General features: G+C 42.2%; 45 protein-coding genes, 1 tRNA gene and 1 pseudogene (1 of these 47 running past the window's edge). 22 read left to right on the top strand and 25 right to left on the bottom strand.

What is annotated here, in order from left to right:
- Together trpB and ACS8FB_RS12050 are read right to left on the bottom strand one after the other, a co-directional pair.
- On the bottom strand, positions 1–766 hold the 5' portion of the coding sequence (trpB, locus tag ACS8FB_RS12055) for a tryptophan synthase subunit beta (protein WP_439263239.1). It extends 509 nt beyond the left edge of the window; only the first 766 of its 1275 coding nucleotides appear in the window; it begins with the start codon at positions 764–766; its stop codon lies beyond the left edge, outside the window.
- Positions 767–916: 150 nt separating this feature from the next.
- On the bottom strand, positions 917–1618 hold the full coding sequence (locus ACS8FB_RS12050) for a phosphoribosylanthranilate isomerase (protein WP_439263333.1): 702 nt from the start codon (positions 1616–1618) through the stop codon (positions 917–919).
- A gap of 171 nt (positions 1619–1789) precedes the next feature.
- On the opposite strand from ACS8FB_RS12050, the gene ACS8FB_RS12045 reads away from it, so the two are divergent.
- Entirely contained in the window at positions 1790–3409 is a 1620-nt protein-coding gene (locus ACS8FB_RS12045; protein ID WP_439263238.1) for a cryptochrome/photolyase family protein, read from the top strand.
- Positions 3410–3417: 8 nt separating this feature from the next.
- Here the strand turns inward: ACS8FB_RS12045 and ACS8FB_RS12040 are convergent, their stop codons facing one another.
- Positions 3418–4179 carry a DUF4230 domain-containing protein gene (locus ACS8FB_RS12040; protein ID WP_439263237.1) on the bottom strand — a complete coding sequence of 254 codons (762 nt, stop codon included), beginning with the start codon at positions 4177–4179 and terminating at the stop codon, positions 3418–3420.
- A 544-nt stretch (positions 4180–4723) separates the two neighbouring features.
- Here ACS8FB_RS12040 and ACS8FB_RS12035 point away from each other — a divergent pair.
- Complete coding sequence (locus ACS8FB_RS12035; RefSeq protein WP_439263236.1) at positions 4724–6448, top strand: proline--tRNA ligase; 1725 nt, start codon at positions 4724–4726, stop codon at positions 6446–6448.
- A 119-nt stretch (positions 6449–6567) separates the two neighbouring features.
- Here the strand turns inward: ACS8FB_RS12035 and queF are convergent, their stop codons facing one another.
- From queF to ACS8FB_RS12015, 4 genes are all read right to left on the bottom strand, one after another.
- Entirely contained in the window at positions 6568–7452 is an 885-nt protein-coding gene (gene queF / locus ACS8FB_RS12030) for an NADPH-dependent 7-cyano-7-deazaguanine reductase QueF (protein ID WP_439263235.1), read from the bottom strand.
- Positions 7453–7557: 105 nt separating this feature from the next.
- Positions 7558–8331 (bottom strand): ABC transporter permease, encoded by a 774-nt coding sequence (locus ACS8FB_RS12025; RefSeq protein ID WP_439263331.1) that lies wholly within the window; start codon positions 8329–8331, stop codon positions 7558–7560.
- A gap of 29 nt (positions 8332–8360) precedes the next feature.
- Positions 8361–9323 carry an ABC transporter ATP-binding protein gene (locus tag ACS8FB_RS12020; protein ID WP_299221560.1) on the bottom strand — a complete coding sequence of 321 codons (963 nt, stop codon included), beginning with the start codon at positions 9321–9323 and terminating at the stop codon, positions 8361–8363.
- Positions 9324–9551: 228 nt separating this feature from the next.
- A complete protein-coding gene (locus ACS8FB_RS12015; RefSeq protein WP_439263234.1) occupies positions 9552–10232 on the bottom strand; it encodes a c-type cytochrome in 681 nt (226 codons plus the stop codon).
- Positions 10233–10611: 379 nt separating this feature from the next.
- Here ACS8FB_RS12015 and ACS8FB_RS12010 point away from each other — a divergent pair.
- Positions 10612–10688: transfer RNA gene (locus ACS8FB_RS12010), tRNA-Arg, on the top strand.
- 561 nt (positions 10689–11249) lie between these two features.
- On the opposite strand, the gene ACS8FB_RS12005 is transcribed toward ACS8FB_RS12010, so the two are convergent.
- The gene (locus ACS8FB_RS12005; RefSeq protein ID WP_439263233.1) at positions 11250–11618 is read right to left on the bottom strand and encodes a hypothetical protein; all 369 of its coding nucleotides are present in this window, start codon (positions 11616–11618) and stop codon (positions 11250–11252) included.
- A 35-nt stretch (positions 11619–11653) separates the two neighbouring features.
- Here ACS8FB_RS12005 and ACS8FB_RS12000 point away from each other — a divergent pair, with 35 nt between their 5' ends.
- Positions 11654–12457, top strand: coding sequence for an SIR2 family NAD-dependent protein deacylase (locus ACS8FB_RS12000; protein WP_439263232.1), 804 nt, complete (start codon positions 11654–11656; stop codon positions 12455–12457).
- Between the two features lie 142 nt (positions 12458–12599).
- On the opposite strand, the gene ACS8FB_RS11995 is transcribed toward ACS8FB_RS12000, so the two are convergent.
- The 4 genes from ACS8FB_RS11995 to ACS8FB_RS11980 form a co-directional block, all read right to left on the bottom strand.
- Positions 12600–13598, bottom strand: coding sequence for an adenosine deaminase (locus ACS8FB_RS11995; protein ID WP_439263231.1), 999 nt, complete (start codon positions 13596–13598; stop codon positions 12600–12602).
- Between the two features lie 44 nt (positions 13599–13642).
- Positions 13643–14173 (bottom strand): TPM domain-containing protein, encoded by a 531-nt coding sequence (locus ACS8FB_RS11990; protein WP_439263230.1) that lies wholly within the window; start codon positions 14171–14173, stop codon positions 13643–13645.
- Positions 14174–14289: 116 nt separating this feature from the next.
- On the bottom strand, positions 14290–15450 hold the full coding sequence (locus tag ACS8FB_RS11985; RefSeq protein WP_439263229.1) for a TPM domain-containing protein: 1161 nt from the start codon (positions 15448–15450) through the stop codon (positions 14290–14292).
- 154 nt (positions 15451–15604) lie between these two features.
- Entirely contained in the window at positions 15605–16234 is a 630-nt protein-coding gene (locus ACS8FB_RS11980) for a LemA family protein (protein ID WP_299221580.1), read from the bottom strand.
- Positions 16235–17185: 951 nt separating this feature from the next.
- Between ACS8FB_RS11980 and ACS8FB_RS11975 the strand changes: the two genes are divergently transcribed.
- The gene (locus ACS8FB_RS11975; RefSeq protein WP_439263228.1) at positions 17186–18733 is read left to right on the top strand and encodes an alanine/glycine:cation symporter family protein; all 1548 of its coding nucleotides are present in this window, start codon (positions 17186–17188) and stop codon (positions 18731–18733) included.
- A 232-nt stretch (positions 18734–18965) separates the two neighbouring features.
- Here ACS8FB_RS11975 and ACS8FB_RS11970 read toward each other — a convergent pair whose 3' ends face one another.
- Positions 18966–19601 (bottom strand): fasciclin domain-containing protein, encoded by a 636-nt coding sequence (locus ACS8FB_RS11970; protein WP_439263227.1) that lies wholly within the window; start codon positions 19599–19601, stop codon positions 18966–18968.
- Between the two features lie 117 nt (positions 19602–19718).
- Positions 19719–20306 carry a fasciclin domain-containing protein gene (locus ACS8FB_RS11965; RefSeq protein WP_439263226.1) on the bottom strand — a complete coding sequence of 196 codons (588 nt, stop codon included), beginning with the start codon at positions 20304–20306 and terminating at the stop codon, positions 19719–19721.
- A 681-nt stretch (positions 20307–20987) separates the two neighbouring features.
- On the opposite strand from ACS8FB_RS11965, the gene metH reads away from it, so the two are divergent.
- From metH to ACS8FB_RS11950, 3 genes are all read left to right on the top strand, one after another.
- Positions 20988–24782, top strand: a complete 3795-nt coding sequence (gene metH, locus ACS8FB_RS11960; protein WP_439263225.1) for a methionine synthase — start codon at positions 20988–20990, stop codon at positions 24780–24782.
- Between the two features lie 215 nt (positions 24783–24997).
- A complete protein-coding gene (locus ACS8FB_RS11955) occupies positions 24998–26188 on the top strand; it encodes a hypothetical protein (protein WP_439263224.1) in 1191 nt (396 codons plus the stop codon).
- A gap of 73 nt (positions 26189–26261) precedes the next feature.
- Complete coding sequence (locus tag ACS8FB_RS11950; protein WP_439263223.1) at positions 26262–29990, top strand: PIN domain-containing protein; 3729 nt, start codon at positions 26262–26264, stop codon at positions 29988–29990.
- Positions 29991–30010: 20 nt separating this feature from the next.
- Here the strand turns inward: ACS8FB_RS11950 and ACS8FB_RS11945 are convergent.
- A pseudogene (locus ACS8FB_RS11945) lies at positions 30011–30130 on the bottom strand (DUF2256 domain-containing protein); the annotation flags it as partial.
- Between the two features lie 236 nt (positions 30131–30366).
- Positions 30367–30636, bottom strand: coding sequence for a hypothetical protein (locus tag ACS8FB_RS11940; RefSeq protein WP_439263222.1), 270 nt, complete (start codon positions 30634–30636; stop codon positions 30367–30369).
- Between the two features lie 393 nt (positions 30637–31029).
- On the opposite strand from ACS8FB_RS11940, the gene ACS8FB_RS11935 reads away from it, so the two are divergent.
- Positions 31030–31827, top strand: coding sequence for a hypothetical protein (locus ACS8FB_RS11935; RefSeq protein ID WP_439263221.1), 798 nt, complete (start codon positions 31030–31032; stop codon positions 31825–31827).
- A gap of 122 nt (positions 31828–31949) precedes the next feature.
- Here ACS8FB_RS11935 and ACS8FB_RS11930 read toward each other — a convergent pair whose 3' ends face one another.
- The 4 genes from ACS8FB_RS11930 to ACS8FB_RS11915 form a co-directional block, all read right to left on the bottom strand.
- Complete coding sequence (locus ACS8FB_RS11930; protein ID WP_439263220.1) at positions 31950–32612, bottom strand: class I SAM-dependent methyltransferase; 663 nt, start codon at positions 32610–32612, stop codon at positions 31950–31952.
- A gap of 40 nt (positions 32613–32652) precedes the next feature.
- On the bottom strand, positions 32653–32796 hold the full coding sequence (locus ACS8FB_RS11925; protein ID WP_439263219.1) for a DUF2256 domain-containing protein: 144 nt from the start codon (positions 32794–32796) through the stop codon (positions 32653–32655).
- Positions 32797–32826: 30 nt separating this feature from the next.
- Positions 32827–33846 (bottom strand): Xaa-Pro aminopeptidase, encoded by a 1020-nt coding sequence (locus ACS8FB_RS11920; RefSeq protein ID WP_439263218.1) that lies wholly within the window; start codon positions 33844–33846, stop codon positions 32827–32829.
- A gap of 282 nt (positions 33847–34128) precedes the next feature.
- Positions 34129–34617 (bottom strand): META domain-containing protein, encoded by a 489-nt coding sequence (locus ACS8FB_RS11915; protein ID WP_439263217.1) that lies wholly within the window; start codon positions 34615–34617, stop codon positions 34129–34131.
- A gap of 421 nt (positions 34618–35038) precedes the next feature.
- Here ACS8FB_RS11915 and map point away from each other — a divergent pair, with 421 nt between their 5' ends.
- Positions 35039–35830 carry a type I methionyl aminopeptidase gene (gene map, locus ACS8FB_RS11910; RefSeq protein ID WP_068325997.1) on the top strand — a complete coding sequence of 264 codons (792 nt, stop codon included), beginning with the start codon at positions 35039–35041 and terminating at the stop codon, positions 35828–35830.
- A gap of 178 nt (positions 35831–36008) precedes the next feature.
- Positions 36009–38738: a [protein-PII] uridylyltransferase gene (gene glnD / locus ACS8FB_RS11905; protein ID WP_439263216.1), complete on the top strand. Its 2730-nt coding sequence runs from the start codon at positions 36009–36011 to the stop codon at positions 38736–38738.
- A 59-nt stretch (positions 38739–38797) separates the two neighbouring features.
- Here glnD and ACS8FB_RS11900 read toward each other — a convergent pair whose 3' ends face one another.
- Complete coding sequence (locus tag ACS8FB_RS11900) at positions 38798–39514, bottom strand: hypothetical protein (protein WP_439263215.1); 717 nt, start codon at positions 39512–39514, stop codon at positions 38798–38800.
- Positions 39515–39760: 246 nt separating this feature from the next.
- Between ACS8FB_RS11900 and dapC the strand changes: the two genes are divergently transcribed.
- From dapC to ACS8FB_RS11860, 8 genes are all read left to right on the top strand, one after another.
- Positions 39761–41017, top strand: a complete 1257-nt coding sequence (gene dapC / locus ACS8FB_RS11895) for a succinyldiaminopimelate transaminase (protein WP_439263214.1) — start codon at positions 39761–39763, stop codon at positions 41015–41017.
- 219 nt (positions 41018–41236) lie between these two features.
- Entirely contained in the window at positions 41237–43246 is a 2010-nt protein-coding gene (locus ACS8FB_RS11890) for a DUF294 nucleotidyltransferase-like domain-containing protein (protein WP_439263212.1), read from the top strand.
- Between the two features lie 17 nt (positions 43247–43263).
- On the top strand, positions 43264–43869 hold the full coding sequence (locus ACS8FB_RS11885) for a 3'-5' exonuclease (protein ID WP_439263210.1): 606 nt from the start codon (positions 43264–43266) through the stop codon (positions 43867–43869).
- 59 nt (positions 43870–43928) lie between these two features.
- Positions 43929–45974: a D-alanyl-D-alanine carboxypeptidase/D-alanyl-D-alanine endopeptidase gene (dacB, locus tag ACS8FB_RS11880; protein ID WP_439263208.1), complete on the top strand. Its 2046-nt coding sequence runs from the start codon at positions 43929–43931 to the stop codon at positions 45972–45974.
- 127 nt (positions 45975–46101) lie between these two features.
- Positions 46102–46617 (top strand): ABZJ_00895 family protein, encoded by a 516-nt coding sequence (locus tag ACS8FB_RS11875; RefSeq protein WP_439263206.1) that lies wholly within the window; start codon positions 46102–46104, stop codon positions 46615–46617.
- Between the two features lie 134 nt (positions 46618–46751).
- Positions 46752–47282: a DUF421 domain-containing protein gene (locus ACS8FB_RS11870; protein ID WP_439263204.1), complete on the top strand. Its 531-nt coding sequence runs from the start codon at positions 46752–46754 to the stop codon at positions 47280–47282.
- Positions 47283–47351: 69 nt separating this feature from the next.
- Positions 47352–47840: a 23S rRNA (pseudouridine(1915)-N(3))-methyltransferase RlmH gene (gene rlmH, locus ACS8FB_RS11865; RefSeq protein WP_439263202.1), complete on the top strand. Its 489-nt coding sequence runs from the start codon at positions 47352–47354 to the stop codon at positions 47838–47840.
- Between the two features lie 87 nt (positions 47841–47927).
- Positions 47928–48809: a DODA-type extradiol aromatic ring-opening family dioxygenase gene (locus ACS8FB_RS11860; protein WP_439263200.1), complete on the top strand. Its 882-nt coding sequence runs from the start codon at positions 47928–47930 to the stop codon at positions 48807–48809.
- 31 nt (positions 48810–48840) lie between these two features.
- Here the strand turns inward: ACS8FB_RS11860 and ACS8FB_RS11855 are convergent, their stop codons facing one another.
- Positions 48841–50334 (bottom strand): amidase, encoded by a 1494-nt coding sequence (locus tag ACS8FB_RS11855; protein ID WP_439263198.1) that lies wholly within the window; start codon positions 50332–50334, stop codon positions 48841–48843.
- Between the two features lie 184 nt (positions 50335–50518).
- Positions 50519–53875, bottom strand: coding sequence for a DNA translocase FtsK (locus ACS8FB_RS11850; RefSeq protein ID WP_439263196.1), 3357 nt, complete (start codon positions 53873–53875; stop codon positions 50519–50521).
- A 694-nt stretch (positions 53876–54569) separates the two neighbouring features.
- Between ACS8FB_RS11850 and trxB the strand changes: the two genes are divergently transcribed.
- From trxB to ACS8FB_RS11835, 3 genes are read left to right on the top strand one after another with little or no spacing between them, the layout of a single operon-like run.
- Positions 54570–55604: a thioredoxin-disulfide reductase gene (trxB, locus tag ACS8FB_RS11845; protein ID WP_439263195.1), complete on the top strand. Its 1035-nt coding sequence runs from the start codon at positions 54570–54572 to the stop codon at positions 55602–55604.
- The gene (gene aat, locus ACS8FB_RS11840; protein ID WP_439263193.1) at positions 55605–56396 is read left to right on the top strand and encodes a leucyl/phenylalanyl-tRNA--protein transferase; all 792 of its coding nucleotides are present in this window, start codon (positions 55605–55607) and stop codon (positions 56394–56396) included.
- 57 nt (positions 56397–56453) lie between these two features.
- On the top strand, positions 56454–56894 hold the full coding sequence (locus ACS8FB_RS11835; RefSeq protein WP_439263191.1) for a MerR family transcriptional regulator: 441 nt from the start codon (positions 56454–56456) through the stop codon (positions 56892–56894).
- A 42-nt stretch (positions 56895–56936) separates the two neighbouring features.
- Here the strand turns inward: ACS8FB_RS11835 and rimI are convergent, their stop codons facing one another.
- Together rimI and ACS8FB_RS11825 are read right to left on the bottom strand one after the other, a co-directional pair.
- Positions 56937–57428 carry a ribosomal protein S18-alanine N-acetyltransferase gene (gene rimI, locus ACS8FB_RS11830; protein ID WP_439263189.1) on the bottom strand — a complete coding sequence of 164 codons (492 nt, stop codon included), beginning with the start codon at positions 57426–57428 and terminating at the stop codon, positions 56937–56939.
- Positions 57429–57548: 120 nt separating this feature from the next.
- Positions 57549–57671: EF-Tu C-terminal domain-related protein (locus ACS8FB_RS11825; RefSeq protein WP_459113003.1), on the bottom strand; the 123-nt coding region annotated here is incomplete at its 5' end.

Raw genomic sequence — 57671 nt, 5'->3', positions numbered from 1 at the left:
CATCCGGTAATTTGCCTGTTTTTTCTAAATGCTGAATACGCGCTTCTTTACCAATAATCGCTTGAAAATCGCGTACGAGTAGCGGATATGGATGCGGCCCTGCAACCGTACCGATGATGTAATAAGTGGTGTCGACATTGGTCACCCAGTCGCGCATGGCTTCATTCATCGCGTCTTTGAGCGTGCGTGAGCCAGAAGTGACTGGCACAACCGTTGCACCAAGCAAGCGCATACGATAGACATTCATCTTTTGACGCTCGACATCGTCAGCCCCCATATAGACGATACACTCTAGCCCCAAGCGTGCGGCAATCGTCGCCGTTGCCACGCCGTGCTGTCCTGCACCAGTCTCAGCGATAATACGTTTTTTGCCACACATTTTGGCAAGCAGCGCCTGACCAATGGTGTTATTGACTTTATGCGCGCCTGTATGGTTTAGGTCTTCACGTTTGAAGTAAATTTGCGCACCGCCAATCTCGTCACTCAAACGCTTAGCATGATACAGCGGCGTTGGGCGACCGACATAATTCACCAAATCGTTGTGATACTCCTCCCAGAACGCTGGATCTGCTTTGACTTTGGTATAAAGCGTTTCTAGCTCTTCTAGGGCAGCCATTAGCGTCTCAGAGACAAAACGCCCCCCATGTACACCGAAATGTCCGCGTGCATCAGGATATTGGTTAAAATCCTGTACATTTTCAGGATTGGTAAAAGTATTTACAGATTGTGCGGTAGCAGATAAATCTTTGTTCGCGACATGACTCATGATAATTCCTACTGTAATAAGTGGTATTTTTTAGATAACTATAAAGAAGATAATAAAAGGGATAACAATCTAATAAGATTTAAGCAGAAAAATCGGAATAACGATTAACTAAGCAGAGTATGTATAGCAAACAACTTGATACAAACCCACTTAAATGGCGCCAGTGACCGTAGCGTTTTGCCATCGATCGCGCTTGACCGCTTTCATAAAGGCACGCATTTTGGCAACATCTTTTTTACCTTTATCGATCTCGATACCACCACTCACATCGACACCATAAATAGGCAAATCTAATGTAGCGGCCACATTATCGGCATCAAGTCCACCAGCCAACACAATCGGCAGTGCGCTGTCATGTGGAATGAGGTTCCAGTCAAAACGTGCGCCTGTACCGCCATACTTATGCTGATGGTAGGCATCTAATAAGATGCTACTCGCCCCTGCTGCTGCAAATTCGTCAATCTGAGCACTGACACTAGCAGCACTATCCGTATCAGCATTAACGCGCAATGCTCTGATCCAGCGTTTATTGACCGTACTTGCCAGCTGCTCACACTGCTCAGGCGTTTCATCGCCATGGAACTGGATAATATCAAAAGAGACGTCATTTGCTAAATTGATCAGCTCATCTTTGGGCATATTGACTACCAATGCCACCACGCTGACAAAAGCAGGTACAGCAGCGCTCAGAATTTGCGCTTGCTCTATTGTGACCGCGCGGGGGCTTGGTGGATAAAACACCAAACCCACTGCGTCTGCACCTAATTGTGCCGCAGTCTGTATATCATTAAGCTGAGTAAACCCGCAAAACTTAACGTGCATTTTGTGACCTTGCGTTTCATGGTGCTGAATATGACACCGATTATAGCGGTATCAGACAGGTTCAGGCTAAAGTTAAATCGTTAGATGTGATGAGGTTTTGTTAACCAAACGGCAAAGCCATTGCATCCAAAAACTTATCCTAGCATACTTTTATCCTTAGTTTCGTTTACGATTGCGATTGATTGATATAGGGATACCTTGATGTCTAAGACTGCACAGACAGCGGCGAATAATACTAATACTGACGACAATGCTACTAGCAAAAATCCACCGCATTACTTGATGTGGTTTCGTCGTGACCTTCGTATCCATGACAATACCGCTCTAGCAGCGCTGTGCGAACGTGCAAAGGAAGAAAACGCCTCGGTGTCTGCCGTATTCTTTTTGACGCCTGAGCAGTGGCAAGAACATGATACGTCCCTTGTGCAAGTCGACCATATTGCCCGCACGCTACCTATCCTAGCAAAGGACCTGCAGTCGCAACTGAACATCACTTTAACCGTGCAAATCTGTCCAAGCTTTACTGACTGTATAGAAACGCTCACAACCTTATGCAAAGATAATGAAATCAGTTGCATCATGGCCAATCATGAGTACGAAGGCAATGAGATTGATCGTGATGAGCAATTGAGTAAGCAACTTGCAAAAGATAATATCGAGTTCGTCCGCTGGCATGACCAATGCATTTTGCCACCGCAAAGCATTACGACCAATGATGGCGACAGCATGTATAAAGTCTTTACGCCATTTTATAAGAAATGGCGACATACGTTAGACGTTAGTACCATTCAAATGCATGAAGCACCCGCAGTGGATAGCAACTATAAAATCAAACTAAAATCATCGCAAACGTTTGCCAATACAGTCGATGATATCGAAGCACTAAGTAAAAAAATGCTCAGTGACTACCAGCAAACACTAGAAAAGAACAAGTCATTACAACATATCAATATGACAGCCCAGATTGACCAGGCAAGAGACGCTTATCCTGCTGGTGAAGATGCTGCTTGTCAGCGTTTAAAAGAATTTGTCGCTAATGATATAAATAACTATGATGTCAGCCGTGATGTCCCCCATTTACATGCAACCAGTCAGCTATCGGCTTATCTTACTATAGGGTCTATTAGTCCTAGATTTTGCTATCTACAAGCAAGTAAAGCACAAGAAAAGCTACACGGTAATGATGGCGATAATGAAGACATCAATCGCTGGATAAGCGAGCTTGCATGGCGAGATTTTTATCGTCATGTACTAGTGGACAAACCAGCACTTGTCTGTCACAAGGCTTATAAAGAAGAAACAGATAACAAGATCAATTGGTCATACGATAGCGATGATTTTGAGACATGGTGCACTGGTAAAACAGGCGTACCATTAGTCGATGCAGCGATGCGCTGCTTAAATGCGACGGGGTTTATGCACAATCGACTGCGCATGGTCACCGCCATGTTTTTGACCAAAGACTTGCTGATTGATTGGCGCTTAGGAGAGCGCTACTTTATGCAGCAGCTCATTGACGGGGATTTTGCGTCCAATAACGGCGGTTGGCAGTGGAGCGCGTCAACAGGCACCGACTCAGCGCCCTACTTTCGTATTATGAATCCCTTTAGCCAAGCCAATACGCATGACTCTAAAGCACTGTTTATTAAAACTTGGCTACCAGAGTTAGAAGATATTCCTACTAGCATCTTGCATAGCGAAGACAAGATGCGCAAAGAATTGGCAAAAGGTGGCAAGTTTGCCGATATTGACTACCCTGCGCCGATGGTCGAGCATAAATCGGCACGCAAGCTGGCTATTGCCGAATTCAAAAAAGAATAAATATTAGCTTAGCTATTGGTAGTGACTGGCAGTCGGCAAGCCCCTGCTCCTTGTGTGGTCACAGTCACCACTGCGCCAGTCATCGCAAACAATTGTTGCAGCTGCATTTGGGCATTTTTTAGCGCCATATTCATCACATCACCTCGGCACGCACGCTCCAGCACTTCTTTTTTTGCCATTGTCTGTGCTTGCGCGAGTATCTTAGGATCAACCTGCATCAAACCAAAAGCACCTGTTTGCCAGTCATAGATTTCCAAGTCGTCTAGATACACTGAAAATATCTCTGATGGCGGTAAGGTAATGTTGATTTGCGGCATCATCGCGGTATTATTGTCGCTCGCCGTCTGTGCTTCATCTTCACCTACGTTAGACTCTTCAAGCTGTACGACTTGTACCATCTCAGGCGTCAACGCGCTCAAATCTATACCCGCATCTACCCGACCACGAGCAATAAACAAGCCTTTTTGCTCATCTTGCCAAAGTTTCATCCAGCTGCCCTGTCGCTCACTGGTAATCACTGTATCCACGCTAAAAGCTACGGTCTGCAACCGATTTAACTGTTGAATCTGCGTCACCACACCTTCACGAGTGACGGTTTCAATCGGTTCTTCTACCGTCCGCTCATTAATAGTATAAACAGCAAAAGCTAAGGCCGTAAAACTAATAATTAACAATATCCATGTCGCTATTCCAGTAGGCTGTTTTGGTTTAGGGCGCTTACTAATATTGTCGCGAGCATTACTAGGTGTACGATTATCAGAAGTTGTCATATGCGCTACCTTTTATATTGTTAACGGCACTCAAAAGACGTTATTTACAAATGCTAAATTAAGCACGGCTCTATAGCATAAATGACGCTTTTCAAAATGACTTCAAGTATTAGCTACTAATCTTCTACACAATTGCTTAGTCCACAATTTTACAAACTCAACCGCTTTTAGACTTACTACAATTCTCACCGACGACGAATACTAAAACTATCAGATATTTGCTTCATTTTTTGTCCTATATTGAAGTTTGTATAGCGTTCTATTGTAAAAGACAAAAAGTCATTGCGTATGAGGCAAACTTTACCTAACATAGTCTGATTGCATCGATGAAATGTCAACGTATATAGACTACCTGACATTAGCCTGTTTTTAGATAGGTTTTGAACAAAAAGCTTGACTATAAATTGCTAATTTATACACTGTCACGTCGATCAAATCATTAGTTATATCAGGTTATATATTAAAGGCAAGCTTGTAGCAGCTATCTAACGCTCAGCGCCTTATTTATTATTTATTTTATCGTTGATAAGGTTCCGCTTTATTTATGAAAGCCAGTCAATTCTTGTTCGCCACTCTAAAAGAGACCCCAAGTGACGCCGATATCGCTTCAAGCCAATTGATGGTGCGTGCCGGCCTTATTCGTAAAATTGCTTCTGGATTATATATCTGGCTGCCTATGGGGCTACGCATTTTACAAAAAGTTGAGCGTATCGTCCGTGAAGAGATGCAAAATATTGGGGCTCAAGAGGTACTTATGCCCATGACCCAGCCAGCTGAGTTATGGGAAACTACGGGTCGCTTCGACGACTATGGACCAGAGCTATTACGTTTTAAAGACCGTCATGAGCGTGACTTTGTATTGGGCCCTACTCATGAAGAGGTCATCACCAACCTTGCTCAAGGTGAACTACGTAGTTACAAACAGCTGCCAATCACATTTTTTCAAATCCAAAGCAAGTTTCGTGATGAGATTCGTCCCCGCTTTGGCGTGATGCGTGCGCGCGAATTTACTATGAAAGATGCTTACTCGTTCCATGTCGATCAAGTTTCGCTCGCTAAGACTTATCATGATATGTATGAGGCTTATACGCGTATCTTTACCCGCTTAGGCTTAGACTTCCGTGCGGTACAGGCAGATACAGGCTCTATCGGTGGCTTTGCCTCGCATGAGTTCCATGTGCTAGCCGATAGTGGCGAAGATGATATCGCTTTTTCTGATTCCTCAGACTATGCTGCCAACGTTGAGCTTGCCGAATCTATATCATTCAATATGGCTGAACGCCAACCGCCAAAGCAAGAGCGCGAAGACGTGCTCACCGAAGGCATGACCACTTGTAAGATGGTCGCTGAACACTTGGATATCCCGCTTGCCGATACGGTTAAAACCTTAATCGTTCATGGTCATAAAGAAGATGATACACCGCAGCTCATCGCTGTCGTACTACGTGGTGATCATCAGTTGAACACCATCAAAGCTGAGAAAATCGAAGAAGCCAACGTGCCACTAACTTTGGCCTCTGATGAAGAGCTCAAAGCAGCGGGTCTACAGAAAGGCTTTATCGGTGTTGATTTGGATATGCCAGTCTTTGTCGATCGCTCGGCGGCGACCTTGTCAGACTTTGTGACAGGTGCTAATAAAGTAGATAAACATACCGTCGGCATGAACTGGGCACGGGATGCACGTATCACACGCATTGTAGATGTGCGTAATGTGCAAGAAGGAGACCCCTCTCCTGATGGCAAAGGCACACTAAAAATCAAGCGCGGTATCGAAGTTGGTCATATTTTTCAATTGGGTGACAAGTACTCCCAAGCGATGAATGCTACCGTATCTGGTGAAGATGGTAAGCCAGTTACCCTTATGATGGGTTGCTATGGTATTGGCGTTAGTCGTATCATCGCTGCTGCCATCGAGCAGAACAACGATGAGAACGGTATCATGTGGCCAAAAACGCCATCAGTTGATGACTCAATTGCACCTTTTGAAGTGGCCATCATTCCGATGAAGTCGAAAGAAGAAACCGTCATGCAAACGGCAACAGCTCTGTATGACGAATTAAAGGCTCAAGGCATTAATGTGTTACTTGATGACCGCAACGAGCGCCCTGGGGTCAAATTTGCCGATCTTGAGCTAATTGGCATCCCGCATCGTATCGTGGTCTCGGACCGTAACTTGGCTGAAGGTAAGTACGAATATGTCAATCGCCGCGAGACAGAAAAGCAAATGCTAAGCCGCGAAGAAGTTATGGCAAAAGTAAGTAGCAAGTAGCTTTTCTGATAAAAAATGTACTAAAAAAAGCGCCTATTTCACTTGATGAAATAGGCGCTTTTTTTATTTTATAGTAGGTCGGCTATATAATCTAAATTATACAAAACCAACCCTATCAATTACTGACGAATCAAACGACTTGGTTTAGGTAATAAACCTATGTCACTGACGCGGCAAGGATTGATATCGATACCACCGCGGCGCGTATACCAAGCACGAACCATCAGCTCTCTTGGTTTATAACATTCACTCAAATCAGCGAATATCTGTTCGACACATTGCTCATGGAAGCCATTGTGCTGACGGAAGCTCAATATATAACGCAGCATATTCGCATTATTAAAAAATTTGTCAGTAGTAATCGATACAGACAGAGTTCCCCAATCTGGTTGATTGGTCACCGGACAATTACTACGCAGTAGATTAGAATAAAAGGTATACGGCTGAGTACCATCACTTGCCACGCTTTCACTGCTCGCTTCTACTTCGTTTTCACTCAGCAATGACGCATCAGGATGTTCAGTTAATGCAACTTTGTCCATGTTGCCTGCTAGTGCTTCATCAATGCAAACACCATCAGGCCGAGAAATCAACAAACCTGTCGTTTTATCATCCAAACCACCCTCTAAGCCAAACAACTCAACCTGTACTTCAGCTTGCACGCATGCTGATAAATCTTTAGCAATCAACGCTTGTACGTCGTTCCAGCTGGCAAATTCGGTAAAGTTAATGCTGTTTAGGTACAATTTAAGTGATTTTGATTCGACAATGAATGGTGAGCTGGCAGGAATACCAAAGCGGGCGATGGCAACTTGAGAGATACCTTGCAGGTTTAACCAAGACATCTCAAAAGCATGCCACCAATCTACACCAACTGCCAACTTATCATCATGCCAGCCAATTGCATCACGTCCCATACGACGAGCAATGGGATATAGTGTCTCTGGACTATACTCAGTTGGGTAGTCGGTGGTTTGTTCACCTAAAATACCGTGAATACTCATTTAACTTCCTGATATTAAACCGTTAATAATTTATGTCCAAGATGACAATGTACCAAAATAACAATCACGCTATCTTTTAAAGTGCCACTTTTTAGATAATAAGGTTTACAAGCGCACGCGCGATCCATTACTGAGTAAGCGATAGGCAATGGTATAAAATATCGCGCAGAATACAAAAATCGCGACCATCGAATACCAAACATTGACATCTGAATATCCCAAAATACCGTAGCGGAACGAGTTCACCATATAAACGATGGGATTTAATAACGAAACGTTTTGCCAAAATGGAGACAAATTCTCCATCGAATAAAACACACCGCCAAGATAAGTAAGCGGAGTCAATACAAAGCTTGGAATGATAGAGATATCATCAAACGAGCGCGCAAATACGGCGTTGATAAAACCACCAAGCGAAAACAAAATGGATGTACCCAATACCGTAAATATCGTCACGAATAAATGCTCAATACCAAGGTCTGTAAAAAAGAGCGCCACTATCGAGACAATAATACCGATTGCCAGTCCGCGAAAGATACCACCGCTAATATAACCCATCAAAATAGAGTGCTTAGAGACGGGTGAAACGAGTAGCTCCTCAATACTAGCCGTAAATTTGGCACTAAAAAAGCTTGAGACGACGTTAGAGTAGCTATTGGTAATAATCGACATCATAATCAGACCGGGAACGATAAACTGCATATACGGCACACCGCCCATCTCCCCCACGCGCGAGCCAATCATCTTACCAAAAATGACAAAATACAGGCTCATTGTGATAACTGGCGGCAACAATGTCTGAGGCCAAATGCGTAAAATTCGGCGTACCTCTTTTAACCATATGGTACGAAAAGAAATCCACTTTTTGCTCCATGACATTGCTTTATTATGATCTAAGGCTTCTTGACTCATAACCCTGCCTCCTTCATGCTGTCTGCACTTTGAATATTTTTGTCAACTAAGCGCATAAACAACTCTTCTAAGCGGTTGGCTTTAGTACGCATACTAGCGACAGTGATGCCTTGATCGGACAATTGACTAAAGACATTGTTTAATGACTCACCTTCAGTGAGCGTAACTTCAATTGTCTGATCATCTGGTTGTGTTATACCCGTTACATCTATTAATTTTAATTCACGAGTAAGCGGCGTATCCAAATCGAGTACAAAGGTTTCAACTGACAACTGCGCCAATAGGTTTTTCATTTCTGTGTTAATGCGGATTTCACCATGATCTAAAATTGCAATGCGCTTACACAACTGCTCAGCTTCTTCAAGATAATGCGTAGTCAAAATGATGGTCGTATTTTCTTCAATATTAATCTGCTGCATAAATTCCCACATAGAGCGGCGCAGCTCAATATCTACCCCAGCAGTCGGCTCATCAAGAATCAACAGTTTTGGTTTATGAATGAGTGCTCGTGCGATCATCAAACGGCGTTTCATACCGCCTGATAGCTCGCGCGACTTATTGTCACGCTTGTCCCATAAGCCAAGCGCCGTCAACAGTCGTTTCGCCCGTGGTCGTGCTTCCTTAGCTGGGATACCAAAGTAACCGGCCTGAGTAATTAAAATATCTTGTACTTTTTCAAACTGGTTAAAATTGAATTCTTGCGGTACCACACCAAGATATTGCTTTGCAACGGAGGGGTCGGTTAAAAGGTCAGTACCAAAGATATTGACGCTACCAGTTGTTGGTTTAAATAAGGAGCTAATAATGCCAATCATCGTTGACTTGCCCGCACCGTTTGGTCCAAGCAAAGCAAAAAACCCACCTTGTGGCACCGTTAGGCTGACATCTTTTAGGGCCGAAAACCCATTATCATAGGTTTTGGATAGATTTTGGATAGAAAGCGCTGGTACCTCAGACATGAATACCTCTTTATAAATTTATAAAATAAACGTTGTAATGCCTTAATGTGAGGTTGCTATAAGTAGATTTCAACTATAGCAATATATAACGACATTATTGATCTCATCTTTCGTCAATCATAAAAAAACGTCTATCTCAATCAGCGAAATAGACGTTTTACAATCTTATATAAGACATATCAAGGCGGTAATTACAAAACCACTCTTTGTCGCGTATACCTACGCAGACTAGCTGGCTTCCCCTACCATATAATCCACAGCATTTTGGACTTCTTCATCAGGAATATCGGCCCCACCTTTAGCAGGCATAGCATTAAAGCCATTAATAGCATGTGTATATAAAGTATCTGTACCTTTTGCTATACGTGGCCCCCAAGCACCTGCATCACCTAGTATAGGTGAACCAAGCAGTCCTGATGCATGGCAAGTCTGACATACTGCGTTATATACCGCTTTACCATCACGAGGGCCATCGCCAGCTGCTGGACCAGAAGAACGGGCTGTCACATCACAAACCTCATCGTCTTCAAAACAGACTTTAGCAACTGGTTGAATACGGGCTATCAGATTGGGATATAAAGCAATGAGCTTTTGCACTTGCGGTGTATCCTCAGGAATCGGCTCTTCATTAGCCGCAGGAGCTGCTTGCGCTGTTTCTTCTGTTGCTGCGCCCTCTTCAGTCATAGCATCTGCAGGTAGAGCACCATCAACAGGAGCAGTATCGCTTGTAGTATTAGCGGCAGCTTGTGGCTCGTCACCTAGCTGTTGAGGCGCATCTTCAACCACTTCTTGCGCTTCTGCTACGTCAGATACCGTTACAGATGTATCTGCAACGTCTTCAGCTTGGCTCACTGCGATACTAGCGATTCCTAGAATGGCAGCTGCCGATAACATAACTACTTTTCTCATTCGTCACGTTCTCTTATTTACGTATACAAGTGCTGGCACGACTTGGACATTCTGTCTATCTTCCTTTGACAGTATCTAGTTATCAATGGCAAACAACCATTCCAAAGGCAAGCGTACTTGTAATCGGTGATTATGAATATAAATTTTCCCTAACATTATAAGGGAAAAGGTATACCAATTGCCATGCCTGTTTGCTGACTATCTTACTATTTATTAAATAATCTTCAGAGCTCGTTTCATTTATTGGCTTTACTACTTTTATTTGTTAGACTAAGCGGTCTTTATTTTTCGACGACTTATACTGCAAGTTTACTTCATGCATGCAGTTTTATACATGCAGTGACTTGACTCGTTTTACATAGCAGTCAATTCATCATATGCGCTCGTAGCTCAGTTGGATAGAGTATCGGTTTCCGAAGCCGAGGGTCGTGGGTTCGATTCCCGCCGAGCGCACCAATCATTGTAATCAATCTATTACTTTAAAGTATATCCCACTGAGCCAACTTATCTATTTTGGTTTAGCTATAATGCTGTGTCTGGCATTTCCAAAACTTTCTTATCAAATAACTGTTTACTCTAAACCTACCCTTCTCTTTTATCACTCCTAAACCTTTCTTTTGAGCAAGCTACTTTATGGCAAAAATACGCCTTTTTGCTTTCTTCGCTTAATCTTTACAAAAAAACTACTTTTATTAGAAATAACACTTACATTTTAAAAGCAACATAAGTATTATTGCTTATTAGGTATTTATGTAACTATATGTAATTAATTGAATATATAGCAATATTCTAGTAACCAAATATAGATTCAAGTACAGAATGTTTTTGGCTCGTTAATTGCATGTTTAAGATAGGTTCAAACGAGCCAGCGGTTTATAACTTTTAATATAGTATGAGTTAAGTCTAGGAGACGTAATGAGTGTATTTTATATGGCAGCATTATCAGTAGGGTCTGTATTCTGGGGAATGGTTGTTGTTTGGCTGATGGCAACGCGATAAGTAGCTGGTTTGTTGAACTCAACATACTTTTTGCAAGTCAGTACTAAGCTGGGCTCGACTCGGTACTCGATGATAATTGATAATAGGCACCTCTCCTAAGCGGCGCTCACCAGCTGCGATACTATTATCTATGGTAATTATTGCAATCTTTTTATTCTCTTTGGTAATTAGCAAATGCTTAGCTCTTCTGCTGGTACTATAATTAGGAAAGTGTTTTTTAATTAAAACAGCTGTCTTTTGTAAGCTATCATTTGTTAATGGCTTCTTACCCGCTGATACGTGTGCTCCATTTTTGGGATCAACTTTATTACTACGTAAATGTGCTATCAGCCATAGTACTGTAATGACTGCTAGCAATATGACAAGCCACCAAATTCCGTCTATCATAGAAAAGTATATCCATTATTAGCAAGGGTTAAGTCATGGTAGCAGAATTATCGCCAAAACTAATAGCAGAAGTACATCGGGCTGCTAAATTGCTAGCGGTTCGACCACAGATCTGTATTCTAACTGGTGCAGGCGTATCAGCAGAAAGTGGCATTCCAACTTTTCGTGATAAGCAAACTGGTCTCTGGGAACATTATCGAGCAGAGGATTTGGCAAGCCCCACTGCCTTTGCTCGAGACCCACATTTGGTATGGTCGTGGTATCAATGGCGCAGACAACTGGTGCATGACAAAAAACCCAATCCTGCTCACTATGCGCTTGCCCAATGGCAACAAGACGCCAAAAACCACAAACAGCACTTTACGTTGGTCACACAAAACGTCGATGATTTACATGAGCAAGCTGGTAGTGAGGCCATTCATCTACATGGTCATCTGTGGCGTAATCGCTGTCACGACTGTGGTACACCTTATCAAAATGAATCAGCAGCTTTAGATAGTAGTAAAAAAGCCATCAGTTTCGATGATAGATTAATAACATGCCAACAGTGTGATGGTTATATCAGACCTGATATCGTCTGGTTTGGTGAGGCGCTACCTATAGGAGCATGGCAAACGGCTGAAGATGCTGCCGCCAATTGCGATGTATTCATCAGTATTGGTACGTCAAGCTTGGTATACCCTGCTGCAGGTCTGGCACAATTAGCTCAGCAAAATGGTGCAACAGTCATTGAGATAAACCCAAATCCAACGCCTAATACCATCGTGGATATCACATTGGCTGCAAACGCCGGCATGATAATGCCTTTATTAATGCAAAAAGTGACTGCTCTCACGTAATCGCTGTACAAAAGGCAAAGCATTTATCTAAAGCAAAGCGTTCATTTACTGACAAAATACGTGCGGTATCAATAATAGCCAAATGCTTTATATAGGTAATTAAGTTTTGAGCTGCCCCTGAACAATTACTGCAATTAAAAAATTACTGCAATGCACGATCCACTTTAGCCAAGTATGCTTGTTTTAGGTCATCATCTATGAAAGATGATCTAAAAGAGTTTTTTACCAAAGTGACAATATCGTTTTCTGTTAATGGTAAGTTGTCACACAAGTTGATAAAATTTTGGTTAATATAACCTTTAAAATAGGCTGGGTCATCTGAATTGACGCTCACATTTAGACCATAATCTAAAAGCTCTTTGATATTGTGCGCTTTGTAGTCCTCAAACACTTTTAATTCAATATTTGAGTTTGGGCAAACCGTAAGCGGTATTTGCTCTTCTTTTAGCCGCTGCATAAGCGTATCACTATGAATCGACTGCACGCCGTGGTCTATTCTATCGATACCTAGTAAATCTAAAGCCTCATAAATATAAGAAAAGTCACCTTCTTCGCCTGCATGGGCGACTAACCTAAACCCCGCTTCTTTTGCCTTTTCAAATACTTCTGTAAATTTCGATGGCGGGTTACCAAGCTCTGAAGAATCAAGACCAACGCCAATGATATCCTCCTTAAATGCCATCGCCTCCTCTAACGTATCAAAAGCATCTTGCTGTGATAAATGACGTAAAAAACACATGATAATACCAGAAGTAATGCCGTATCTTTCTTTGGCATCAGCCAGCGCTTCTTTTATGCCAGTGATTACAGTTTCAAAAGCGATGCCCCTTGCCGTATGCGTCTGAGGGTCAAAGAATATCTCAGTATGAATAACATTGTCTTCAACACATTTTAAAATATACTCCCAAGTCAAATCATAAAAATCGTCTCTTGTGATAAGTACATTGGCACCAGCGTAATAAATATCTAAAAAAGTCTGTAGATTGGTGAAATTATAAGCGTTACGTACGTCCTCTATGTCTTTATAAGGAATATCTATGTTGTTTTTTTTAGCCAGCCTAAACATAAGCTCAGGCTCTAATGAACCTTCAATATGTAGATGCAATTCAGCCTTTGGTAGTTTTTTTATGAGATCAATCATAGTATTTCCTTATCTTTAATTGCTTATCTATAATTTTGTGGAAGCTACTTTAAAAAGACTACCGTATCAGACAGCTCATTACCTGCTGGGTCATGCTCTAAGTGGTAATACTGACGCAATAGTTGTCCTATCTCATCTAGTAGATCACTTAAGCTTTCTTCTGACTTTTTGTTGGCAATGCCCGTCACTGCTTTGTCACACATCGCACGCCATACTGTAGGACTGACATGAGCGCTAATACCACGATCTGCGACAATTTCCAGCTTATGCTCACAGATGTTGACATAAACCAAGACCCCCGTGTTTTCTTCAGTATCCCATACACGGTATTCGCTAAACAAATCGATAGCACGCTCACGGCAGTTGATGCTGTAAGCTTCTTGAATGGGTAGATGGTTTTCTATAACCAAAAAAACTTCGCCACGATGACCTTGCTCTGCTTCTGTCACTTTCGCTGTTAAACGGGCCTTAACCTCTGCTGTTAGCCATTTGCTGTTTAGCATCGGAACAAACAAGACTTGACGCCACCAGCGAGCAAAACTTGCCTCTGATGAAGGTAAGTTGTTTTGTGCCATAATGTTTCCTCAAGTAGGCGATTGCTCATTGTCGTCTAATACATTATCAAACAAATTATAAAAGCAATGTTCTTAATATTTAATTCTACGAATCGATTGTTATGATGATGGTTGGCTTACCACGATCCACCAGCACCGCCACCACCAAAGCCGCCACCGCCGCCGCCGAAGCCGCCACCACCAAAGCCACCGCCGCCGCCGCCACCAAGTCCAGGTAAGAAAATTAAACCGCCGCCGCCGCGTCCACCACGACCACCGCCGCCTGAACCTCTAGCAATTAAGAACATCCAGATAAAGATGGCCATAATGACAGTCATAAAGAATCCGCCACCCAATGCTAAAGAACCAGCAAAGAAACCACCAGCCGTTAAGATAGAGCCAAATACTCGTCCAAAAATACTAGTAATAAACTTACCAAAAATCATCGCCATGATGAACAAAAAGACAGGTGTTGATGGTTCATCTGAACCTTGTTGAGCGGTACGTTCTGCGGCTTGGGCATCGGCACGAGCCAGCACTTCAGGATCAGCAGTGAGTCGAGCTTCCAGTGCACCAACACCTGCCAATAACCCAGATCCATAGTTGTTTTGCTTGAATAGTGGCGTAATATCCTCACGGATAATACGATTGACCGCCGCATCCGGCAACACGCCTTCTAACCCATAACCCGTTAAGATATACATGTCACGATCATTGACTGCTACCACAATCAGTAAGCCGTCATCAATGTCCTCCTCCCCAAGCTCCCACTTATTAGCAACCTGTAAAGCATAGTCAAATATCGGCAAGCCATTCGTGCTAGGCACGATGACGATTGCTGCTTGAGCTAGACCTTGCTGGTAGATATTCCTAAGCTGGGTCTCTAAACGCTGTTTCTCTTGCGGATTTAGTATATTTGCTTGATCAACGACTGGTTGATTTAATATGAGCTTATCAGCATCAACATTAGCCGCATCAGATTGCACAGGTGGCTGTGCAGTGGCCTGAGACTCTGCTATGGCTTCATCATTGGCAGCATTTGGATTGATAGCCTCATTACCAAGTATGGTGCCTCCAATAGCGTCGTTACCAAGTACCGCATCATTGATGGCTTCATTCGCCTCGCCAGCTTTAGCGATCGCTACTAAGTCCTCAACGCTACGGTTCTGCATTTGCGCATCGGTCGCACTCTCAGCTGTCGCAACATTAGCATCATCCGGCGCAGCATGCAGCAGCGTTGTATTGCCCGCGCTGAGTGTTAATAATAATGCCGAGACGATTGCTTTTGAAATCTTCATCTAATCTATACCACCTTTAGTGACACGCTTGCTGAACGAAATTATGACTTATTATAAATAGGAGTCTTTTTTCACGCCTTTGTTAGTAGCGACTAATCATAGATAGCGAGTAAAGCTACTACTAAACGCCGCTTTTTGACCCAAAACGCTGGCTTTATTGTGCAGTAGCTTCATCATCTCCAAAATCAACCGTAGGTGCGGTCGAGATCTCTTCTTCATTAGCAACAGTAAAGTTCGGCTTAGTATCCATACCGAACACTTTGGCTGTGATATTAGTTGGGAATTGTCGTACCGTTGTATTGTAGCCTTGCACTTCTTGAATATAACGATTACGAGCTACTGTAATACGGTTTTCAGTCCCTTCTAACTGTGCCTGCAAGTCTTGAAACAAAGCGTCGGATTTGAGCTCAGGGTAACGTTCGGACACTGCCATCAGACGTGACAATGCTCCCCCCATCTGAGCTTGGGCTTCAGCATAACGTTCCATCGCTTGTGGGTCATTGAGTACTTCTGGCGTTATATTAATGCTACCTGCACGCGAACGCGCTTCTGCCACCTGAGTGAACACCTCTTGCTCTTGGTCTGCATATTGTTGCACAACTTTCACCAAGTTTGGCACCAGATCCGAACGGCGCTGATATTGGTTGACTACTTCTGACCAAGCTGCTGTGACTTGCTCATCTTGTGATTGCAAATTGTTATAACCACAGCCTGACAAACCTACGGTTGAGGTTGCCAATACTGCTGATAACAACATAGGTTTTATAATAGATTTACGCGTCATCTCTAATTCTCCTAATAATAATTAACTGCTTAGCCATTTATGCTAAATAATAACTTGTAATGTCACAGACAAACGATTGTCTTTAATTGTGCTGCTAATAATGGCGACATAGCCGCTTTTTTACAATTCATCGTTACTAAAACACAACCGCAAAATAGGACTGCTGACTTTTTTATTATGCGTCAATTTACTATTCTACCTTTATTTTTATTACGACCTAATCAATTTCTACAATATCGATAACAGTATGTAAGCAGTTGATAAAAGGTCCTCAAATCCTAGTATGACACTATCTAACAATACATTTAATAGACTTATATCGATTTAGCAAACAATTATTGAAAATTACATACACGGACAATTCAAAAAAAAATCTAGTAATTATAAAGAAATTGTGGCAAATTGCAGTTACTTAACCGTATGGTTTGCATACATTCGGTAGTGGAGTTGTTATTTATTTGATATTAGCGCAGTATAAAACAAAAAATCGTTTTTATTTTGGTGACAAATATTATAGCTATTGAACGGCTCTCTTACTGTTATCATTTAGCATTTACTAAAATGTCTAACGATAATCTAAGGTTCATGTTCGTGTACTATAAGTTTGTAAGCTGTTAGCAAACAAGAATAACGTAAATGGTTGAATACCATCAGATTATTAATTGATACGTATTTGATTATAATAATTATTTGTTTTATCCGCTGGTCTATTCTTTACCTACCTATTCTTACTGCGTTATATGTCATAATATTGTGACAACCAGAAAGGCAAAAGGACTTGCGACCGCAGCTAGGATCTATTAACACTGTTTGTGTTACTTGATAAGCCAAGCGGATAAATACAGACATTTACAATCCATCCTAAGCGGTTAAAAAGATATTAAGCCTTAGTTTAGTACAATGTTTAATATCCTTTATCGCTATTTTAAGGACGTTTGAGGAAGACATAATATGGAAAGTTTAGTCAATTTAGTAAACGGAATTATTTGGAGCCCGGCTCTGATCTACCTGTGTTTGGGCGCAGGTCTGTTTTATTCTATTATGACGCGCTTTGTACAAGTGCGTTTGTTCAGTGAAATGATAAAACTACTGTTTACGGGTAAATCTAGTGAACAGGGTATCTCATCTTTTCAGGCGTTAGCTGTCTCACTCGCAGGCCGCGTGGGTATGGGTAACATCGCAGGTGTTGCTGCTGCCATTGGCTTCGGTGGTCCTGGTGCCGTATTTTGGATGTGGATTGTGGCGTTCTTAGGAGCATCTACTGCTTATGTTGAATCGACACTCGCGCAGATCTATAAAGAAAAAGATGTGGTGACTGGCGAATATCGCGGTGGCCCGGCGTATTACTTTGAGCGTGCACTTGGTCAAAAATGGTATGGGATCCTTTTTGCAGTCTCCTCTATCTTAGCTTGCGGTATGTTCTTACCGGGTGTACAAGCAAACGGTGTTATCAGTGCATTTGCCCAGGTAATGGGTGAAGGCACTATGATGAGCGTCGGGAGCTTAGAAGTTGGCTCTATGCGTCTGGTTGCGTTAGTAATCATTTTAGTCGTGTTAGGGATTATCATTTTTGGTGGTATTAAGCGTATTGCAACCTTTACTGAGTTTGCAGTTCCTTTTATGGCACTAGGCTATATTGTTTTAGCCTTGATTATCATGTTTACAAACTTCGATATGATCCCTCAAGTTTTTGGTCTGATCGTTGGTGACGCCTTTACCGCTCAAGCAGGTTTTGGTGCCGCAATCGGTTGGGGGGTTAAGCGTGGTATTTACTCAAACGAAGCAGGTCAAGGTACCGGTCCTCATGCAGCAGCGGCAGCTGAAGTTCAGCATCCATCACAGCAAGGTTTGGTACAGGCATTCTCAGTCTATGTCGATACTATCTTAGTATGTTCTGCTACGGCCTTTATGATTCTCACGATGGGTACTTATAATATCCAAGGTACGCTACCTGATGGTCAGTTCATCGTTCAAAACGTAGCAGCGACTACTGAAATTAACGCGCCTGCCTTTACGCAAATGGCGATGGAATCAGTATACGGCTCATTCGGTGATACTTTCATTGCTGTCGCAGTATTCTTCTTTGCCTTTACCACTATTTTGGCTTACTACTATATTGCTGAAGTAAACGTGGCTTATTTGACTCGCTTTTTGGGTCGTAACGCAAACAGAACGGGTTTATTCTTAGTTAAAATCCTCATCATGGCAATGGTTGCTTATGGTGGTCTAAACTCAGCTGGTTATATTTGGGCTATCGGTGATATCGGTGTTGGTCTGATGGCATGGCTTAATATCGTTGGTATTCTTGTTATCTTTATCGTTGCACGTCCAACACTTACCATGCTCAAAGACTATGAAGCACAGCGTAAAGCGGGTGTTAAGCGCTATAGCTTTGATCCTGCAAAATACGGTATTAAGAATGCGCCATATTGGGAAGCACGCCATTTAAAAGAGCAACAAAGAATGGCTGAAAGTCCTCTACATAAAGAGCCTAAATAAGACTCTTTAGAGCAGTTATAGTTATAGTGTACTAATATAATATAAAAAGCCTGAGGCAATGGTCTCAGGCTTTTTTATGCGCTTCATTATGCCCTATCAATTACTGGCAATTACTAGCGTTGATAATATGCACAGACAATCTTTAATCCAATAAAAACCCAGCACGCTTGGCTGGGTTTTAGTCTTAAACATTAAAGGGGGTTCAAATCATACTATTTTTAATAACAACCTGTTATTTAGGCATTAATACTGTATCAACCACATGAACAACCCCATTGGTTGCCATTACGTCTGGTTGAGTAATATTGGACGTGTTGCCGCTAGCATCTGTGATAACATTGGCTTCGCTAATAGAAAACGCTTGGCCATTTACTGTCTCGATATCTGTACCGTAAGGAATATCGGCAGATTTTACTATCATACTTGGAATAACATGATATGACAGTACATTGGTCAACATGTCTTTATCAGCCAATAGCTCTTCTTTGGTGACATCAAGCTTCGTCAATGCATCAGCGAATGCAGCGTCTGTAGGCGCGAATACAGTGAACTCACTGCCTGAATCCATTAGAGTTTGATCCAGACCAGAAGCTTCAAGTGCTGCTGTTAAAATGGTTAAATCATTGTTGTCAGAAGCAAGTTCAACGATATTTTGCGTGGCAGTACTTTCTTCAGTCGTTACCTCAGGATCCGCGATGACTTCAGGCTCTTCCATTGTCTCAGTTTCAACCATTGGTTCAGGTTCGACCATCGGTTCAGTCGTTGCTTCGGCTTCCGTAGGTTCTGCAACTGTCTCTGCATCATTACAGGCTACCAAAGATACGGCCGATGCAGCGATTGCTAGAGATAATAAAGTCTTTTTTAACATGGGTCTATCCTTATAAAAATTAAGCAGATGGTTTCTTATTCATTGCTATATGCATTGTATTTAATGCATGGAATAAAGTTTTAAAGCAGGGAATAAAAAAACGAATACGTGTCTTATTTACTGCGGTAACAGTACTTTATCGATAACATGTACGACACCATTGCTAGCTGCGATGTCTGTTTGCAAGATATTAGCAGTACGACCACTCTCATCCATCAGTTTGCCTTCAGGTGTAATCATCAATGTGTCTTTGCTGAGCATCATAACGTTACCTGGCTGCACATCTTTGGCATATACAGGTGCTGGACCATTGATTACGTGGTAGCCCAAAATCTTAGTTAAAGCTGGCTTGTTCGCAAAAAGCTGCTCTTTAGTCATGCCAGTTTCTTGTAAGGCTTCAGCAAACGCTGCATTGGTTGGTGCAAGGATGGTAAGGTTTGCATCAGGATTAGATAACGGACCAGCTATACCAGCAGCTTGTACCGCTTCAACCAAGGTCGAAAATTCAGGACTGCTTTGAGCCACTTGTACCACATTCATTGCAGCTACCGCTTCACTTTGAGTAGTTGCTTGCTGAGCTTGTTGTGCCTGTGCCTGTTTTGCTGGCATCGTTGCTTCTTTAGCTGGCATCATGTTGTTACAAGCGCTTAAGCCAGCAATTGATACAGCCAGTGTGCCGATAGTAGCAAGTTTAGTAAGTTTCATATTCATATCCTTGATATTGAAGTCTATCCTGATTGCGAATTTAAAAATTATGAATGGTGCTTTTTAAAGGTAAGGTTTTGATAAATCAACTTATACATGATGACTTACTATCTACACAGTTTAACCATCTATTTAACTAACTCTTTAAAGAATCACGCTATACAGTCATGTATTAATACACGTATACATGCGTCTGAATGTTAGAAATAATATGTACACCGCTTAGTATAATAGTTCACCATTATCATCCGAGAGCTTATAAGCTATACTTACGGGCAACCAAACCTTACGAAGCTAAAGTTAGCATGGCATACAACTTTAACTATCTGCATTTGCGCTATTTTTTGTCATCCCCTTGTAAGTTTTGTCAGTTTTCTTGCATGGCTTATTTTTTAATTTAGTGATGGAATACTTTACAGAATCAATAGATAGTAAAGCTGCCCTGTATTCATACAAAAGGATATAAGATGACCTTTAAGCATGACTTTGGCGTGATAAACACTCTTAGATTTAGCTGACAAAACCCTCATTTTTATTGTTGAATATCAATAAAAACATACTGATAGGCGCCATATTTTTCATGCTAGAATATTGCAGATTTGTGCTTTCTTATTTTCTATAATTTATGGATTTTTCTTTTTCTCTTTTTTTTATGATAATTACGATACAAGCAGTGTACCTATGACTCAACAGACAGCCTCACAAACTTCTTTGCCAACCAATCACCTACAAGCAGCGGACGACTTTGTCCTAGCGCCGCCTGCTAGCTTTCCCTTTAAAGAACAGCAGCTAACCGCTCGCGTGCGTATCACTGAGCAAATGAAGTCGCGTATTTTGATGTTAGATGGCGCGATGGGGACACAGATTCAGACCTATAAGCTTGAGGAGGCGGACTATCGCGGTGAGCGCTTTGCTGATATCGAGCAAGACGTACGCGGTAATAATGATCTGCTGGTACTCACACAGCCGCAGATGATACGTGACATTCATCGCGATCATCTTGCAGCGGGCGCTGATATTATCGAGACCAATAGCTTTAACGGCACGCGCCTATCGATGTCTGACTACGATATGGAATATTTGGTGCCAGAGCTAAACAAGACCGCTGCCAAAATTGCTCGTGAAGCTGCTGATGAATTTACCGCTAAAACCCCTGATAAGCCGCGCTTTGTCGCAGGGGTCATCGGGCCCACTTCACGCACCTGTTCGCTATCGCCTGATGTCAATGACCCCGCCTTTCGTAACATTACCTTTGATGAGCTGGTGCTTAACTACCGTGAGGCGACGCTGGCGTTAATAGAAGGCGGCGTCGATATCATCTTGATTGAGACCATCTTTGATACGTTAAATGCTAAAGCGGCGATATTTGCTATCACCGGCGTGTTTGACGATATCGGTTTTGAATTACCAATTATGATTTCGGGGACGATCACTGACGCCTCAGGCCGTACCCTATCTGGTCAGACAGCTGAGGCGTTTTATAACTCGATTCGTCACGCTAAGCCGCTATCAGTCGGCTTTAACTGTGCGCTCGGTGCTGATGCGCTGCGCCCGCATATTCAGACGCTATCGAACATCGCCAATACGTATGTCTCAGCGCATCCAAATGCAGGCTTGCCCAATGAGTTTGGTGAATACGATGAAACTGCTAAAGAAACCGCTGCTCTGCTAGAAGGCTTTGCCAAAGCAGGCATTTTAAACATCGTCGGCGGCTGCTGCGGTACCACCCCTGAGCATATCCGCCACATTGCGGATATGGTGGCAAACTACTCACCGCGCAAAATACCAGAGATTGCACCTGCCTGCCGTCTGTCTGGACTTGAGCCGTTTACCATCACCGCTGACAGTCTGTTTGTCAACGTTGGTGAGCGTACTAACGTCACTGGCTCCAAGAAATTTTTACGCTTAATCAAAACCGAAGCTTACACTGAAGCTTTGGACGTAGCCCGCGATCAAGTCGAGGGCGGCGCGCAAATCGTCGATATTAATATGGATGAGGGCATGCTCGACTCCAAGCAGGCGATGATTCATTTCGTCAATTTGGTCTCAGGTGAGCCAGATATCAGCCGTGTACCGCTCATGATGGACTCCTCTAAGTGGGACATCATCGAAGAAGGACTTAAACGTATTCAGGGCAAATCGGTCGTCAACTCCATCTCCTTAAAAGAAGGCTACGATGAGTTTGTTAAGCATGCCAAGCTCTGTATGCGCTACGGCGCCGCTGTCATCGTCATGGCCTTTGATGAAGATGGGCAAGCGGACACCTATGAGCGCAAAATCCAGATCTGTCAGCGCAGCTATGACGTGTTGGTCAACGAAGTCGGCTTCCCGTCTGAGGACATTATCTTTGACCCTAACATTTTTGCGGTCGCAACTGGTATCACTGAGCACAACAATTACGGCGCGGACTTTATTAACGCGACGAAATGGATCACCGAAAATTTGCCCAATGCCATGGTGTCAGGCGGCGTCTCCAACGTCTCATTTAGCTTCCGTGGTAACCCGATTCGTGAAGCCATCAACTCGGTATTTCTTTATCATGCGATCAAAAACGGCTTGACCATGGGTATCGTCAATCCGTCGATGCTTGAAGTCTATGACGACATCCCTGTCGAGGCGCGCGAGGCGATCGAGGATGTCATGCTTAATCGCAATCAAGGCGAGACAGGTCAGGATGCTACCGAACGCCTGATGACTATCGCTGAGAGTTATCAAGATGGTGGCAAGAAAAAAGACAGCACCGTCGATATGAGCTGGCGTGAGGGCACGGTTGAAGAGCGCATCGCCCATGCACTGGTCAAAGGCATCACCACCTTTATCGAAGCTGATACCAAAGAAGCATGGGAGAAATATCCCAAACCGCTCGATGTTATCGAAGGGCCACTGATGGATGGCATGAACATCGTCGGTGACTTATTTGGCTCGGGTAAAATGTTTTTACCGCAAGTGGTCAAGTCGGCACGCGTCATGAAACAATCGGTCGCTTGGCTAAACCCGTATATCGAAGCAGAAAAGGTCGAGGGCGAAGTCAAAGGTAAGATCCTGATGGCAACTGTCAAGGGGGATGTACATGACATCGGCAAAAACATCGTCGGCGTGGTGCTCGGCTGTAATGGCTATGACATCCTTGATCTTGGCGTGATGGTGCCATGTGAAAAAATCCTCGATACCGCTATTAGCGAGAAAGTCGATATTATCGGCTTATCAGGACTGATTACCCCTAGCCTCGATGAGATGGTCTATGTCGCCAAACAGATGCAAGAGCGCGGCATAACCCTGCCACTAATGATCGGCGGTGCGACCACCTCTAAGGCGCATACGGCGGTAAAAGTTGAACCGCAATACCAAAACGATGCGGTCATCTATGTCTCGGACGCTTCACGCTCGGTCGGCGTGGTGACCAAGCTGCTGTCGAAAGAGCACCGTCAGGGCCTCATTGATGAAACGCGCGACGAGTACATTAAGGTACGCGAGCGTCTGGCCAAGCGTCAGCCCAAAGCGGCTAAGGTATCTTATGCGGATGCTATCAAGCTTGGCTTTGACTATGATTGGGACAACTATGTGCCACCTGCGCCCAATAAACTTGGCCAAGTGATACTTGACGACTATCCGATCGCAACCTTGCTGCCTTATATCGACTGGACGCCATTCTTTATCTCGTGGGGACTGACAGGTAAGTATCCCAAAATCTTGCAAGATGAGGTCGTTGGTGAAGCGGCGCGTGATCTGTTTGATAATGCAAATGACTTAATGCATAAAATGATTGATGAGAAGTTAATCATCGCTAAAGGGGTGTTTAAAATCATGCCCGCCAAACGTACTGATGCCGATACCGTCACTGTTTATGACAAAGCGCTGGAAGACGGCGGACAGCCAACGCATACCTTTGAGCATCTGCGTCAACAAAGCGACAAAGCCAGTGGTAAGCCGAACTTTAGCTTGGCGGACTTTATCTCACCATCGGACACACACACCGATCATATTGGCGGCTTTACCGTTTCTATCGTCGGTACAGAAGCACTCGCTGAGAAGTATAAAGCCGCTGGCGATGACTATAACGCCATCATGGTACAGGCGCTGTCTGATCGCTTAGCCGAAGCCTTCGCTGAGCATTTGCATGAGCGGATTCGTAAAGACTATTGGCGCTATCTGCCAGAAGAGACGCTGACCAACGAAGACCTCATCAAAGAAAAATACGTCGGTATCCGCCCTGCTCCTGGCTACCCTGCCTGTCCTGAGCATACAGAGAAAGGTAAACTGTTCGATTGGCTTGGTACAGTGGACGCTATCGGCACAACGCTAACTGAAAGCTATGCGATGTGGCCGGCCTCCTCGGTCAGCGGCTTTTATTATTCGCATCCGGAGAGTGAGTATTTCAACGTCGGTAAAATCGACCGCGACCAGTTGGAGGATTATGCCAAACGTAAGGATTGGGATATTAAGACTGCTGAGAAGTGGTTGAATCCGAATTTGTAGAGATTTTGATAAGCGGGGTTGGCTGGTGTAGCTAACCCTGCTATCCGCTCTTCCAACTCAAGGTTTATACAATTATGGGGTTCTCAATACATTCATCTTATATATCAATATTTAAAAATATACACGACACTATGTGACGTCCACCTTATCCCAGGCCTATATATCAGAGCAATTGTTTGCTAAATTAGTTCTATTATCCATCATAAGGAAATAGAGTGTCCAATAACTCACCAACCGAAAACAATAAAGTCTTAGATTTTATAAAAGCTCCATCTAAAGAGATAATTATTGGATTAATAATCACCTTACTGAGTGGTTCCGTAATTTCCTACGTCATTTCCCGTATGTTTATTAAGTCCTATATGACGACCATAGGCTTTAGTACTCTAGAATATAGTGCTTTAACAAATTATGAAACTGTAGCATTATTAACTTTAGCAATACTTACAGTTTTACTAGCAATTGTTTTCATTTTTAGCTTTGTACCAATGTATTTAAGGTTCACTTATAACGATACTAAACCGTTGTTCGAAGAAACACATAACGAATATTCAAAATATATTGATTGGTTTTTCTTTTTTTGTTTTTTACTACCTTTAGGTGTTTTAATTTTAGTATTTCTTGATAAATCTTTTGAATACTACGTATTAACAGGCCTATCTTCCGGACTAATATTCCTTTTCATTTTATTCAAATCTTGGAATTCAACTAAAGCTGAAGATAAATTTAAAATAATTTATAACGGTTTTATATTTTCAATGCTAACCTTTTTAGCCTTCGCTCCCTTCTTAAAGGTAATAGAGACGATTGATTCCTTGAATGTAGAAAACTGGATATCTTATTTTATTGTATCCATTGTTTGGGTTTTATTATCAGCATCTTATGGATTTAGGATTACTAAAGCACAACCTATACATTATCTGATAGATATTGCTGTCTCTATACTGGTATTGCTGGGATTAATTATAATGAGCACTAATACGATTAAAATACCTATTGCAAATTTCGTTGGTATAAAAGACGATGAGGCTCATATCTATAAGATATCGTCTGATGATTTTATAGATATAGAGAGTAATATTAAAGCGTTTTGGGATGATACTTACACGTCTAAACCGTCACCTAGCAATAAACTACAAAATATAGAAAGCTACTATTTAGCATCTGCAGTTAACAGCTTCAATGGTGATGTTTATTTGTATGCCCAAGTGATATTTCGAGATGATGATAATGCAATTATATGTCCACCTCTCTATAAGATAGGTGATAATGGACAAAATGAAACTTGTTTTATAACCAAATCAGCATATCTAATATCTACCCCTTTGACAATGCCTACTCTTGATAGAAATCCTAAAATTGAAGACAAACTTTGGATACCTTTGAAAAAAGATAGTGGCATATAAGAGTTAGTCTAAAATATGTTAAGAGTATCGATGTATACAGTAACGAGAGCTCTAAGCTAAGGAACATTTTACAATGTCTTATAAGCCTCAAGTCCTAAAACCTAGTACTGAACAGGAGTTTGAGACTCTTTGTGCTCATATTTACGGGGAGGTTTTTAATTGTAAGACACCTTCAATGTATGGACGTAGAGGTCAAAAGCAATATGGTTTAGATGTTCTGGTTTATAAAGACAATCTAAATAAATCAAATAATCGAATAGGCATTCAATGTAAGCACGTCTCAAAGCTGCCGTTCAATGGGAAGGATGAGGTAACTATTGTTAAAGAGGTTGCAAAAGCTGACAGTGGTCAACAAAAAATTTCACAACTCATAATAGCTACATCCTTACCATCTGACAGGAAATTGACTGATGCTGTAAATGCTTTATCAGACGAACGTGTTAATGAAGGAAAGTTTCCAGTAGAAGTTCAATTCTGGAATGATATTGAAAATCATATATTTAATTCGAGCAACTTGAGTGAAAGATATCATTCAAACAGTGATTATTCAGAAAAAATAAAACAGGCGAAAGAAAGTTTTAACAAAGAACGGTATTCAGAAGTTATAGACTTATTGACGGTTGATAGTATTAAGTTAATGAACCATGTAGAGAAATATGAAGTTTATTATCTCTTAGCAAACTGTTACCACTTGATAGAGCAGAACGATAAGTTTACTGACTTCGCTTTAAAGCTCCAGTCTTTCGAATGGCACGATGAAAAGTACAACGTAATAACTATAATAGATAATATTATAAGTAGTAATGCTGATAATACTTTAAAGATTATCGAAACTTGTATTGATAAAGAGCCTGAAAACTCCCAATACCAAGTTTTTAAATATTTGTTAAACTTAAATCAAGGAAGTATTAAACGCTTCAGAAATTTACCTAAAGATGTCAGAGATTCCTACTCTATCAAACTTAGCTATATGAGATATTATTCGAATCATAATCAGTTTGATAAATACGATGTGATAGAGACACTGATTGATAAAGATGAACGCTTAAAGCCTTCATTTATCATTCTATCTCTTGAATCTTCTCTGCTGAGATATGCTACATCTAAAAACCAACATCATTATATTGAAGCGGAGTTGAACTCCCTAGAACTGAATTTAAACATAAACCAGATTGACGTACCTTCATTAAAAAAGTATGCGATAAACAGCATTATTACTGCAAATTGCGTCATAAATAACGAAGAATCAGTTAAGCATTATTACAGACTAACGAAAACTACCCAATGTGGGATACTTCCAGAAACCATTATTAATCTCGTTTCATTTACTAAAAGAAACTCAGATAAAGTGTTTTTCTTAAAGGTTTATAAAGATCATTCTGAGTCAGAAATAATAAAATATTTGGTTGACGGCTTATATAATTTTGGTGAAATGGATAAACTAAATCATCTAATTGACTCGAATAGCGATATTGGAGAACCTTTAACTAACGAAATAAGGTCTTTTATTGCAGTTAACCAACTTAACAATATTAATTTTTTAAAACTTGTAGATGAGGTAGATTTATTTAGTACCAATACCCTTAGAGGCTTGGCTCTATTAGGTTTAAGGTTATATAGTACTAACGATGATAAATTTGATAAATTAAATAGAACTATATCTTCTATTAGTACGTCTGATAATGATCTAAAAACGTTACTAGCTGACTATTACTTTAAAACTAAGCAGTACAGAGCTTGTAGCGATACATTAGACACTCTTATCAATGAATCTAATGAAGAATATCTGTTAATTATCCAAATTCATTCTTTGATTGAAAGCTTTCAATATCAGAAGGCTAAAGACTTTGTAGATCAGAATAGTCATAAGTTTAATAAGTATCTTGGCGATTTTGCTAGTTTAGTTAGTAAGTTAGGTAACAAGACTCAAGATTTTAGTGCTGCTGAAATGCTATTGCCCAGACTTAATAAGTACAGTAACTTATCTTGGTATTGGCGTTTAAAACTTTTTTTAAGTATTCACAACGATAATATAGGTCAGTTGAAAAAAGATACGAGACTAATCCCATTAGATCTAGACAATAATCCTGCGGATATATGCTGGTTAGCTTCTTACGAGCTACGATATTCAAAACAAGAAAAAGCTATTGAAAGAGTTATTAATCTTTGGCGCTCAAACCCAACTGACTTAGAAGTGCTCTCAGCCATTCAAGACTTGCTTCTTGATACAATGCTTTCTCGCAAACTTCCAAATAATTCAAATCCTTTATTTGATCTAAATTTTGCCGAAGTCATTGATGGTTGCTTCGTTTCATATTTTGAAGAAAACGAACTTAAAGGGAAATATATCGATTCTAAGTCTTCAGGCAAGAACTTAGATATTATAATTTCACCTAACGATAAACTAGGTCAGCAGTTTTTAGGTCGAGCTGTTGATGAAGAATTTGAAATCATAGGAAATTTTGGTGTAAGACGAAATATTAAAATTGAAGAAATTTTATCTATACCTTTAGCGATATATAGAAAAAATATAGAGATGACATCAGATATCAACAACCCTTTTAATATGGTTTCTTTCACAGCAGACTTTAAAACAGAAGAAGGCATAGCAAAATTTATTAAGGATATCAATCAGACCTCACGTTCTAATGAACAATTAGAGCGACAGTTAAAAGTATATCAAGAAAACCCAATGACAATAATGTGTCTAGCGGATTACGTTGGAAAAGATATTTCTGAAATTACATATAGTTGGTTAAGTGATTCTCGATTTACTCTGAGAACGATTGATGATCACTATACTGTTGATATTAGCATCGATGATCTAGGAACTTTACTAGAAAAACAATCTACAGTAGTGATCGATTTATTTACGTTATTGGAGTTACAGCGTTTAGAAACCCTAGACCTTATTACTTCCAATCTGTCTATATATGTTCCCAAAATCCTGCTTACAAATTTAAAAGCGCTAAGTGATAAGCATATATATGAATATAAAGGAGGTGACAAGCCCTTATCGTTCCATTCAAACGATAACAATTTTACTGTGAATGAAATGGATATACAGTTGCTTGAAAAGCGTTCAAATGATTTGAAGTTTTTAGTTGAATATGTCGAAAGCAATATGCAAGTTACTCCTGCTTATGGAAACAATTCAAACTCAAAAATTATAGAAGCGCTCAATAGTTTTCTTCCTGAAGCAGATAAGTCCATCATCAGACTGTGTCAAGAAAAGAGCATACCACTTCTGTCTCTTGATGCAAGATTAAGAGCGCTTGCCCATCAAGCTGGAGTGGGTACGATAAATTTTCACGACTACTTATTACTAGATACTTCAACAAATAAAAGTAGATACATAAACTTCCAAACTAATCAATTTATTGACAACCGAAATGCTGCTGATTTTAAAATTCATGATTTGCTAGATTTCGCATTAAAAGGCAATAATTCATTAAACATAGTCGTTAATAAATTTATAAATCATATGAGTCTACATTATGATTTCGACTTAATATTGAAACAATTAGGTATTTTAATAAACATCATAATTTCAAAAAAAATTATGCCTACTAATGGCTTTATTGAAAGAGTTTGTGAAATACTCTTCTGTAATTTAGCTAACTATAATAAGCTAGATTTTGATAACCATAAGATGTCTCTTAATTCTTATTTTGAAACATACTTTCATCGTCGTCCAATAAGAGTAGATAGCTTTGAAAACATGAAAACTGTGAAAGATAATACTTTATACATAGTATATGGAACGTCACAACCTTTACTAAGTGCCAAAAATATAAATTAATACATTGTATAGATCAGAAGCTAATTTTTATTCTTAGCACTCTGACAACGCTCTGAACAATAAACCACTTGCTCCCAATCCTTCTCCCATTTCTTGCACCACGTAAAGGATCGCTGGCAGACGGAGCCTATTTTTTGCGATAAACTTACTTTTCATACAAAAAATAAGACATCATACAAAGCTTCAATATCATTGTAACGAGTAAACTGTCTTTATTAAGCGAACGGATATTAGGTCGTTCAGCTTTCAAGCCACTAGCATTACCTTTAGTATGTTTGGCGATTTTAGCGTCTTCTAGTCCAGTCAATGGCTTGCCTGCCACTGCGCCAAAGAAGTAGAAAGATTTTAACTCTAATGTATCTTCATCAAATATTATCTAAATAATACATCCTGAAGGCTTAGTGGCTAAACGAATATTAACTTTTTGTCTTGAAGTTTTACCACCTAGTTTCGAAGCTTTAAGTTGAATATGTCGAATGACATTATTAAGCTCTAGAACAACATCACAGCCAGCATTGTCGACCTCAGGTTTCATAACCTCAAGCTGACAATCACCTTTTAGCCACGATAGTTTAAGCATTTCACTAATAAATAAGTGCTCAATAAGCTTTTCTCTAAAGCTCGAATGTTCAAAATGTTTACTCATAGTTCACCTTGTTACTTTATGACCTTTATTATATGACCTCTATTAACAACATAGCCTTCAAAAGTTACATGTGTTTTTAATCCACTCTATTGCAAGACTCATTGACAGTTAAATAGTAGCAGCTGCTGTTAAGTTCTTGCCCATATTCAATCAGTACTAAACTTAAAGCCTAACCTTTAGGACTTAAATTTTAATAAATATGTAACAAAAACAGCTGTTTGATTAGATTAACTTAAAGATATTTGGTATATTTATAATTAAGAATATATTTAAATTGTTTAGTAATATTACTATATAGTATGAGCCTTACAAACTGTTAAAAACAAGGAGGTATATCGGCATAATAGTTGTAAAAATTGAGATTTTACATTTTTAAATCAAGGAGAGATAAAAATGAAATCGTTCAAATTAACGCTACTAGCCATGACAGCTATATTCTTTTTACAAGGATGTGATGATGACTCTGATGAGTCGACCTCACCACTACCCAATCAGCCAAATATCGACACTGAAATCGTTGGAACGTGGAGTAATGACGATAGTAGTAGTGGATTATCAACGATTGTCTTTATGAATGACGAGACTTATGTACAGGTCCAAGTCAATAGTAGTCAGTCTACAAGTGACCCTGAAAATGGTATGGAATGGGGTAATTACAATATCAATAATAGTACAGGCAAACTAACTGCTACGCCTATTTTTGATAAAAATGGTAGCTCTGGATTGTCAGATTCTGTCAATCGCCATGCTCAGGTATCTAACGGCAAGCTGATCCTCGAAGTAGACGAAAACAATGATGGCATTATCGACAGTGATGAAAGCCATGAGTTTTCAAAAACCCAACCTGAAGGGATCTTAGGGTCTTGGAGTTTCGATGATACTGATGACGATGAGCTAATCGGATTAGCATTCTTCGATAATGGGACTTATGTCCATGTCCAAGTGGATAAAGCTGGCTCAGTAAATAACTCCGAAAATGGTATGGAATGGGGTTACTACACCGTTAATCCTACGACTGGGCAGTTAGAAACTTCTATAATCTATGACGATAACGGCGGCACTGGATTATCAGAACCGCGTACGCGTTACGCGCGGGTGACTGGTGACACCGCCCTTACTATTGAAGCTGATAACGATCAGAACGGCTCAATAGATAGCGGTGAGTCTTTTGCTTTTTCGAGACCATCTTAAGAAGGTTTAGCAGAGCCTAACTTGATAACTGTAAAAAAATTATACTACAGTCTTGGCTACGTAAAAGAAAACTCCTTAAAAGGGGTTTTCTTTTGATAATTATCCTGCTTAGCTAACTGAGTTTATAATGACTTGGAAGTAGCAACCGTCGCCTCCCCCCAATAGTGATAACCAACGATATTGACGCCCTGAGTAAATCCTTGCTGACCCGAGACCTCAAACCCCGCCTGCGCGATCAGCTGTTCGATATCCCTATCCAAATGACAGCCGCCCGCTATCGGCTTCCATGCTGGGGTGATGAGCTGTTGGATTTTGCTCACCCATTTGGGCTGCGGCGCTAAACCGTGCTCGGCATAATATAGCGTGCCAGTCGGTTTGAGCACACGTCTCATCTCAGTTAGCGCTTGGATAGGATTAGGAATAGAGCATAGCGTAAACGTCATGACGACACTGTCAACGCTATTATCTTCAAGGGGCAGCGTCTCAGCGGACAACGGCTGCAAGATAAAGTCGATACCTGCGCTAGTAAAGCGTTCTGCTGCCAATGGATGCAGATGCGGATCGACGCCTATCACTTCTTTGACGGTTTGAGGGTTGTAAAACTCAGCATTTAGCCCACTGCCAACACCGACTTCTAGCACGATGCCGTGGGCTTTTGGGACGACAAGCGCTCTTTGCTCGCTCACAACATCTAATGCACAGGCTTTGTCGATTAGGACAGGCAAGACTTTATTATTATAGACGTTTTTGAGACTGCTGAGCTTAGAGGTCGGCTTCGAGGTCATGATGATTCCTTTATAATTAAAATATGAACATCTTTGTATCTTACTCGCCCTTTTTACTCCGCCGGCATCGTTCGGAACAATAAATCACATTATCCCAATCCTTCTCCCACTTTTTGCGCCATGTAAAAGGACGCTGGCAGACAGGGCATATCTTTTGCGGTAAATTAACCTTTTTATGTGCCATAGTCCTTTTCCTAAAGTTAACGATGGATGATTACTGACCCCAGATAGGTGAGCGTACAACCCCGCCCGCCTTACTGCTAATGGCATAGCTTGTCTGACCCGCTAGCGAATGTATGACTATGCTGCCACCGCTTTGTCCGTCCACTCGTGAGGTGCGCGTAGGATAAACACTATACTGTCCAGAGGGTGAAAAACGTGCTGGCTCATCTAGACCCGTCTCTGCAAGTTTAACAATCTCTCCAGTTGCTAGCGTCAAAATCGCCGCTTGACGGTCGTTTAGATAGGCTAGGCGCTGGCCATCAAAGCTGAGCTGCGGACTGGCAGCATAATCTTTCATCGTTATTTGAGTGGCGTTACGAGTTGCAAAGTCATAGCGATATATTCTCGGTCGTCCAGCGTTTTTCTTATCACTGGTGTAAACGAAGCTTTGGCCATCACTGGCATAGCTTGGCTGCACCTCGGTGCTAGGCAGTGTGGTCAGCTGTTTGGTTTTACCACTATCTAAATGCATCTCATAAATGTCTGCGTCACCGCCAACGGTTGAGCTATAGAGCAGCTTTTTGCCATCTGGTGAGAATGACGGTGATAGGTTGCTACCCTCAGTACCCACCACCAGATTGTGCGTTTGGCGACTCACATCATATATATAGATTTTTGGGTTTTGTCGCGGGGTTTGCTTACTATAAGCCAATAACTGCCCATCAGCTGACCATGCTGGTGCATATATATAGCCGCTTAGCTCATCTATGAGTTGTCTATCGCTACCGTCAGGATAAATGCTGTACAGACTAGAGACTTTTGTAGACCCTGCGCCTTGTTCTTCCACGTAGGCAATGCGACCTGCACGATCTAGCGCTGGCATTTTCGCTGTTAGTGGACTTGTCATCGTACTGCTAGTAAGCGTGTGCGCGCCTTTGTCTATCGGCAACGTGCTACAAGCCGTTAAAAAAACGCTGAGTGCAATACCCGCCGTAATATTGCAAGTGATATTCGTCTGAGTTATAGAAAGGTATTTTGTGTGTAGAAGTTGAGAGATACTAGAGGTAGGCATAAAGAGGTACTCAGTTAGGTTCTGGCTAGAAGCAATAAATTAAAAGACGAAAAACGCGTTTGAGTAGCTAAGCGTGTCATGTATCTTCTATGAAAAATACCCATTGATGAAATAATAAGACAATAGGTAAAATAATTAGGACACACAATTAGGTCATAGAAAAACGCCTCACTACATTATATAGTGAGGCGCGCTATGATTAACAATTATTCGTCTTTTTTTATAGTAATAACAATAATTTATACAAACCATGTTAAACCGCTTTATGTACTTAGTTATTACTTATTTAGCGATGGCTTTAAAGTGAGCCACTTGGTTTGCATTGCGAATGGTTAAGATAGGTACATTGTTTGCGTTATTATTGATACTGTACTTGCCCTGTACTGTTGCAAGTGTCGCTGTATCAAAGCTTGCTTGTGGCTCAGGGCATGCCATCATAGTAGATAAGACATTACCTAGTACAACGTTACCATCTACCACACTATAGTCAGAACCCATGTTGTTACAAGTGTTGACAAAAGTGACACGGTCATTGCCCTCGTTTTCAAAAAACTTTAAGGTCAAAGGTTTAGACGGATCAAAGAATAGCTGAGTGACTTTTTCACCATTGCTACGTTTGGCATCAACGAGTTGCCAATCATGTGCTTGTAGCGCATTAGTAGTAATTGGTTGAGTGACTGGTGCAGTGACGCTAGGGGTTGTCTGGCAACCAGCAGCAAGTGTACCTACTGTAAACGTTGCCGCCATCATTACTTTTGTCATACTGTTCATAGAAACTCCTATAATAGATAAATTTAAACCTTTGTATAATCAATATATTTTTATTGGTTATTTGAGGCTAGCACTTTTGTAATAGCTCTTATTTAATTTGCTAGATAGATGCGCTAAACATCAACACTATTATGCACGACGAGCAGATTATTGTCATGAAAGATTGCGTACACCCTTGCCTTTAGATTTGTTTCACTGTATAGCTATTTTGCTAATACACCTTGTCAAGACATACACTACCTGCTAACTGCTGATTTAGTCTTAATTATTCTAAATCAGTACTCGCTTGGCATTTTATATAAAGCTGTCAAGCATTTACCAGTGAAAGACCGTGACCGCTAGCGTCTATGGTAGGGCCGTTAACCAGGTATTTATGCTATAATGCCTCTACTTTCATTCTATAACTATAAGTACGACAATGATGACTAAAAAATCCCTTATCCAGTCCCCTGAAGCCATAGAAAAAATGCGTGTCGCCGGTAAGCTTGCCAGCGACGTACTTGTGATGCTTGATGAGCACGTGAGAGTCGGTATCAGTACCGAAGCGCTCAATCAAATAGCTCACGATTATATCGTTAATGAGCAGCAAGCTATCCCAGCGCCGCTCAATTATAATGGCTTCCCAAAATCAATCTGCACCTCAGTGAATCATGTGGTGTGCCACGGTATCCCAACCGAAAACAAATTGCTTAAAGACGGCGACATTATTAATATCGATGTGACTGTCATTAAAGATGGCTATTATGGCGATACCTCAAAAATGTGGATCGTTGGTAATGGTTCCATCATGGCGCAGCGTATCTGTAAAGTGGCGCAAGATGCGCTGTATGCAGGCATGAGTGTCGTCAAAGATGGCGCGCGTTTGGGTGATGTTGGTGCCGCTATCCAAGAAGTGGTCGAGCCTGAACGCTTTAGTATCGTGCGTGAGTTCTGTGGTCACGGTATCAGTAATGAGTTTCACCATGAGCCACAAGTTATGCATTATGGCAAAAAAGGCACAGGCTTTGAGCTTAAAACTGGCATGACCTTTACTATCGAACCCATGATTAACCAAGGTACATGGCAGACCAAAATCCTACCGGATGAGTGGACGGCGATTACTAAAGATCGTAAGCTGTCTGCCCAATGGGAGCATACCATGGTCGTGACTGATAATGGCTGTGAGGTATTTACCACGCGTCCTGAAGAAGATTTGAGCTTTTTGACCCAATGATATAAATCAAGATCGCTTAGGCGGTCTTTTTTTTGCGCTATTATTATTGTCTTTAGGCTATTATTATGAGTCGGTAGATACGCGTTAAGTATTATGTTGACTGCTTTTAGCTTTATACGTTTAATTGCTTTGTGCTTTTAACACTCTCTATTTTTAAATTATTGTTTGGATAACGCTCATGTTCTCTTTCGATGCTGCTTCTATTAACCTAACTCCGCTACCCTCTTTTCCTGCGTCAGATACGGTCTCATCATCTGATACGGAGAAGTCTTTACTTGGTATACCCAAATGGTTAACGCAGATCAATAACGATATTAGCCGCGCTCTTGAACGTGGAGCGAATATTCGTCAACTAGTTGGCGCTCGTAGCGATGCCATTGATGATTTGCTGATTGTATTGTTTACATGGTTTGAGTTAGACAAGACAGATTTGGCATTATTTGCAACTGGCGGCTATGGACGCGGCGAGCTGTCTCTGTATTCAGATATCGATATTTTATTGCTAGCACCTGATAAGTTACAGACCGATGTTAGCAGTAAAATTGATAGGCTGGTAGCGATGTTATGGGATATTGGTCTTGAGCCTGCGCTATCGGTACGTAGTGTCGATGACTGCTTGGAAGCGGCCACGGATCATACGGTTGCCAGTACGTTACTAGAGGCTCGATTGTTAATCGGTAATGAAGCGCTACAGAGCATTCCTGTCGATGTCGTTAACAAATTATGGTCACAAAAAGATTTTTATGAAGTAAAAATCAATGAGGCTAAGGTGCGTTATATTCGGCATAACGCCACCGAGTATAATCTTGAGCCTAATATCAAAACCGCACCTGGCGGACTACGCGATATTCATATCGTCGGCTGGGTGACCAAGCGCTACTTTCGAGTCAGCAAACTCTACGATTTGGTACAACAAGGCTTTGTGACCGAAAAAGAGTTCGATGAGCTAAGCTTTGCTGAAAGTTACTTATGGCAGATACGCCATTATTTACATGAGCTGACAGGTCGTAACGAAAACAAGCTGCTGTTTGACTATCAGCGCGATATCGCGCAGCGGATGGGTTATGAGTCGCAGCCAGATGATCAGCCTAACGCCGCGGTTGAACGCTTTATGCGCGACTACTATCGCTGTGCAATGCAAATATCAACGCTGTCTGAGATGCTTATCAATCATTACTATGAGACCATCATAGAGCCGCATCTGCCGGATGATGAGCAGCCTACTAAGCGTCCATTAAACGCGCTTTTTAATCAGGTTGGCGAGCAGATTGCCGTCTCCCATCATCGTGTGTTTTCTCAGCATCCTGAAGCGATTTTGGAGATGTTTTTACTTATGGGACAATACGGGATAAAGAGCATCCGAACCCGAACTCTGCGTGCACTAAAAATTGCCGCGCGCGGTATCGACCAGACTTACCGTGACAATCCTGAACATCAAGCGTTGTTTTTAGAAAACATAAAAGAGCAAAACTATTTGTTCCATCGGTTGCGTGCGATGAATCGCTATGGGGTATTGGGTAACTATATTCCTGCCTTTGCGCAAGTGACCGGTCTTATGCAATACGACTTATTTCATCGTTATACGGTCGATGCGCACACGCTATTTTTGATTCGAATTTTACATCGCTTTACCGACGCGCGTTTTTATGAAGACTTTCCGTTAGTTAGTGCTATCTTTCAGCGCATTGAGCGTAAAGAGATTTTGGTATTGGCAGCGATGTTCCATGATATTGCCAAAGGTCGCGGCGGCAATCATAGTCAACTTGGGGAGACTGAGTCGATTGAGTTTTGTTTGGCACATGGTATGAGTAAAGCCGATGCTCATCTGGTAGGCTGGCTCACACGCTATCATTTATTAATGTCTATGACTGCACAAAAAAAGGACATCTCAGACCCTGAAGTGGTGACTATCTTTGCTGATTTGGTCGGTAATGTCACTCATCTTAATCATTTGTATGTATTGACGGTGGCAGATATGAACGCTACCAATCCGCAGCTTTGGAACAGCTGGCGGGCGACTTTGATGAAACAACTATACTCACAGACGCGCCGCATCTTACGTGCTGATATCGACGCACCGACCAACCGTCAAGATATGATTCGTGCGACGCGTAAGCAAGCGCTGACGATGCTTGATAACGCCAACAATCAGCATATGAATCGTGATGAGGTGCTTAGGTTATGGGATGAGTTGGGTGATGAATACTTTTTACGTGAGATTGCAGAAGACATCTTATGGCATACTGAAGCCATCTTAAACCATCCCCCTATCGGCTATGCGTCTAATGCTGATAGTATGCCACTAGTTGTATTACGTGAGCATCGGGAGTTGGCGCTAGATGCTGTACAAGTCTTTGTATATACCCAAGATCAGGCCAACTTATTTGCGGTCACCATGGCAGTATTTGATCAGATGAGTCTTGATGTACTGGACGCACGAATCATCACCGCGACCCGTGACTTTGCTTTAGACTCTTATGTGCTACTTGATCGTAGCGGTACATTATTAAAAGATGAGGACAGTCAACAAGAGCTAAAGCAGCGTTTAGTAGATGCTTTTAAAAACCCTACAACACCCAAACTTGCGCAAAAACGTATCCCGCGCCAGCTTAGACATTTCGATGTACCGACTATTATTGATTTTGAGTTTAATGAGGCTTCAGGTCAACATGTCATGAGCTTACAGACACTTGATCAGCCAGGGTTACTGGCACGAGTGGGACAGATATTTTTGCAGCAAGGAATTGAAGTGCATGCGGCTCGTATTACGACCTTAGGTGAGCGCGCAGAAGACATGTTTTATCTCAGTGATCAAAACGATGCGCCATTATCTATAGACAAACTTGATACGTTAAAAGCGGCTTTGATTGCTAGTATTAGCGTCTTACCAGATAGCAGTCACGCTTAGCCTAGCGTGACTGCTATTAACCGATTTAAATGCTATGGTTCTAATGAAATAGCATGGTTCTAAGACATATGAATCAGGCTTTTATAAATCATTTTGTCGGCATAAGGTGACAACTCTTCGTCAGCAATCTCTGGTGGCAATACTTCTGCTTCTATCTGATATTGTCCTAATATCAAACGTCCAGCTTCGACTTCTTTTTGTAGCAGACGTTGCAAGCTAGCCAGTTTTAGATGGGACTTATAACGCTCACAAATCGTTTGTAAAGAGATAGGCGCGCTAGCATGAATAGCAGGTAAAATAATATCTGATGCCAATATATACATCTCATTTAACGCCTGTTCTCGTACAAGGTCTGCAATATCAATTCGATTTTGCAAACGATTTGCCAAACGCCCTTTAGACGATAACATCACTACAAACAAGGCAGTCTGTACACCAAATACAGCCATATACATCCAAAAATACAGCTCTACGTTTAATAGACTGCTAAGTAGCATAAGAACGACAGCCACTATGAAATAGCTAACCAGCTGCCATAATAACCACATAATTAGGCTATTATCTCCAAACCAAAACATCCAGCGCTCTTCTAGTGCGATAAGGCTTTGACGGGCCTCCCACCATTGCTGTTCACGCAGTTTCAATTGTTCACAAAAACCAGCATGCTGCACATTATTATCACTAGTGTTATCAACATCGCTAGCATTATCAGTATTGTTATTACTGGCATTGATAACTTCGATATTAAGGTGGTCGGCCTTAGAAGCTTTAAGCATATCAATCATCCTAACAACAACTTACCAAAGTTAATGGCAGTCATTGCTTATATCATTATTATTTATAAGCTATGAGTGATAAGACAAACAGCTAAAACATTAAACTGCTATTAAGTATTTCGTTAGTAAATAGCAGTAAACATGAGCGAGAAGCAAAAGACAAAAAATAGGAGAAGTGCTACACTGCCTAAATGTAATTTTTCTTTATATATTTATTATCAACTGCCTATTATAGTTACCAAACTTATGAATAACAACTTAAAGCATTTGCACCCATATCCGTTTGCCAAAATGGCGACTCTGTTAGCTAACAGCATACCAGCCAACGACTATTCTGAGATTAAGCTTGGCATTGGTGAGCCAAAACACAAGCCACCGACTTTTGTGCTGGACGTACTACAAGAAAACTTAGACAAACTATGTCGATATCCAACCACTAACGGCAGCTTTGAGCTGCGTCAGACCATTGCTCATTGGCTTGAGAAGCGGTTTTTTTTGCATCATGTTGACGCCAATACCGAAGTACTGCCGGTCATGGGCACACGTGAAGCGATTTTTAGTTTTGTACAAGCGGTAGTGAATCATAATGACAATACTACTCATCAAGCTATAGACAATGCAGATGACAAGCCCTGTGATCCTATCGTCGTCATGCCCAACCCTTTTTATCAAATTTATGAAGGCGCTGCGTTACTCGCTCAAGCAACGCCATACTTTGTACCTTGCGTATTAGGCAATGACTTTAAAGGCAATTATCGCGCCGTACCGAAAGCTGTCTGGCAACAAACACAGCTGTTATTTATCTGTAGTCCAAATAATCCGACTGGATCAGTGATGACCATGGAGGACTGGGAGTTTCTCATCCGCCTATCAGATCAATATAACTTTATTATTGCCAGCGACGAATGCTATAGCGAATTATATTTTGATAAAGCGCCTATTGGTCTGCTGCAAGCATGTGCCGAACTTGGTCGCAATGATTTTAAAAACTGCGTCGTATTTCATTCGCTATCTAAGCGCTCAAACCTCCCCGGCCTGCGCTCAGGGTTTATCGCAGGCGACCAATCTATTCTAAAATCTTATTTACAATATCGCACCTATCAAGGCTGTGCGATGCCTATACCTCATCAGTTGGCATCGATTGCCGCTTGGCAAGATGAGAAGCATGTGGCGCACAATCGGGCGCTATATCAAGAAAAGTTTGCGCTGTGGATGACAGAGTTAGGCGAGCTACTAGATTTACGTATGCCTGAGGCTGGATTTTATTTTTGGGTAAAAGTTCCTGAACAGTTCGATGGTGATGATGAAGTCTTTGTCAAAGCACTGTACGAACAAGCCAATATTCATGCACTGGCTGGGCGATACTTGTCACGTGAAGTTGATGGTAAAAATCCCGGTCAAGGTTATGTCCGTATCGCTCTCGTTGCTAGTGTTGACGAGAGCCGCGAGGCCATTGAGCGTATTCGCAAGTTGTTAACGGCGCAAGCCAAACTGGTGAGTTAACGGTTGATGTGCTAAGTATGAAAAGATAAAAGACTAGAAATTTTAAGCTATATATCCTTATTAACAACAATGTTATGGATGGCAAGATAGTGCTATAGTAAGACAATATCGTTTTACTATAGTCGCCTACGCAGAGTAGCATTTTTTATGGCTTTGACTTAAGCATTGAATTTGCAATGATAAACTGCTTTTGTTGGCGACGCTATCAAGGATGATGCCATGCCCCATCTTGATTTTACCCAGCCACCATTTGATGTATTGCGTTCAACTGAACGTCAAAGCCTCAAAAAAAACACCCAAGTCCGCTATCTTGGCGCAAATGAATCTTTAACTAGTGACGACTTACACAATTTTTTTGTGGTATTAAAAGGACAAGTTGATCAAACGCTAGCTGGCGAATTTGTCGCTTCTTATTTTGGTAGTAATCACTCCGACCAACTAAATAGCAACGACTGGTTTGATAGTCGCCGCACGCCCGAATCGCAAGGCCGTATTGTCAAAGCACAAAACGATGGCAGTACTGAGCCTTATCAATATACGGCTCACGAAGATACTTTATTGCTGCAAATTGATGGTGCTGCTATCGATAAAATTAGCGCGCAAAATCATCTAGTTCGCCAACTACTATCAGACAAATTGCCTGAGCGGCTAAAGGCACTACAACAAAGGCGTAGTACGCAAGGTCAAGCATTAGGATTGCATGCAGAAAGCTATACGGCGCAGCAAGAAGTGCAGCAAATCATGCTACAACCAGTCACTGATGTGACCCTATTGCCCGTACATATTGTTGATGCCGATAACAGCCTACATGAGGCGGCACGTATCATGACCGAAGCTGGATTGAAGCATGTGCTAGTACGCCCAATGAACCATTTGTTAGAACAACCTATAGATACGCTTAGCGATACTGAAAATAACTCTAAGCCTGAAACTGAACATAGCATTACCCGCCGTTCAGATCATGAGCTAGGTATCTTGACTGATACTGATATCTGCCGTGCGGTCAGCGAACAGCAAGACCCTGCTACCACTCCCTGCCAGCATTTTACCAGCTTCAACCTACGGACTATCGATGCCGATAATGAGATTGGCGATGCGCTAATGACTATGACTCGCTACCGTATTCACCGCTTACCTGTTATTGATAATAAAGGTCAGGTCGTAGGTGTACTGGGGCAAAGTGATGTCTTAGCTTATCTTGGTCATCACTCACAGCTTATTAGTGTTCAAATTGAGCAAGCAAAAGACTTAAGCAGCCTAGATAGAGCGGTCGAGCTCATTGGTCGCTATATTCGCTCGCAGCACCAAAACGGTGTCAAAATCGGCGTCGTTAGCCGCATGGTACAAACGCTAAACGCGCAAGTCTTTACTAAGCTTTGGAAGCTCATCGTTCCTGATGAGGTCGTAGAAAATACCTGCGTCATCGTAATGGGCTCAGAAGGACGCGGCGAGCAAATCATGCGTACTGACCAGGATAATGCATTAATCATTCGTGACGGCTTTACTCATCCTAAGTTGGCGCAGTTTGCTGATATCTTTAACAATCATTTAGCAGATCTTGGTTATCCGCTGTGTGATGGCAATATCATGATGAATAACTCAATGTGGCGGCAACCACTAAAACCGTTTAAAGCCCAGATCAGTTTATGGTTTAAAAATACCGATCCGATGCACAGTATTTACTTATCCGCCATACTTGATGGTGAGTACGTCTGCGGCGATGAGTCCCTGCTAAACGATATACGTGACCATTTAAAAACGGCGCATCGTCAATCAGATCGGATGTTCGTACGGCAGTTTGTACGGGCAGCGCTCCAGTTCGGTGATGTCAATCAATGGTGGCAAAAGTTTGTACCGTTATTAAGCGGTAAACCCAGCTCACATGATATTGATCTTAAAAAAGCCGGTATCTTTCCACTGGTGCACGGCATCCGTACCTTAGCATTAGAAAATGATATTTTAGAAGTGCCTAGCACTAAAGGTCGCCTTAAAGGCTTAGTACAAGCTGGCGCTTTAAACCAAGAGCGGGCTGACACCTTATCGGAAGCCTTAGAGTTTTTTATGGCGCAGCGTCTGTCCGTCGCACTCTCCACAGATGATAAGTATGCCCGGCACGTCGACCCGACTACCTTATCAGCGCTTGAGCGTGACTTATTAAAAGAGTGTCTGGCCGTGGTCAAAAGCTTTAAAACGCAGCTGCGGCAGCACTATCAATTAGAGGCATCATAAATGGATGTTAGACTGATATGAGTTGGTTAAAGCAGTTATCTTCTACGTGGCAAAAGTCGCAATTGCAGCGTCCTGAGCTGGCATCGATGTTTGATAAACCTTTGGCTGAGCAATGGGTCGCGATAGACTGTGAGATGACGGGGCTCAATCCAAAAAGGCATCACTTATTATCGGTAGCAGCCATTCATATCAACGGTAATATTATCGATACAGGCAATGGTATGCATCTGGTTTGCAGGCCACCTGTGATGCCTGATCGTGATACCATTGTCATTCATGGTTTGCGTACCGCTGACGTTGAAAACGGGATGAGCTACGATGAGATGCTCGAGTTACTATTACCCTTTATTGATAATCGGCCGATAGTTGGATTCTGCCCAAAGATAGATACTGGCTTTTTGAACCCTTTGGTAAAGCGCTATATGGGTACTACTTTACCCAATGACGTCATTGATGTGCGGCATTTATATAGTCGGCGTATGAGCGGTCAAACCCAAGGTCTCTCTGGTCAATCACAGCATCTGACCAGTATCTTAGCGCATTATGATATTCCTGAGCTCGGTACTCACGATGCTTATAACGATGCCATCATGACGGCAATGGCATTTTTACATGTACGCTAAAGCTTGCCACCGATTCATGTTACTATAGGCGGTTTTTGCCACCTGATGGTAGACCATTCATGCAACTCACCTCCAAACTTTGCACGCCTCCTACAACGATTGTCAAACTGAAGCTTTTTTGCACTTATTTGCGACCACTTAATCAGTCTAGTAAACGCTTATCAACGCTTGCACTATTTGCCACAGCTATCATAACGCCACTTCACGCACAAGCAGCACTACCAGACGCTATCCAAGCAGCACTATCGCGAGCAGAGTTAACAGCTGCTGACATCAGTATTATTATCACCCCAGTGGGTGACAAAAACGCCAGCCGACTACCTCCTCCGATACAGGTTGTTGACAGCAATATTGATACTCAGACTCAGCTTACAAGCAACACTTCTGAGGCTAATAGCACCAGTCAGAAAACGGCGCAAACCAATAACCATAATGGCAAAAATAATGCTGATAGCCATGCTACAAACTATGTTAAAAACGATCCTAGTCAGCAGATTACATTGACTACTATTGAGAAGCGCACGATTAAAAAGCATGAGCAAAAAATACACGCTTATACCGATGACCCTTATACCTACCAAAGCCTAGAAAGCATTCCAACAGTACTCCCAGATGATGTAAACTCAACGTCTATTAATAATGCTAATAGCGATGAAGATGCCCATGTAAGTGCTAATGTAAGTACTGATAAAGACAGTAGTGCTAACGCTGCTACGCCCGCGATCAAAATCTCATTTTCACCTTTATTAAGTCATCAACCAGATATCGCGCGCACGCCAGCTAGCACGATGAAACTGGTGCCCAGCTTTATTGCTTTAGATACGTTGGGCGCTAACTTTGTCTGGCAGACACGCGTCTATCATACCGGTATTATTATCGGCGATCGTCTACTCGGTGACTTGGTTATTCAAGGAAGTGGCGATCCCAAAATGACCCATGAGCGTTTGCAGCAGTTACTCTATAAAGTGCAAGCAGCAGGTATTCGTCATATCAACGGTGATATTATTATCGATAGCGGGGTTTTTAAAAATGTTAGCAAAGATCCTGCGGCCTTTGATAACGCACCATTGCGACCTTATAATGCCAGTCCTGATGGTTTTTTGGTAAACTTTAGCACTATCGGCATCAAAAGCTATCCATTAAATGAGGGACAAGCGCAGCTGACTTATAAGCCGCAACTGGCAAATTACCAACTGCCTAACACGATAAATACGCGCTCAGCTTACTGTGGTCAAGCCCGTTATAGCCTAGCGCCGCAGTGGCAATCCCAACAGCTAATCTTAAATACTACTCTACCAACTAGCTGTAAAGAGCACGTCTTTTATGTCGCGTATCCTGATGCCAAAGATTTTGCGGCACGCGTCATTGCTGCCAAATGGCAAGAGCTAGGCAATACGCTAAGCGGGAATGTCATTACTCAAGAAGCCCCTTTTGATGCGGCAAAAAATACAAAACCAACACGTGGTCTAGCAGCGCTGCCCATATCACCGCTCCCTCTTGTTAGTTATCCATCGTTAAATTTAACTCAGCAAATTTATGACATCAATCACTTCTCTAATAATGTTATGACTGAGCAAGTAGCACTATCAATAGGAGCTTATGATGAGACAGCTAATAATAAAATAATAAACAGTCAAACAAGCAGCTTATACCAGTTTGGTAAGCCTACTGCTACAGACTATTCTGTTGCCTTACAAACCATGAGCCAGTGGTGGCAAACTCATCTAAGTACGCCGCCGCCATACTTGACCAATGGCTCAGGACTCTGCCGCGACTGTACAATCGCAGCGGCCAACTTGAGCGAGCTATTAACATACGCTTATAGTCATCCAAGCTTTGATGCCTATGTCAACTCTTTAGGTATCGCGGGTGTCAGCGGTACTATTGCGGCTCATGGCGAGCGCTTACCTGAGTCGGCAGCTATTGGTCGTGCATGGATAAAAACGGGCACCTTAAATAACGTGACTTCGATGGCAGGTTATGTCAAAGGGTCGTCCGGACAGGATTATGTCGTCGTTGGTCTTATTAACACTAAGCAGGCCCTAAACGCTTATAATGCTAGAACGGTGTTGGACACCATGCTCGACTGGACTGCGCAGCACTAGTCTTTTATTAAAAGAAGCAGCCCCAAATAATTGAGCTTAGTATTTATTCTGGCCTTTGTTGCGATTTTATCGACTACTTACTACATTTATATCCATTGTACGTTTTTATTTTTATAAAGGTCAGCTTATGTCACGCAAGACAACCAATCTTAGAAAGTCTACTGCCCAGACAGGTCGCAATGATCACCTGCCAAACTCTCAATCAGACTCACCTAAGCTGGCTCAATATATCGGTTTTTTCGCGATTGGTTATATTCTTACCAGTACGGTATTTATGATGATCCAAACTCAAGTTACTCTCAACTCGCACTTGGTCACTGTGCTCTCTATCATCATCGGTGCTTATATTGCGGTATATAAATTTATCAAGCATCATAAGCGGGCGCTAGGTAGAGATGAGATCAATCGTTTAGTGTTTGGCGGAGTGACTGTCGTTTGGCTGCTGACTGCCGTTTATTTTTTGGGCATATGGTTCTTCTTGTTTGATGCAGTAAGCCGTGAAGTATTATTTGAGATGACCATGCAGCAGCCCCTGCCTCTACTCTCTGCGTTAATCATGATATTGGTGCTCACCTTCATCAGTGCGCGAATCAGTATCCTACTCTTAAATCGTCTACTGGATCCAAAACGAAAATCATCTTAAAGACTGACAATCTATCTATAACGTACTACAAATTTTCTGCATTATTTATACTTAAATTCCGTTACGCTGGATTAAACTGCCTTTATTAATCTAAGAATTTGAAATATTTTGTATTATAGATAGGAGTAAATACGATGGACATGCTCTTTTTTGACAGTATAGATAAGCTTGGACGTATTGTTTTAACCACAGCCATGGTTTATATATTAGTTGTGATAACAACCAAAGTCTCAGGCAAACGCTCTACCTCACAGCTAAATAACTTTGATTGGATCGTCACCGTGATGATCGGCTCGCTGGGTGCGAGTACTATCTTACTCAAAGAGATTCCGCTTATCGAAGGCTTTAGCTCAATCTTGGTACTTTATGTACTACAATTTTTGGTGACCAAATATGCGGCGATTTCACCACAATTTAGTAACGTTATTTTGTCCGAACCCCGTATTGTTTTTTATCAAGGACAATACTTACCAGAGGCTATGCGTACTGAACGCTTAACCCGTCAAGAGCTTGAGTGTGCCATGCGCTCTGAAGGTGTAAGGAGCTTGGATGATGTTGAAGCGATTGTCTTTGAATCTGATGCCAAGCTGACTGTCATCACTAAAGACAGTAGTAACCAAGATACAGATAGTATCTCTGAGACACTATCTCCGTTGACTGATTAACAAGAGACGATTGAATAAATTATATTTAGTCGTTATAAAATAAATCAAAAAACTAAGGAGCAAGCGGCAATGAAAGTAAGGCTCTTAACCGTTGGTAATAAAATGCCCAATTGGGTACAAAGCGGCTTTAATGAATATTATAAACGTATCCAGCCTATGCTCAGCACCGAAATCGTTGAGCTGGCCGCAGCCAAACGGGCCAAGAACCCTTCTGATGCCAATTTGGCGCAGTATCGCGAGCAAGAAGGACAGACAATCTTGGCAGCTCACACAACTGCTACCCGTGAACAGCTTTGGGTACTGGATGTTAAAGGTAAAATGCTATCGACAGAAGGTCTGGCAGAAAAACTCGCGGATGCTATGCAGCAAGGCGATGATATTGCGTTCGTAATCGGCGGGGCAGATGGCGTCTCGCAAGACGTGTTGGCGCAGGCGGATGTAAAATGGTCATTGTCAGCGCTGACGTTACCGCACCCTTTGGTACGAGTAGTATTGATGGAGCAGTTATATCGAGCGATGAGCATCAACCACAATCATCCTTATCACCGTGGTAACTAAAGACGCTTATACAAGCGTCGTAAAACTAATCTATCAGAAAATTCAGCGCAAGATTGAAAAACCCATACGTGCCCTAATAAACGGTACATGAGCTATCCGAAACTTGCAAAACCTATGCCGTCTAACCATCTTTATGATCATGCTAAAGCGATCGAGCCCATCAGTGCGGCTATCGCTTGGGCAGATGCACCTGCAGGACTCAATAATGCAGCAAGACTGCCAGCGTTATTTATATCTCATGGTGCACCGACGCTTGCTATCGAGCAGTCTGCGACCACGAACGCCCTTGCTCGAATAGGACAGAACTTACCCAAACCTCGTGCTATCGTTATTATGTCTGCGCATTGGCTGTCTGCCAAGCTTGAGATTAGCAGCAATCCCAAACCTAAGACCTGGCATGATTTTTCTGGGTTTGATCCTAAATTGCACGAATTACAGTATCCTGCTCAAGGTCATGCTGAGCTAGCTGAGTCTTTAGCGCAGCAGCTAACAGCACGCGGTATCATTTGTAGTGCCAATCCAATGCGAGTCTGTGATCATGGTGTTTGGGCCCCGCTCAAACATCTGTATCCAGAAGCAGACGTTCCTATCGTACAGATATCTCTACCGCAGCACTATGATAGTGTGTCTCTTTATCAGCTGGGTGCGCAGCTTGCTTGTCTGCGCGAGCAACAAATACTTATTATCGGCTCAGGTAATATCACTCATAATTTGCAAGCGCTACGCTGGCAGGCTGATAGCATTGATCCTGCCGCCAAAGATTTTAAGCTATGGTTGTTACAACAGCTCAAAACAGACATTCCATCGGCGCTAGATTGGCAACAGTATCCTGATTATAAAAACATCCATCCAAGCGATGAGCACCTGTTACCGATATTTTTTGCACTAGGCGCAGCGCAGCGCGTGTCTGTTGTGCATGAAAGTATGGCGCATCATAGCCTTGGGATGGATATCTATCGCTTTGACTAGATCAATTCTACAACCCTATTACTTGGTATAGTTACTTCTCAAAAGCCGCCTTAGTAAATAATCCTGCGCGCTCAATCTCTCCTGCCAAACTTAGTAGTGTGGTCTCATCATTCATACGACCGATCAATTGCATGCCAATTGGCAGACCCTTTTTACTCATTCCAAGTGGCAGTGACATGGCAGGTAAGCCTGTGACATTACCGAGCAAAGTAAACGCCATTTTGCTCAGTACAGGATGGCTAAGCTTCTCAATCATCCCTGAGCTAAAGGTATATTTACCCATATTAATACCTTTATTTAATAGACCTGAGGTGCTCATTAATATCTCGTCTACTCGGCTTGGTGGCAACACTCCATGCTTCACCGCTGTCGTTGGTACTGTGGGACATAAGATCATATCGTATTGCTCAAGTAGCCTACCCGTCTGGTATTGGCTATTATGCCAGCCGTGTTTTGCATGTACTAAATCGACAGCAGACAATGAGCGGCCAAGCATCGCCATATTGTAAGTTTGCGGCTCAAGGTTTTGCACATGCTGTTTGCCATGGCAGCGCTCAATATCGTCGATAGTAAAAGCCGTATGGGCACACACCACTACGATAAAATCATGCCAAAATTTCTCGATATTAATGTTTGGTTCAGCTGGCACAACGCGGTGCCCCATAGCCTCCAATTGCTTAGCGGTTTTTTCCAGAGTAGCCAACACCTCTTTATCCACTACAGTATCGGCAATGAGTGGCCGCTGATGTAAAGCAATCGTCAGCGGACGAGGTGCACGCATTGCTGCTTGCAAAAATGTGCCATTGGGCGGAGCAATCACATAAGGTGCACCCACCTCAGTGCCACTCGTCGCATCAAGCATCGCTGCACTATCACGCACCGTGCGCGTGATGGCATGATCGGCGATCGCGCCATCCCAGCCTTCACCAAATGCAGGACCAATTGGATTGCGGCCGCGACTAGGTTTAAGGCCAAATGCACCGCACCATGCTGCAGGAAAGCGTATCGAGCCGCCGCCATCTCCTGCGCCTGCCATCGGTACAATACCGCTGGCGACTACCGCTGCACTACCGCCCGATGAGCCACCAGAGCTATAGCCCTTTTTGAATGGATTGTGGGTAGCTCCATGTGCTTTGGGCTCAGTAGTAATGATTAGACCAAACTCGGGAGTATTAGTCTTGCCAAAGGTATTAACGCCACTGGCTTTCATGCGTTTGACAATTTCGCTGTCGTAATCGGTCATGATATTGACACTGCGACTGCCCATCGTTAATGGCTCATCAGAGAAATAGAAAGACAAATCTTTGAGAAGATAAGGGACACCAGTAAATGCACCTTTCGGTAATCCTGCTTGCGCGGCATCATAGGCACGCTCATCAAAGCGGTGAATAATGGCATTAAGCTTTGGATTGAGTTTGTTGGCTTGATTGACGGCAGCATCTAACAACTCTTTAGCGCTGACTTGTCCTGAATTGACCAATTCTGCTAATCCTAGCGCGTCGTACTGAGTATATTCTTTAAACATTTTTGCATCCTTGCTTAGAAATAATTTTACTTATGATCATCAAACCTATTGAGTATATCGGTTTAGATAGCAGACGAATAGACACCTATCAGTACTGCTCTGTTCATTACTCTATTTATTAAAACGAAAAAGCGAGCCACTATTGCGACTCGCTTTTTCTTTTATTAGCCAGATTTACCTGTATTTACATAAGCAACTCACGCTTACCACTTTTACCCATGGAGCTGACCAGTCCAGCCTCCTCCATAGAGTCGACGATGCGCGCCGCGCGGTTATAACCGATACTAAATTTGCGTTGAATGCTAGAAGCAGATACTTTACGAGTCTCCATAATAAAGGCGACTGCATCATTATAAAGATCGTCGTCTTCACCAGATGCACTACCAGCACCACCACCGCCAGGGCTCGACAATTCAAAATTGCCCGCCATGTTGTCGATATAGTCTGGTGCACCGCGTTCACGCCATGCATCGCACACACGGTTGACCTCTTCGTCACTAACGTACGCCCCGTGGACGCGATCTGGCTCAATCTGTCCTGGCCCCAAGAACAACATATCACCGTTGCCAAGCATGTCTTCTGCCCCGCCGCTATCCAAAATTGTCCGTGAATCGACTTTTGAATTAACCCGTAATGCCGCACGTACTGGAATGTTGGCTTTAATCAAACCAGTAATGACATCGACCGATGGACGCTGAGTGGCGAGCATAAGATGAATACCTGCCGCCCGCGATTTTTGAGCCAAACGCGTGATAAGCTCTTCTGCTTGCTTACCGACCTGCATAATCATATCGGCAAACTCATCCGCAACAATGACAATCATCGGCAAGGTTTTAAGCTTCGGTGCTTGGTCAATGCTTACACTGTCGTTAGGTCGCCATAATGGATCAAGCATCGGCTTGCCAGCTTTTTCAGCAGCTATTACCTTTTTGTTAAACTCATTCAGCTTACGCACTTTTAGCAAGCTCATTAATTGATAACGGCGCTCCATCTCAGCCACACACCAAGATAAGCTACTAGCCGCTTCTGTCATATCGGTGACGACAGGCGTTAATAGATGTGGAATGTCATTATAGTTGGCCAGCTCAAGCTGCTTTGGATCAATGAGAATCAGGCGCAAATCATTTGGCGTATATTTAAGTAGCATCGAGAGCAGCATTGAGTTTACCAATACTGACTTACCAGAACCTGTTGTACCTGCAACCAACATATGCGGTGCACGAGCAAGATCAGTAATAATAGGATTGCCACCGATATCTTTACCCATTGCCATGCTGATTTGCGCTTTAGGGTCTTTGTATTTTTCAGTATTTAAAAGCTCAATCAGACGCACCATTTCGCGTTTTTTATTCGGCACTTCGATGCCGATATAAGGCTTACCTGGAATGACTTCGACCACACGTAATGACGCCATAGACAAGGAGCGCGCAAGATCACGTGAAATACCCGTAACCTTACTGGCTTTTACCCCAGCGGCCAAATCTACTTCAAAGCGCGTGACGACTGGTCCTGGAATCGCATTTACGACCGAGGCTTTGACATTAAACTCCTGTAGTTTAATCTCCAATAGCTCTGATAACTGCTCAAGCTCTTGAATGGTATAGCTTGGCTTACGATCAGGATCTGGTTTATCTAAGATAGACAGCTCTGGAATGGGGGTCAGCTGCGCACGATATTGAGCGGTTTGCATTGAGCGTGACTTTTGACTAAACGCTGCATCATCACTGATATCAGGCATGACTGGCGCATCTGTATCGCCCAAACGACTATCGTCTTCTGGCATCATATCGGTAATATGATTACTACTATCACCCTTGGGGACGGCAAAGCTCATCGTTGGTTTGGACGCTGCTATCGGCTCAACACTTACGCTTGGATTAACGCTTTCTACCGCCGGCTCAGCTTTTGACGCCGTCTTTGGATTGGCAGGTGGCGTATTGGTCGGGGTCATATCTTTCGATATCACCGGCTCTTGTACGTTTAACTTTCGTTTAACCTCAACGTTGTCAGTTTCCGCCGCTCTCTCTTTTATTATAAGCTCTTCAGCTACAGTCTCTTTGGATATAGGTTTTTTCTCTACAGCTTCTTTAGCGACAGACTCTGTAACTATAGGCTGCTCGTCAACCACTGGTGAAGCTTGATGTTCAGCCCTCTTCGTGGCTTCGCGTATTGGATTTTGATGGTCGGTGACGACGTTATCAGCAGAGGTGGTATGCTCAAACGAAGATGCTTTATCTGCCTTTGCAGGCTCGTTCTCAGCTAGCCAAGTATTTGCCAACGCATCTAAATTGGGTGTTTGTTCAATAGCAGCAGTCGTATCTATTTGTTCAGATTTGATTGCATCAGATTGGTTATTTTCAAACGCTCTATCGTCATATTCTACTGCTTGCTCAAAATCTACATGAGTTTCTACAGGTGCAGATATAACAGGATCTGTAGCGGGCATCGGCGTTGATACGTATTGATCTTTCTCAGATTCAGTGGCCAATAAATCATCGACCGTACCAGCATCATTCCATGCAAAGCTAGGTTCAACTTTACGAGTAGGCATAGTGGGTGCTACTACTTGTGTCTTATTATTAGCGTTTTCAGTATGGTTATTCGATATAGGAGCTGATGCTTGCGAGCTGTCATACATAGTAGCCTGATTTGTAGCAGACTCAGCAGCATTGGCTGCAACAGTCGCCTTGACGCTAGCGCCAAGTCCTGACTTGGCCAAAAAATCCGTTAGCGCATGACTAAAGCGACTATTATTATCTGGCGTATGGCTTACGCCAGCGGTTTGTAGCTCGAGGGGTAGTTGCTCGTAGCCATCGGCACTTTGTTTCGCTTTACGTTCAGTGCTTGTATGGTTGTTAGTACTGGCAGCTAACTTATGAGCTGCGCTGTTTTCCTCGTCGTTAGATGCTGTATTATCAGAGCCTTGCTGACTGTAGATATGCTGAACACTATTATCTTTGACACCTGAGCCAAGCCATGACAAATCGATAAGCTTACCATATAACTTATGCCAATGAATATTGAACGCAAACGTCGCAGTGATACCGACAAACCCTGCCAAAAACAATACACTTCCCCACTGCGATAATAGCTGCGTCAGGCGTGCTTGCAACTCAAGCCCGATGATGCCGCCTGCAACGCCTTCAAGGCCTGATGCAATAGGGTCTGTAACTTGCTGTACTAGAGCAACAATTTGCGCAAACAAGGCACTACTACTTAGTATTAAAAAGACATAAGCCACCAAGCGTAGCAACCAAAACGTCGGCTTATTGTCCCACCAAATCAAGATAGATTCATAGATTAAAAAAGCCAGTAGCCACCAAGCGCCAAAGCCAAAAAAGCTATAGAACAGATCAGACAACCATGCGCCTGTTGAGCCGCCCATATTATTAATCGTCGTCATATCACTGCTAATATGCGACCAGCTAGGATCATTGCCGGTATAGGTCGATAAAATAACGAACAAATAAACGGCCAAAATTATCCCAAGAAAGGTAAATATCCCTTTTTTTAAATACTCAATAAGCGGTGCTGATATCACGTAAAATCTGCCTTGTTATCCATACTAAATAGTCGTCAGTCCATGATTAAGCTGAATCATGCTGACATAAAGTGCTGACATAGATTGACGTAGCCAAATACTTATAAACAGTCTTTATAAACGGGGTCTATAAAAAGCATCTATAATAAAACAGCTATTATAAGGTATCTTATTGCTATACATAACGTAAAAGTCGTCGTTTAACATTTAAAATAGGTACTTAGCACTCTATGTTAGTAATATGCTTGCCTATCGCTAGCCGATGTTACTCACACTCTAGGCGTTTAGCATAACTTCTTATAATAACAAATACATAGCTCGATTGGGGACGATGTTATGAATAAAACGTGCAAGAAAACACACCGATAACGAATTTATAAATAAGTAGAGACCTCAACAAAATAGCGAAGGCAATCTCATTGAAAAATATAGCTATGAACACTATTGATTGACTATAATTAACCTTCAACAAAAGAGGTAAAAAATTATAACGCTCTACTCAGATAAATCTTGTGCAAAATTGAGCTGCACAAACACAGCGAGCATACTTTAATTGTAATAATATCCATATTAGTTTTAGCAAACTTGCACTTCTTAGTAACGGCCCTTATGTTAGTATCACATATAATTAAAATCACTCAATTATTTCTAGTTTTTTATAATCATCGTTTATCAAATTTAGCAAGGAAAAAGTATGTCAACTGAAAACAACACTGCTACTCAAGAAGCGCGTCACGAAAAACTCATCATTTTAGGCTCAGGTCCAGCAGGATATGCTGCCGCTGTCTATGCTGCACGTGCCAACCTAAAGCCAGTGATGGTCACTGGTATGGAAGTAGGCGGACAATTAACCACCACCACTGAAGTCGATAATTGGCCAGGTGATGCTTATGACTTGACAGGCCCTGTACTGATGGATCGTATGAAGGCACACGCTGAGCGCTTCGGTACCGAACTGGTCTACGATCATATCAATGCTGTTGACCTAAGTGCGCGTCCTTTTAAGTTGACTGGCGACAACGGCAGCTATAGCTGTGATGCTCTTATTATCTCAACAGGTGCATCAGCGCAGTATTTAGGTTTAGAGTCCGAAACCAAGTTTAGAGGCCTTGGCGTATCTGCTTGTGCCACCTGTGATGGTTTCTTTTATAAAGACCAAAAAGTTGCGGTGATTGGTGGTGGTAACACCGCTGTTGAAGAAGCGTTATATCTATCAAATATTGCTTCTGAAGTCACATTAGTGCATCGCCGTGATAGCTTACGTTCTGAAAAAATTCTACAAGACAAACTGTTTGAAAAAGCCAAAAACGGTAATGTGAAAATCGAATGGAACCATCAAGTAAAAGAAGTAGTCGGTGATGATATGGGTGTCAATGGCGTCATCATCGAATCTATGATTGACGGTAGCACTAAACAGTTAGATAGCCATGGCATGTTTGTAGCAATTGGCCATAAACCTAATACTGATTTATTCAAAAATCAGTTGGACATGAAAGATGGCTATCTTATCGTCAATAGCGGCTTAAACGGTAATGCTACGCAAACCAGTATTGAAGGGGTCTTTGCAGCAGGTGACGTCGCCGATCATGTTTATCGTCAAGCCATTACTTCTGCTGGTACTGGTTGTATGGCAGCGCTCGATGCCGAAAAGTATTTGGATGCTATGGGTGAAGTTACGGCAACTGATCATACGTATGCATCGACCCTGACTGCCGATAAAGAAGCCTAAATGGGCAACTTTTCTCAACAAAATGATAGTCATATCACGCCTGAGACTTTAAAAAATCTTGGGCGTTATGACTTTCCTGACCCTACTTCTATCGATCCAGATGGTATCGGTATCGTGGCGATAGGTGGCGATCTAGCACCTCAAACGCTGATTTCCGCCTACGCGCAGGGATTATTCCCTTGGTTTAACGAAGATGAGCCTATCGCTTGGTGGTGTCCTGACCCGCGTTGTGTAATAACGCCGACCGATTATAAGCCAAGCAAATCGCTACGCAAGCAAGCAGACCGTACTCGTTGGCAGCTGACGCTCAATCAAGCGTTTGATGATGTGATTCATGCCTGTAGTTTACCGCGCAGTAATGGTTTGCCTGAAAGTGAGCATACTTGGATACATGAAGAAATGATCGAGGCTTACACAGCGCTTCATGCTCATGGATTTGCCCATAGTATTGAAGTTTGGGATGAGAAAGGTGCGCTCATTGGTGGACTTTATGGGTTAAAAATAGGCAGTATTTATTTTGGTGAGTCGATGTTTCACCGTGCCTCTAATGCCTCAAAAATTGCATTCTGGGGCTTGATGCGTTTATGCGAACAAAGCAATGTTACCCTTGTAGACTGTCAATTGCCAAATGATCATTTAATAAGCTTGGGTGCAACGATTTTACCACGTCCTCACTTTTTAGCACAGCTAGATACGCTGATTGGCAGTGGTTCAACCACATGGCGAAAAGATTCTCACAAATCCTTATCCGTATCGCTAATTGATACAATAGAGCCTTGGCAACTCAAGTGAGAACAAATGCTATTGTAATAGCAAACCTTTTTATAATTACCGGTCAACGAGGTTAGTATGGCACCTGATACATCGTTTTTACTGATTGGAAAATTGGCAACACAGGCCAATACGACCAAGGACACCATACGCCATTATGATCAATTGGGGCTGCTAAAATCACGTAAGCGTCAAGCTGGATCTCGTCTCTATACTGAGTTTCATTCAGAGTGTATTGAACGTATCGAGCTGATCAAAAGCGCTCAAGCTATTGGCTTTACGCTCACTGAAATCAAAGACAGCCTTAATGACTATTATGATGGGCATCTCAACCTTGATGATCAACTGATGCTGACGCAGCAAAAGCTTACGCAAGTGAAAAAGCAACAGGCGAATATAAATCGTATGGTCGAGTTACTCACTGAGCGTATTAAAGTACTTGAACGTATGAAAGCAGACAGTACTTATAACATTGATGGCGCAGACTGTAAAATACCTAACGCTGCCCCTCCTTTATAACCTCTTCAAAAAATGCGAAACTCACAATACTAAATCACAGTGCTATAGCAAACGTTGCATGATGAGCGCATCAATTGCTGGCTGATTCGGTATACGATAATAGCCCTGACGCTTATAAATCATTGAAAACCCTTGCTGTTCATACAAAGCTATCGCAGGAGCATTGTCCGCCCGTACTTCTAACAGTAGCGTCTCCACATCTTTATTTATCAATTCAGTATTTAATTTATCAAAAATCTGCGAGGCGATACCTTGGCGTTGACACTTAGGACGAGTACCAATTCGTAGAATTTCTGCCTGCTCAAATACTATCTGATACAGACAATAACCCACTATTTTATGGCTAGCAATTTTTTCTTCTTTGCCTTTATCATAAGCAATCAGGATATGATTGTTATCTTGCTCTAGCAAATCAACCATTGCTTGACACGACCACGCCTCTTGCGCCTGCACCATAGCTTCAATATTCGCTACCATTTGTATTATTGTGACAAAATCTAAATCGTGATTTGACAGACTTTTTATAGTAGCCATTATGCTTCCTCGTCTTACTCTTCATCAAAAAAAAGCCACCCTTATATAAGGATGGCTTTTTGACTAAAGGCTTCACACTCATCAGACTAAGCTGAATGCAGCAAACCTTGCAATGTCTTCTTAGTCGTTAACGTTAGCAACAACACCAGCGCCTACTGTACGGCCACCTTCACGAATTGCAAAGCGAAGACCTTTGTCCATAGCGATTGGGTGGATAAGCTCGACGCCCATCTCAACGTTGTC

It is taken from the genome of Psychrobacter sp. 1U1, from assembly GCF_051847535.1.
GTDB lineage: Bacteria > Pseudomonadota > Gammaproteobacteria > Pseudomonadales > Moraxellaceae > Psychrobacter > Psychrobacter saeujeotis.
This window is presented reverse-complemented; position numbering and strand designations above follow the sequence as displayed.

Excerpts from the sequence above, each read along its gene's own strand:
- ACS8FB_RS11980 (WP_299221580.1), bottom strand. The coding sequence starts at position 16,234 with ATGACGCGTAAATCTATTATAAAACCTATGTTGTTATCAGCAGTATTG.
- metH (WP_439263225.1), top strand. The coding sequence starts at position 20,988 with ATGACTCAACAGACAGCCTCACAAACTTCTTTGCCAACCAATCACCTA.
- ACS8FB_RS11935 (WP_439263221.1), top strand. The coding sequence starts at position 31,030 with ATGAAATCGTTCAAATTAACGCTACTAGCCATGACAGCTATATTCTTT.
- trxB (WP_439263195.1), top strand. The coding sequence starts at position 54,570 with ATGTCAACTGAAAACAACACTGCTACTCAAGAAGCGCGTCACGAAAAA.
- ACS8FB_RS12025 (WP_439263331.1), bottom strand. The coding sequence starts at position 8,331 with ATGTCATGGAGCAAAAAGTGGATTTCTTTTCGTACCATATGGTTAAAA.
- rlmH (WP_439263202.1), top strand. The coding sequence starts at position 47,352 with ATGAAAGTAAGGCTCTTAACCGTTGGTAATAAAATGCCCAATTGGGTA.
- ACS8FB_RS11990 (WP_439263230.1), bottom strand. The coding sequence starts at position 14,173 with ATGGCACAAAACAACTTACCTTCATCAGAGGCAAGTTTTGCTCGCTGG.
- rimI (WP_439263189.1), bottom strand. The coding sequence starts at position 57,428 with ATGGCTACTATAAAAAGTCTGTCAAATCACGATTTAGATTTTGTCACA.
- ACS8FB_RS11975 (WP_439263228.1), top strand. The coding sequence starts at position 17,186 with ATGGAAAGTTTAGTCAATTTAGTAAACGGAATTATTTGGAGCCCGGCT.
- ACS8FB_RS12040 (WP_439263237.1), bottom strand. The coding sequence starts at position 4,179 with ATGACAACTTCTGATAATCGTACACCTAGTAATGCTCGCGACAATATT.
- ACS8FB_RS11995 (WP_439263231.1), bottom strand. The coding sequence starts at position 13,598 with ATGATTGATCTCATAAAAAAACTACCAAAGGCTGAATTGCATCTACAT.
- ACS8FB_RS11885 (WP_439263210.1), top strand. The coding sequence starts at position 43,264 with ATGAGTTGGTTAAAGCAGTTATCTTCTACGTGGCAAAAGTCGCAATTG.
- ACS8FB_RS11890 (WP_439263212.1), top strand. The coding sequence starts at position 41,237 with ATGCCCCATCTTGATTTTACCCAGCCACCATTTGATGTATTGCGTTCA.
- ACS8FB_RS11835 (WP_439263191.1), top strand. The coding sequence starts at position 56,454 with ATGGCACCTGATACATCGTTTTTACTGATTGGAAAATTGGCAACACAG.
- ACS8FB_RS11875 (WP_439263206.1), top strand. The coding sequence starts at position 46,102 with ATGTCACGCAAGACAACCAATCTTAGAAAGTCTACTGCCCAGACAGGT.
- aat (WP_439263193.1), top strand. The coding sequence starts at position 55,605 with ATGGGCAACTTTTCTCAACAAAATGATAGTCATATCACGCCTGAGACT.
- ACS8FB_RS12045 (WP_439263238.1), top strand. The coding sequence starts at position 1,790 with ATGTCTAAGACTGCACAGACAGCGGCGAATAATACTAATACTGACGAC.
- ACS8FB_RS11950 (WP_439263223.1), top strand. The coding sequence starts at position 26,262 with ATGTCTTATAAGCCTCAAGTCCTAAAACCTAGTACTGAACAGGAGTTT.
- ACS8FB_RS11900 (WP_439263215.1), bottom strand. The coding sequence starts at position 39,514 with ATGCTTAAAGCTTCTAAGGCCGACCACCTTAATATCGAAGTTATCAAT.
- ACS8FB_RS11870 (WP_439263204.1), top strand. The coding sequence starts at position 46,752 with ATGGACATGCTCTTTTTTGACAGTATAGATAAGCTTGGACGTATTGTT.
- dapC (WP_439263214.1), top strand. The coding sequence starts at position 39,761 with ATGAATAACAACTTAAAGCATTTGCACCCATATCCGTTTGCCAAAATG.
- ACS8FB_RS11965 (WP_439263226.1), bottom strand. The coding sequence starts at position 20,306 with ATGAAACTTACTAAACTTGCTACTATCGGCACACTGGCTGTATCAATT.
- ACS8FB_RS12005 (WP_439263233.1), bottom strand. The coding sequence starts at position 11,618 with ATGATAGACGGAATTTGGTGGCTTGTCATATTGCTAGCAGTCATTACA.
- ACS8FB_RS12020 (WP_299221560.1), bottom strand. The coding sequence starts at position 9,323 with ATGTCTGAGGTACCAGCGCTTTCTATCCAAAATCTATCCAAAACCTAT.
- ACS8FB_RS12035 (WP_439263236.1), top strand. The coding sequence starts at position 4,724 with ATGAAAGCCAGTCAATTCTTGTTCGCCACTCTAAAAGAGACCCCAAGT.
- ACS8FB_RS11860 (WP_439263200.1), top strand. The coding sequence starts at position 47,928 with ATGAGCTATCCGAAACTTGCAAAACCTATGCCGTCTAACCATCTTTAT.
- ACS8FB_RS11925 (WP_439263219.1), bottom strand. The coding sequence starts at position 32,796 with ATGGCACATAAAAAGGTTAATTTACCGCAAAAGATATGCCCTGTCTGC.
- ACS8FB_RS11940 (WP_439263222.1), bottom strand. The coding sequence starts at position 30,636 with ATGAGTAAACATTTTGAACATTCGAGCTTTAGAGAAAAGCTTATTGAG.
- ACS8FB_RS12000 (WP_439263232.1), top strand. The coding sequence starts at position 11,654 with ATGGTAGCAGAATTATCGCCAAAACTAATAGCAGAAGTACATCGGGCT.
- glnD (WP_439263216.1), top strand. The coding sequence starts at position 36,009 with ATGTTCTCTTTCGATGCTGCTTCTATTAACCTAACTCCGCTACCCTCT.
- ACS8FB_RS11930 (WP_439263220.1), bottom strand. The coding sequence starts at position 32,612 with ATGACCTCGAAGCCGACCTCTAAGCTCAGCAGTCTCAAAAACGTCTAT.
- ACS8FB_RS11915 (WP_439263217.1), bottom strand. The coding sequence starts at position 34,617 with ATGAACAGTATGACAAAAGTAATGATGGCGGCAACGTTTACAGTAGGT.
- ACS8FB_RS11855 (WP_439263198.1), bottom strand. The coding sequence starts at position 50,334 with ATGTTTAAAGAATATACTCAGTACGACGCGCTAGGATTAGCAGAATTG.
- ACS8FB_RS11970 (WP_439263227.1), bottom strand. The coding sequence starts at position 19,601 with ATGTTAAAAAAGACTTTATTATCTCTAGCAATCGCTGCATCGGCCGTA.
- ACS8FB_RS11920 (WP_439263218.1), bottom strand. The coding sequence starts at position 33,846 with ATGCCTACCTCTAGTATCTCTCAACTTCTACACACAAAATACCTTTCT.
- map (WP_068325997.1), top strand. The coding sequence starts at position 35,039 with ATGACTAAAAAATCCCTTATCCAGTCCCCTGAAGCCATAGAAAAAATG.
- ACS8FB_RS11985 (WP_439263229.1), bottom strand. The coding sequence starts at position 15,450 with ATGAAGATTTCAAAAGCAATCGTCTCGGCATTATTATTAACACTCAGC.
- ACS8FB_RS12015 (WP_439263234.1), bottom strand. The coding sequence starts at position 10,232 with ATGAGAAAAGTAGTTATGTTATCGGCAGCTGCCATTCTAGGAATCGCT.
- dacB (WP_439263208.1), top strand. The coding sequence starts at position 43,929 with ATGCAACTCACCTCCAAACTTTGCACGCCTCCTACAACGATTGTCAAA.
- queF (WP_439263235.1), bottom strand. The coding sequence starts at position 7,452 with ATGAGTATTCACGGTATTTTAGGTGAACAAACCACCGACTACCCAACT.